Annotated in this window: 52 protein-coding genes, 1 tRNA gene and 2 pseudogenes (1 of these 55 cut by a window edge); 26 read left to right on the top strand and 29 right to left on the bottom strand. The window is 59.4% G+C overall.

Annotated elements, in window-relative coordinates:
- The 14 genes and pseudogenes from X727_RS01000000164535 to X727_RS1000000168950 form a co-directional block, all read left to right on the top strand.
- A pseudogene (locus tag X727_RS01000000164535) lies at positions 1-1,322 on the top strand (UDP-N-acetylglucosamine 1-carboxyvinyltransferase) (it extends 44 nt beyond the left edge of the window).
- 167 nt (positions 1,323-1,489) lie between these two features.
- Complete coding sequence (locus tag X727_RS154310; protein ID WP_023681909.1) at positions 1,490-1,924, top strand: DUF2948 family protein; 435 nt, start codon at positions 1,490-1,492, stop codon at positions 1,922-1,924.
- Between the two features lie 134 nt (positions 1,925-2,058).
- On the top strand, positions 2,059-3,351 hold the full coding sequence (gene hisD, locus X727_RS154305; RefSeq protein ID WP_023834062.1) for a histidinol dehydrogenase: 1,293 nt from the start codon (positions 2,059-2,061) through the stop codon (positions 3,349-3,351).
- Between the two features lie 6 nt (positions 3,352-3,357).
- Positions 3,358-3,843, top strand: a complete 486-nt coding sequence (locus tag X727_RS154300) for a UPF0262 family protein (RefSeq protein ID WP_023669283.1) — start codon at positions 3,358-3,360, stop codon at positions 3,841-3,843.
- A gap of 41 nt (positions 3,844-3,884) precedes the next feature.
- A pseudogene (locus X727_RS01000000164540) lies at positions 3,885-4,194 on the top strand (protein-tyrosine-phosphatase).
- 185 nt (positions 4,195-4,379) lie between these two features.
- Positions 4,380-4,598 (top strand): translation initiation factor IF-1, encoded by a 219-nt coding sequence (gene infA, locus X727_RS154295; protein ID WP_006200926.1) that lies wholly within the window; start codon positions 4,380-4,382, stop codon positions 4,596-4,598.
- Between the two features lie 19 nt (positions 4,599-4,617).
- Positions 4,618-5,244, top strand: a complete 627-nt coding sequence (locus X727_RS154290; RefSeq protein ID WP_023747220.1) for a Maf-like protein — start codon at positions 4,618-4,620, stop codon at positions 5,242-5,244.
- The gene (gene yacG, locus X727_RS154285) at positions 5,241-5,432 is read left to right on the top strand and encodes a DNA gyrase inhibitor YacG (protein ID WP_023669280.1); all 192 of its coding nucleotides are present in this window, start codon (positions 5,241-5,243) and stop codon (positions 5,430-5,432) included. The genes X727_RS154290 and yacG overlap by 4 nt, the downstream gene beginning before the upstream one ends.
- Positions 5,433-5,646: 214 nt before the next feature.
- A tRNA-Phe gene (locus X727_RS154280) sits at positions 5,647-5,722 on the top strand.
- A gap of 209 nt (positions 5,723-5,931) precedes the next feature.
- Positions 5,932-7,224: an integrase arm-type DNA-binding domain-containing protein gene (locus X727_RS154275; protein ID WP_023727934.1), complete on the top strand. Its 1,293-nt coding sequence runs from the start codon at positions 5,932-5,934 to the stop codon at positions 7,222-7,224.
- A gap of 330 nt (positions 7,225-7,554) precedes the next feature.
- Positions 7,555-8,382 (top strand): hypothetical protein, encoded by an 828-nt coding sequence (locus tag X727_RS1000000167860; protein ID WP_155923549.1) that lies wholly within the window; start codon positions 7,555-7,557, stop codon positions 8,380-8,382.
- Positions 8,383-8,655: 273 nt separating this feature from the next.
- Positions 8,656-9,741 (top strand): type IV toxin-antitoxin system AbiEi family antitoxin, encoded by a 1,086-nt coding sequence (locus tag X727_RS154265; protein WP_023727932.1) that lies wholly within the window; start codon positions 8,656-8,658, stop codon positions 9,739-9,741.
- On the top strand, positions 9,729-10,211 hold the full coding sequence (locus X727_RS1000000168945; RefSeq protein WP_245274144.1) for a hypothetical protein: 483 nt from the start codon (positions 9,729-9,731) through the stop codon (positions 10,209-10,211). The genes X727_RS154265 and X727_RS1000000168945 overlap by 13 nt, the downstream gene beginning before the upstream one ends.
- Positions 10,212-10,219: 8 nt before the next feature.
- On the top strand, positions 10,220-10,597 hold the full coding sequence (locus X727_RS1000000168950) for a nucleotidyl transferase AbiEii/AbiGii toxin family protein (RefSeq protein ID WP_245274145.1): 378 nt from the start codon (positions 10,220-10,222) through the stop codon (positions 10,595-10,597).
- A 316-nt stretch (positions 10,598-10,913) separates the two neighbouring features.
- Here X727_RS1000000168950 and X727_RS154260 read toward each other — a convergent pair whose 3' ends face one another.
- The 21 genes from X727_RS154260 to X727_RS154155 all read right to left on the bottom strand — a co-directional run bounded on the left by X727_RS154260 (position 10,914) and on the right by X727_RS154155 (position 35,057).
- On the bottom strand, positions 10,914-11,612 hold the full coding sequence (locus tag X727_RS154260; RefSeq protein WP_023727930.1) for a helix-turn-helix transcriptional regulator: 699 nt from the start codon (positions 11,610-11,612) through the stop codon (positions 10,914-10,916).
- A gap of 277 nt (positions 11,613-11,889) precedes the next feature.
- Entirely contained in the window at positions 11,890-12,240 is a 351-nt protein-coding gene (locus X727_RS154250) for a hypothetical protein (RefSeq protein ID WP_023727928.1), read from the bottom strand.
- A 105-nt stretch (positions 12,241-12,345) separates the two neighbouring features.
- A complete protein-coding gene (locus X727_RS154245; protein ID WP_023727927.1) occupies positions 12,346-13,299 on the bottom strand; it encodes a ParB/RepB/Spo0J family partition protein in 954 nt (317 codons plus the stop codon).
- Positions 13,296-14,912 carry a DUF2130 domain-containing protein gene (locus tag X727_RS154240; RefSeq protein WP_081726078.1) on the bottom strand — a complete coding sequence of 539 codons (1,617 nt, stop codon included), beginning with the start codon at positions 14,910-14,912 and terminating at the stop codon, positions 13,296-13,298. Before X727_RS154240 ends, X727_RS154245 begins: the two co-directional genes overlap by 4 nt.
- Before the next feature lie 446 nt (positions 14,913-15,358).
- Positions 15,359-15,619 (bottom strand): DUF2274 domain-containing protein, encoded by a 261-nt coding sequence (locus tag X727_RS154235; protein WP_023834065.1) that lies wholly within the window; start codon positions 15,617-15,619, stop codon positions 15,359-15,361.
- Positions 15,620-15,631: 12 nt separating this feature from the next.
- A complete protein-coding gene (locus tag X727_RS154230) occupies positions 15,632-16,849 on the bottom strand; it encodes a TrbI/VirB10 family protein (protein WP_023834066.1) in 1,218 nt (405 codons plus the stop codon).
- An 11-nt stretch (positions 16,850-16,860) separates the two neighbouring features.
- On the bottom strand, positions 16,861-17,889 hold the full coding sequence (gene trbG, locus X727_RS154225) for a P-type conjugative transfer protein TrbG (RefSeq protein ID WP_023727923.1): 1,029 nt from the start codon (positions 17,887-17,889) through the stop codon (positions 16,861-16,863).
- Positions 17,879-18,610 (bottom strand): conjugal transfer protein TrbF, encoded by a 732-nt coding sequence (gene trbF / locus X727_RS154220; RefSeq protein ID WP_023727922.1) that lies wholly within the window; start codon positions 18,608-18,610, stop codon positions 17,879-17,881. The genes trbG and trbF overlap by 11 nt, the downstream gene beginning before the upstream one ends.
- Positions 18,611-19,933 (bottom strand): P-type conjugative transfer protein TrbL, encoded by a 1,323-nt coding sequence (gene trbL, locus X727_RS154215; RefSeq protein WP_023834067.1) that lies wholly within the window; start codon positions 19,931-19,933, stop codon positions 18,611-18,613.
- 36 nt (positions 19,934-19,969) lie between these two features.
- Positions 19,970-20,695 (bottom strand): P-type conjugative transfer protein TrbJ, encoded by a 726-nt coding sequence (gene trbJ / locus X727_RS154210; RefSeq protein WP_023727920.1) that lies wholly within the window; start codon positions 20,693-20,695, stop codon positions 19,970-19,972.
- Positions 20,692-23,142 carry a conjugal transfer protein TrbE gene (gene trbE, locus X727_RS154205; RefSeq protein ID WP_023834068.1) on the bottom strand — a complete coding sequence of 817 codons (2,451 nt, stop codon included), beginning with the start codon at positions 23,140-23,142 and terminating at the stop codon, positions 20,692-20,694. The genes trbJ and trbE overlap by 4 nt, the downstream gene beginning before the upstream one ends.
- Positions 23,136-23,408: a VirB3 family type IV secretion system protein gene (locus X727_RS154200; protein ID WP_023727918.1), complete on the bottom strand. Its 273-nt coding sequence runs from the start codon at positions 23,406-23,408 to the stop codon at positions 23,136-23,138. The genes trbE and X727_RS154200 overlap by 7 nt, the downstream gene beginning before the upstream one ends.
- Positions 23,405-23,716, bottom strand: a complete 312-nt coding sequence (locus X727_RS154195; protein ID WP_023727917.1) for a TrbC/VirB2 family protein — start codon at positions 23,714-23,716, stop codon at positions 23,405-23,407. Before X727_RS154195 ends, X727_RS154200 begins: the two co-directional genes overlap by 4 nt.
- Positions 23,717-23,727: 11 nt before the next feature.
- Positions 23,728-24,696 carry a P-type conjugative transfer ATPase TrbB gene (gene trbB / locus X727_RS154190; RefSeq protein WP_023727916.1) on the bottom strand — a complete coding sequence of 323 codons (969 nt, stop codon included), beginning with the start codon at positions 24,694-24,696 and terminating at the stop codon, positions 23,728-23,730.
- Positions 24,693-25,106, bottom strand: coding sequence for a hypothetical protein (locus X727_RS154185; protein ID WP_023727915.1), 414 nt, complete (start codon positions 25,104-25,106; stop codon positions 24,693-24,695). The genes trbB and X727_RS154185 overlap by 4 nt, the downstream gene beginning before the upstream one ends.
- 119 nt (positions 25,107-25,225) lie before the next feature.
- On the bottom strand, positions 25,226-27,256 hold the full coding sequence (locus tag X727_RS154180) for a conjugal transfer protein TraG (protein WP_023727914.1): 2,031 nt from the start codon (positions 27,254-27,256) through the stop codon (positions 25,226-25,228).
- 255 nt (positions 27,257-27,511) lie between these two features.
- The gene (locus X727_RS154175; protein WP_023727913.1) at positions 27,512-28,366 is read right to left on the bottom strand and encodes a hypothetical protein; all 855 of its coding nucleotides are present in this window, start codon (positions 28,364-28,366) and stop codon (positions 27,512-27,514) included.
- A 368-nt stretch (positions 28,367-28,734) separates the two neighbouring features.
- Complete coding sequence (locus X727_RS154170) at positions 28,735-29,955, bottom strand: response regulator (RefSeq protein ID WP_023727912.1); 1,221 nt, start codon at positions 29,953-29,955, stop codon at positions 28,735-28,737.
- Entirely contained in the window at positions 29,952-30,419 is a 468-nt protein-coding gene (locus X727_RS154165) for a response regulator (RefSeq protein WP_023727911.1), read from the bottom strand. The genes X727_RS154170 and X727_RS154165 overlap by 4 nt, the downstream gene beginning before the upstream one ends.
- Positions 30,397-33,804 (bottom strand): hypothetical protein, encoded by a 3,408-nt coding sequence (locus tag X727_RS154160; protein WP_155923550.1) that lies wholly within the window; start codon positions 33,802-33,804, stop codon positions 30,397-30,399. Before X727_RS154160 ends, X727_RS154165 begins: the two co-directional genes overlap by 23 nt.
- Before the next feature lie 863 nt (positions 33,805-34,667).
- Positions 34,668-35,057, bottom strand: a complete 390-nt coding sequence (locus tag X727_RS154155; RefSeq protein ID WP_023727909.1) for a phage integrase N-terminal SAM-like domain-containing protein — start codon at positions 35,055-35,057, stop codon at positions 34,668-34,670.
- A 378-nt stretch (positions 35,058-35,435) separates the two neighbouring features.
- Between X727_RS154155 and X727_RS154150 the strand changes: the two genes are divergently transcribed.
- The 4 genes from X727_RS154150 to X727_RS01000000164550 all read left to right on the top strand — a co-directional run bounded on the left by X727_RS154150 (position 35,436) and on the right by X727_RS01000000164550 (position 38,538).
- The gene (locus X727_RS154150; protein WP_023727908.1) at positions 35,436-36,587 is read left to right on the top strand and encodes a PIN domain-containing protein; all 1,152 of its coding nucleotides are present in this window, start codon (positions 35,436-35,438) and stop codon (positions 36,585-36,587) included.
- A 433-nt stretch (positions 36,588-37,020) separates the two neighbouring features.
- Positions 37,021-37,755: an ATP-binding protein gene (locus X727_RS154145; RefSeq protein WP_081726080.1), complete on the top strand. Its 735-nt coding sequence runs from the start codon at positions 37,021-37,023 to the stop codon at positions 37,753-37,755.
- Between the two features lie 109 nt (positions 37,756-37,864).
- The gene (locus tag X727_RS154140; RefSeq protein WP_023727906.1) at positions 37,865-38,053 is read left to right on the top strand and encodes a hypothetical protein; all 189 of its coding nucleotides are present in this window, start codon (positions 37,865-37,867) and stop codon (positions 38,051-38,053) included.
- A 20-nt stretch (positions 38,054-38,073) separates the two neighbouring features.
- Positions 38,074-38,538: a hypothetical protein gene (locus X727_RS01000000164550; protein WP_023727905.1), complete on the top strand. Its 465-nt coding sequence runs from the start codon at positions 38,074-38,076 to the stop codon at positions 38,536-38,538.
- Positions 38,539-38,599: 61 nt separating this feature from the next.
- On the opposite strand, the gene X727_RS1000000169585 is transcribed toward X727_RS01000000164550, so the two are convergent.
- Both X727_RS1000000169585 and X727_RS1000000167865 read right to left on the bottom strand, forming a co-directional pair.
- Positions 38,600-38,734 carry a hypothetical protein gene (locus tag X727_RS1000000169585; protein ID WP_023727904.1) on the bottom strand — a complete coding sequence of 45 codons (135 nt, stop codon included), beginning with the start codon at positions 38,732-38,734 and terminating at the stop codon, positions 38,600-38,602.
- 305 nt (positions 38,735-39,039) lie between these two features.
- Positions 39,040-39,189, bottom strand: coding sequence for a hypothetical protein (locus tag X727_RS1000000167865; RefSeq protein ID WP_023727903.1), 150 nt, complete (start codon positions 39,187-39,189; stop codon positions 39,040-39,042).
- 367 nt (positions 39,190-39,556) lie between these two features.
- On the opposite strand from X727_RS1000000167865, the gene X727_RS154135 reads away from it, so the two are divergent.
- From X727_RS154135 to X727_RS154120, 4 genes are all read left to right on the top strand, one after another.
- Entirely contained in the window at positions 39,557-39,853 is a 297-nt protein-coding gene (locus tag X727_RS154135; RefSeq protein WP_023727902.1) for a DUF2604 domain-containing protein, read from the top strand.
- A 22-nt stretch (positions 39,854-39,875) separates the two neighbouring features.
- A complete protein-coding gene (locus tag X727_RS154130; RefSeq protein WP_245274146.1) occupies positions 39,876-40,463 on the top strand; it encodes a putative metal-binding protein in 588 nt (195 codons plus the stop codon).
- 98 nt (positions 40,464-40,561) lie between these two features.
- A complete protein-coding gene (locus X727_RS154125; protein WP_245261414.1) occupies positions 40,562-40,948 on the top strand; it encodes a hypothetical protein in 387 nt (128 codons plus the stop codon).
- 3 nt (positions 40,949-40,951) lie between these two features.
- Positions 40,952-42,508 carry an E2 ligase fold family C protein gene (locus X727_RS154120; protein ID WP_023834071.1) on the top strand — a complete coding sequence of 519 codons (1,557 nt, stop codon included), beginning with the start codon at positions 40,952-40,954 and terminating at the stop codon, positions 42,506-42,508.
- A 196-nt stretch (positions 42,509-42,704) separates the two neighbouring features.
- On the opposite strand, the gene X727_RS154115 is transcribed toward X727_RS154120, so the two are convergent.
- Together X727_RS154115 and X727_RS154110 are read right to left on the bottom strand one after the other, a co-directional pair.
- Positions 42,705-44,120: a mannose-1-phosphate guanylyltransferase/mannose-6-phosphate isomerase gene (locus X727_RS154115; RefSeq protein WP_023834072.1), complete on the bottom strand. Its 1,416-nt coding sequence runs from the start codon at positions 44,118-44,120 to the stop codon at positions 42,705-42,707.
- A gap of 202 nt (positions 44,121-44,322) precedes the next feature.
- Positions 44,323-45,309, bottom strand: a complete 987-nt coding sequence (locus X727_RS154110) for a nodulation protein NodZ (protein WP_023834073.1) — start codon at positions 45,307-45,309, stop codon at positions 44,323-44,325.
- Between the two features lie 994 nt (positions 45,310-46,303).
- On the opposite strand from X727_RS154110, the gene gmd reads away from it, so the two are divergent.
- The 3 genes from gmd (at position 46,304) to X727_RS154095 (ending at position 50,078) form a co-directional block, all read left to right on the top strand.
- Complete coding sequence (gmd, locus tag X727_RS154105) at positions 46,304-47,374, top strand: GDP-mannose 4,6-dehydratase (RefSeq protein WP_023672397.1); 1,071 nt, start codon at positions 46,304-46,306, stop codon at positions 47,372-47,374.
- Positions 47,374-48,318, top strand: coding sequence for a GDP-L-fucose synthase (locus X727_RS154100; RefSeq protein ID WP_023672396.1), 945 nt, complete (start codon positions 47,374-47,376; stop codon positions 48,316-48,318). The genes gmd and X727_RS154100 overlap by 1 nt, the downstream gene beginning before the upstream one ends.
- A gap of 338 nt (positions 48,319-48,656) precedes the next feature.
- Positions 48,657-50,078 (top strand): phosphomannomutase, encoded by a 1,422-nt coding sequence (locus tag X727_RS154095; RefSeq protein ID WP_023746211.1) that lies wholly within the window; start codon positions 48,657-48,659, stop codon positions 50,076-50,078.
- A gap of 187 nt (positions 50,079-50,265) precedes the next feature.
- Here the strand turns inward: X727_RS154095 and X727_RS154090 are convergent, their stop codons facing one another.
- The 4 genes from X727_RS154090 to X727_RS154075 all read right to left on the bottom strand — a co-directional run bounded on the left by X727_RS154090 (position 50,266) and on the right by X727_RS154075 (position 55,824).
- Complete coding sequence (locus tag X727_RS154090) at positions 50,266-52,662, bottom strand: transketolase (RefSeq protein ID WP_023672394.1); 2,397 nt, start codon at positions 52,660-52,662, stop codon at positions 50,266-50,268.
- 51 nt (positions 52,663-52,713) lie between these two features.
- On the bottom strand, positions 52,714-53,664 hold the full coding sequence (locus X727_RS154085; protein ID WP_023672393.1) for a PDR/VanB family oxidoreductase: 951 nt from the start codon (positions 53,662-53,664) through the stop codon (positions 52,714-52,716).
- Between the two features lie 6 nt (positions 53,665-53,670).
- The gene (locus tag X727_RS154080; protein ID WP_023711837.1) at positions 53,671-54,162 is read right to left on the bottom strand and encodes an MOSC domain-containing protein; all 492 of its coding nucleotides are present in this window, start codon (positions 54,160-54,162) and stop codon (positions 53,671-53,673) included.
- A 156-nt stretch (positions 54,163-54,318) separates the two neighbouring features.
- Entirely contained in the window at positions 54,319-55,824 is a 1,506-nt protein-coding gene (locus X727_RS154075; RefSeq protein ID WP_032888641.1) for a PLP-dependent aminotransferase family protein, read from the bottom strand.
- Between the two features lie 74 nt (positions 55,825-55,898).
- Here X727_RS154075 and X727_RS154070 point away from each other — a divergent pair, with 74 nt between their 5' ends.
- On the top strand, positions 55,899-57,131 hold the full coding sequence (locus tag X727_RS154070) for a PLP-dependent aspartate aminotransferase family protein (RefSeq protein WP_023750580.1): 1,233 nt from the start codon (positions 55,899-55,901) through the stop codon (positions 57,129-57,131).
- Positions 57,132-57,151: the final 20 nt, after the last annotated feature.

Here is a 57,151-nt window from a genome sequence, read left to right on the forward strand (position 1 = left end):
CATTCCGATTTCGGGCGCGAAAAATGCCGCTTTGCCGCTGATGATCGCGTCGCTGCTCACCGACGACACGCTGACGCTGGAAAACGTGCCGCATCTGGCCGATGTAGAGCAGCTGATCCGCATTCTTGGCAATCACGGCGTCGACTATTCGGTCAACGGCCGCCGCGAGAAGCAGAATGAGGGCTATTCGCGCACCATCAACTTCTCGGCCCGAAACATCGTCGACACGACCGCGCCCTACGAGCTGGTGTCGAAGATGCGGGCGTCGTTCTGGGTGATCGGCCCGCTGCTGGCCCGCATGGGCGAGGCCAAAGTGTCGCTGCCGGGCGGTTGCGCCATCGGCACGCGCCCGGTCGACCTGTTCCTCGAGGGCTTGCAGGCGCTGGGCGCCGACATTGATGTCGACACTGGTTATGTGCTGGCCAAGACCAGGAACGGCCGCCTTGTCGGCAATCGCTATGAGTTCCCGAAAGTCTCCGTCGGCGCCACCCATGTGCTGATGATGGCGGCGGCGCTGGCCAAGGGTGAGACGGTACTCGAAAACGCCGCCTGCGAGCCCGAGATCGTCAACCTCGCCGAATGCCTNGCTGGCCAAGGGTGAGACGGTACTCGAAAACGCCGCCTGCGAGCCCGAGATCGTCAACCTCGCCGAATGCCTCAACGCCATGGGCGCAAAAATTTCCGGCGCCGGCACTCCAACCATCACCGTCGACGGCGTCGACTCGCTGTCGGGCGCGCGCGTGCGCGTCATCCCCGACCGCATCGAGACGGGCACCTATGCCATGGCTGTGGCCATGACCGGCGGCGATGTCGTGCTCGAAGGCGCCCGCCCCGAGCTGCTGCAGACCGCGTTGGACGTGATTGCCCAGACCGGTACCGAGATCACGCCGACCAATTCCGGCATTCGCGTCCGGCGCAACGGCGCCGGCATTTCGCCGGTCGACGTAACGACGGCGCCCTTTCCGGCCTTCCCGACCGATCTGCAGGCGCAGTTCATGGGCCTGATGACCATGGCCAAGGGCAAGTCGCGCATCACCGAGACCATCTTCGAAAACCGCTTCATGCATGTGCAGGAACTGGCCCGGCTCGGCGCCCACATCACGCTGTCCGGCCAAACGGCGATCGTCGCCGGCGTCGCCAAGCTGAAGGGCGCACCCGTCATGGCGACCGATCTGCGCGCCTCGGTGTCGCTGGTCATCGCCGGTCTGGCGGCCGAAGGCGAAACGACGGTCAACCGCGTCTACCACCTCGACCGCGGTTTTGAGCGGCTGGAAGAAAAGCTCTCCAATTGCGGCGCGGTGATCGAGCGGATTTCAGCTTAACCGCACGGCAGTTGCTTCAGACAGACAGGCGTCTGGTGCTGCCTTCATTCACCGCCAACACTTCAAACCCGAGGCCCTAGCCTCGGGTTGAGTTTGTGTCGCGGTTGCACGGACCGGAAAGACCGCCTAACAGAAGGCTGAAACCAACTTTCAGGTGTGCATTCGGCATGGCAGCCCTCAAACTCATTGCGCTCGACGATCAGGATCTGAGCATCGTCTCGGCTCACGTCCAGGACGCCGTGATGAAGGTCTCGGATCTCGAATACCTGCCTTCGGCCAAGCGTTTCATATTGACCATGAACCGCTTCGTCTGGGAGGCGAAATCCGGACTGTTCAGCAAGCACAATGAGCGGCGCCAGGCGGTGTTGCATTTCGACCGCGTGCTCGGCGCCAAGACCAGCGGCATTGCCCGCGATCGGCCGGCCGAGGTGCTGTCGCTGCTGGCAATCAGCTTTATCGAAATCAGCAAGCCGGCCGGCATCGTCGAATTGGTCTTTTCCGGCGGCGGCGCGATCATGCTCGACGTCGAATGCATCGAGGCGCGGCTTGCCGACATAGGCGGCGCCTGGGAAGCCACCTCGCGTCCGGTGCACAGGGTCTAGAGCATGATCCCAAAAAGTGGGTGCCGGTTTTTGTTGGACAAAACGGGAATTGTTTGTCCAGAGATCATGCTCCAACAAAGGGCTAGATCATGATGAGATTTCAAGCAAATCTCACCATGATCTAGACGCAGCCGATGGCCATTACGCTTATCCAATCCGCTGCCGGTTTCGCGCAGCGTTTCGCCGCCTTCCTGACCACCAAGCGGGAAGTATCGGAGGACGTCGACACTGCCGTGCGCGCCATCATTGCGCGGGTTCGTGCCGAGGGCGACGCTGCCCTGGTCGACTACACGCTGAAATTCGACAAGGCCGACCTCAATAGTCTCGGCATCGCCGTGTCGAAGGACGACATCGCGCAGGCCTACAAAGACGCCGATCCGCAGACGGTCGATGCGCTCAAGTTCGCGCGCGACCGCATCCGATCCCATCACGAGCGACAAATGCCCAAGGACGATCGCTATACCGATGCCGCCGGGGTCGAGTTGGGTTCGCGCTGGACGGCGATCGAGGCGGTCGGGCTCTATGTGCCGGGCGGCACGGCAAGCTATCCAAGCTCGGTGCTGATGAACGCCGTGCCGGCCAGGGTGGCAGGCGTCGAGCGCATCGTCATCGTCGTGCCGGCGCCGGGCGGTGTCATCAACCCGTTGGTGCTGGTGGCCGCCGATATATCAGGCGTTTCGGAGATCTACCGCGTCGGCGGCGCGCAGGCGATTGCCGCCCTTGCCTATGGCACCGAGACGATCCGGCCGGTCGCCAAGATCGTCGGGCCCGGCAATGCCTATGTCGCCGCCGCCAAGCGCCAGGTGTTCGGCACGGTCGGCATCGACATGATCGCCGGACCGTCTGAAGTGCTGGTCGTGGCAGACGGCAGCAACGACCCCGACTGGATTGCCGCTGATCTTCTCGCTCAGGCCGAGCATGACGTGTCGGCGCAGTCGATCCTCATCACCGACGATCCGGCCTTCGGCAAGGCCGTCGAACAGGCGGTCGAGCGGCAGCTGCAGAGCCTGTCGCGCGCCGAGACGGCGGCTGCCAGCTGGCGCGATTTCGGTGCGGTGATCCTGGTGGAGACCATCGAGGCCGCGCTGCCGCTGGTCGACCGCATCGCCGCGGAACATGTCGAGCTTGCTATCGACGATGCCGAAGGCTTCCTGGCCAGGATGCGCAATGCGGGTGCTGTGTTTCTGGGACGCCATACGCCCGAAGTCATCGGCGACTATGTCGGCGGCTCCAACCACGTGCTGCCGACGGCGCGTTCGGCGCGCTTCTCTTCGGGCCTGTCGGTGCTCGATTTCGTCAAGCGCACCTCGATCCTGAAGCTCGGGCCGGAGCAGCTGAGAGCACTTGCGCCGGCGGCGATTGCGCTGGCCAAGGCGGAAGGCCTCGACGCGCATGGCCGCTCCGTCGCCATCCGGCTGAACATGTAGGCGGCGATGGCGGACGGCGATCAAACCCGCGCAAGGCTGATCGATGTCGAGCTCGACGAGTCGATCGGCCGTTCGACGCCCGATGTCGAACATGAGCGCGCGGTGGCGATCTTCGACCTGATCGAGGAGAACAGCTTTCAGCCGGTCAATGATGACGGCGCCGGGCCTTATCGGCTGAAGCTGTCGCTGGCCGAATCCCGGCTGGTGTTTGCGGTCGCCCGAGAGGATGGTGCTGATGTCGTCACCCATATCCTGTCGCTGACGCCGCTCAGGCGCATCGTCAAGGACTACTACCTGATCTGCGAAAGCTACTACGACGCCATCCGATCCTCGACGCCGAGCCATATCGAGGCGATCGACATGGGCCGGCGCGGCCTGCACAATGAAGGTTCGCAGACATTGATGGACCGGCTGGCCGGCAAGATCGACATCGACTTCGACACGGCGCGGCGGCTGTTCACGCTGGTCTGCGTGCTGCACTGGCGGGGTTAGACCTGACTGCGGCGCCCCGCTCGATCCTGTTTTTGTGCGGCATGAACGCCGTGCGCTCGCCGATGGCCGAGCAGCTGGCTCGGCGCATGCTGCCGCCGGCCACTTTCGTCGCCTCTGCCGGCGTGCACAGGGGCGAGCGCGATCCGTTCGTCGACGCAGATCGGAAGAGCACACGTCTGNCTCACCCGCTCGCTTGCCGTCGACGTCGAATACTGGCCGATGCCGGATCCGACCGATGTCGGCGGCAGGCGCGAGCAGATCATGGCCAGCTATCGCGACGTGAGAGAACGGCTGAAAGCGCGCATCAGCCGACGTTTTCTGCTTCCGGAGGTAAAAAACGCGGCGGATTGATGCATGTCGCTCAAAAGCGGTCCCGGTTTTGAGACAACGACATGCATAAAACGAAAGCTTGGAGCGCGTCGCTTATGACGCGATCTAAGCGTGTTCACAAGCGCACGATTATCATATAGGTTCCGCCGAAATTCCGGCCTGGGCGCTCCAGGGCGCCGGAACTGCAATCCAAGCAAAGGTATCGAATGCCGAAGGAAGAAGTCCTCGAGTTTCCGGGTGTCGTGACGGAATTGTTGCCCAACGCGATGTTCCGGGTGAAGCTCGAAAACGAACACGAGATCATCGCCCATACGGCCGGCCGCATGCGCAAGAACCGCATCCGTGTGCTGACCGGCGACAAGGTCCTGGTCGAGATGACGCCCTATGACCTGACCAAGGGCCGCATCACCTACCGTTTCAAGTAACAGTCCGGCGCGAACCGCGATGAGCATCCTGCAGAAGCTCGTGCTTGCCTCTGGTTCGCCGCGCCGGATCGAACTGTTGCAACAGGCCGGCATCGAGCCGGACCGCGTGCTGCCGGCCGATGTCGACGAAACGCCGCTGCGCGCCGAACATCCGCGCTCGCTGGCCAAGCGGCTGTCGAAGGAAAAGGCCGAGAAGGCTCTGGCCTCGCTGAAAAGCGAGGAAGACTATGCGCCGGGCTTCGTGCTGGCCGCCGATACGGTGGTCGCGGTCGGACGCCGTATCCTGCCCAAGGCCGAGACGCTGGACGACGCCGCCAATTGCCTTGGACTGCTTTCGGGCCGTTCGCACCGGGTCTATTCCGGCATCTGCCTGATTACGCCGGGCGGCAAGCTGCGCCAAAGGCTGGTTGAATCCAGGGTTCGCTTCAAGCGGCTGCCGCGCGAGGAGATCGACGCCTATGTAGCCTCCGGCGAATGGCGCGGCAAGGCCGGCGGCTATGCCGTCCAGGGTCTCGCCGGGTCGTTCGTCGTCAAGCTGGTCGGCTCCTACACCAACATCGTCGGCCTGCCGCTCTACGAGACAGTGGCGCTGCTTTCGGGCGAAGGCTTCAAGGTCCACACCAGCTGGCATACCGCGCGGCCATGAGCCTGGACGATAAGGTCACACCACTGCGCCCGAAGCGCCCCTGCCCCGAATGCGGCAAGCCGTCGGCGCGCGAGACCTATCCGTTCTGTTCGAAGCGCTGCAAGGACATCGACCTCAACCGCTGGCTGAAGGGCGCCTATGTCATCACCGCGCGGGATGACGAGGACGAGAGCGACGAGCCGAAGTAGGGTTTGGGCGGTGCCGGCCGCGCAATTCCACTTCGCCGACCTTACGCAATTGCTGCTTTGCCGGCGTCGGTATTGTCTGCGACAATTGACCCGGAAAATCAGCGCTTAGGCGCTGGACAGGCCGGATTCCCGTGCTATAACCCACGCGCTTTCAAGGGGTGCCCCACGGCGCTTTCCTGAAATCCGGTCAGGCGATGTCTCGTTTCCCGGCGAGGCCCAGATAGCTCAGTTGGTAGAGCAGCGGACTGAAAATCCGCGTGTCGGTGGTTCGAATCCGCCTCTGGGCACCATCCCCTCCTCTCCCCATACTCCGTTTTGCCGAAGCTTCTACGCTTCCGTCTTTGCAAGCGGTTGAAATCACTTATTTTTTCGGTCCTAGTGGCGCACTTGGACGCATCTCGACTGCTTTCAGCGTATTTGGTCCAACGGCGCGCGGGGATGGTATTTCCGTTGGTATTCGGCATCCTGATGGTATCGAAACAGCCAAAGGAGATGTCGAATGGCCCTTTCCGACGTGAAATGCCGAAACGCTCGCCCAGGTCCCAAACTCGTGAAACTGTCTGACGGTGGCGGGCTCCAGCTATGGGTGCAGCCCACAGGATCTCGCCTTTGGCGGCTCGCCTACCGCTTTGACGGCAAGCAGAAACTTTTGGCGTTGGGCAGCTATCCCCTTATCTCCCTAGCCGAGGCACGTAAGGCCCGCGATGATGCTAAGCGTCTTCTGCTGGCTGGCATCGACCCCGGACAGGAACGCAGTTTGCGCAAGGCCGGTTCGGCAAAAGACTCCTTTCGGTCAATCGCGGACGAATACGTTGACAAGCTGAAGAAGGAGGGGCGTGCCGATCGGACGATTACCAAGGTCAAATGGCTGCTCGACTTTGCCTATTCGGCCATCGGCGACAAGTGCATTCGGGAGATCGATACGGCCACCGTCCTTACTGCCCTACGCCGCGTAGAGGTTCGCGGTCGATACGAGTCGGCCAGACGATTGCGCTCCACCATTGGCACCGTGTTTCGATACGCAATCGCCACCGCACGTGCCGAAGCAGATCCGACGATCGCACTCAGGGGCGCACTCATCAGTCCGACGGTCACGCCGCGCGCCGCGATTACCGATCCGAAGGCCTTGGGAGGCCTGCTGAGGGCGATCGATGCATTTGACGGACAGCCTACGACCCGAGCGGCCCTGAAGCTGATGGCGCTGCTGTTTCCCCGGCCCGGCGAACTGCGCGCGGCCGAATGGCACGAGTTCGATTTCGAAAGCTCGGTGTGGATCATCCCTGAAGCACACATGAAAATGCGACGGCCGCACCGCGTACCACTTTCAAGGCAAGCTGTTAGCGTCCTGACCTTACTCAGAGAAATCTCTGGCGGTGGATCGCTGCTGTTTCCTAGTGTTCGATCGGGTTCGCGCCCGATTTCCGACAACACGCTTAACGCCGCCCTGCGCCGTATGGGCTACGGCAAGGAAGAAGCTACCTCGCACGGTTTTCGAGCAACGGCATCAACTCTGCTAAACGAATGCGGAAAGTGGCACCCGGACGCCATAGAGCGGCAACTGGCCCACGTAGAGAACAACGACGTTCGTCGCGCCTACGCTAGGGCGGAGCATTGGGAGGAGCGCGTCAAGATGATGCAATGGTGGGCCGATTATCTAGATGAACTGGAGAGCAAAAAAACGCGGGTGATCTCAATCGGGGGACGCGGCAAGCCTACTCTCCATATACCATCGCGAGGGTCTGCGTTGAAACCAAACAGCGACGGTTCGCCAAAGGTCGAGGCGAACCTCTAACCTCCGAAAATCAAGCTGACAATCAAGAGACGAACGACCGTATGATAGACCCGAGGCTCTGCCGTATTCGAGCGAAATCAGCCGCAGCGCGAAAACCCCGTTTATTAGAAATCAATGGCTTTGCAAACGCGCCTCACTTTTTCCGACCGCCTCCGATCCGGCGACCAGTGACCGGCCAAGGCATAGCCTGACTTGCGGAGTTCACCGTCCGCACGTCCGAGGCCTCGAGGGGACGGAAAACCGTGCATGTATAGCATTTGTCGGCAGGTTACATCTTGACAAAGGAATGCGGCATTCTCGTATAGGTTGGGACCTAGGGGGATTCGCAGATTGTTGCTAGAGAAAAATACACGGCGGCGGAAGAACGATAGACCGCATTTAGGTTGGCTAAACCCCTACACGGGAATAATTAGCACCGTTTCCGCCATAGTTGTTTCTCTTGTGAGTGTTTACAATATTTATCTCACGACTCGCCAATCCGAAATTGCTGAGCGTGCGATCAATTTGTCCAACCGTAATACTGAGATGGCAAACCTCCTCGTATCACTTCGAAAGACTTGCCAATCTGCTGCAGCACTACGCGCTGTATTTTTCGGAAATACTAGCTTTTACTATAAGCCAGACTTTAATATGAGGGACCCGCAAAAACCGACCGATGGAGAAAAACTCAAGATCACATTTGTGGAACCTCCAAAATACCCAAATCCTAGTACACCACAAGTTTTAAAGATCGGAAAAGAATACTTGAGTTTTTCGGAAGATACTCTTAGCCGTTTTCAAGTAGTTGAACTGTACCTTACGGACCAGGAAGCGGCCGAAGAGGAAGCTAAAAACCTCCGATATGCTTTTGAAGAGCTGGTTGACGTTGCCGATATGGTGACCAACGAGGAAGCCAGTACACAGGACCTAATCGGCAACATGATAGTCGCGTCATCGATGTGCCGGCTGTTACCGGAAAAGCTTTCGCCTTGGTTTCGGAACTCTCAAGCCAACAGGCTCGGATACATTTTTACCGAGAGCGACGTCAGGTTTGAATGGATTAAAGAACCGGAAGACTTTGTCGCTACCCGCCAATCTTGGGGCCTAAGCCTTGAAGACCGGACAGAGAACGAAGGCACCATGCGTCAACGATTGCTGAATCCCCCGTCTGAATTCTGAATTGTCAATGAAACCGGCGACAACTTTCATAACCCAGGACGAGGGGCAGATCCATTACCGAACTGCCATGAAGCTCAGGACCGCCGATCGACTCCAAGCCACCGGTCGTAGACGTGATCGCTGGGCGTACCTCCTCCCCTCGATTACCCTTAGTGACGGATCGATCGAAACTGCCGATATTTCACTAAAAGTAAGCGTTTCAGCATACGTTGAAATTGCCATTTTTGGTGAAAGTAGCTGTACTTGTTTTAGTGAAAATGCTATTTTCAGCAAATGCTGAAAGCGCCAAACTCATTGAAAGAGGTGGAAGAGCAAGCCGCGCAGGCCTTGAAAAGCCTGCTTGGGTCGATTCCTCCGATCAAGATCGATAGAATCGAAGAATTCCCTTCCGGGCCCGACCGCGGCGTCGATTTGATCGCCCACATTCGCGCTTTCGGGTCCAGACATGTTCTCCTCTGCGAAGTCAAATCGACCGGACAGCCTCGCCACGCCAGGGACGCCATCACACTGCTTCATCGAGCAGCGGCTGGGTTGAACGAAAAACATGCTGTTCCGGTTTTCATTGCTCCGTTTCTGATGCCGCAGACGCGGGATATCTGCACCGAGGCCGGCGTCAGCTTTTTAGACTTTGAGGGTAATTGCCGCCTTGCGTTTGATGGAGTCTTTGTCGAGCGCGTCGTCCCCACCAAGCCCGCCACCGAACGGCGAGAGGTCAAGTCGATCTTCAAACCGAAGTCGGCGCAGGTCTTGCGAACCATGTTGCGCAACCCGGGCCACTTTTGGCGTGTAACCGAGCTCGCAGAGCGCGCTCAGGTGAGCCTCGGCCATGTAAGCAACATGCGCACCGCGCTCGTAGCGCGGGAATGGGCAAAGATCGGTGAAGACGGGATATCGCTGACGGAGCCGGATGCTCTGCTCGACGCCTGGCGGGATGTCTACGAACCACCCGCTGGACGGCGAATGGGCTTTTACACGACATTGCACGGGAAGGCCTTCGACGAAGTCATTCGGCGCAACGGCGAGCCTGATCCATCATTGAGCCAGATGGCGCTGGCGTCGTTTTCGGCCGCGCAGTGGCTAGCTCCGTATGCGCGTACCGGAACACATTTTTTCTACGCAAGTGGCAATGGTCTCGAGCGGGCTCGTACCGCCCTCAATTTGAGTTCAGCCGCACGCGGCGAGAATGTTGTGGTTACGGTCTTAAAGGACACGGGCCCGCTGCTCGATGCCATTGAACCCTCCCCAGGGATCTCCACCACCAGCCCAGTGCAGACCTATCTTGACCTCTGGGTGGCGGGAGAACGCGGCAGGGAAGCGGCGGAGTACTTGCGGAAAGAGAAACTCAAATGGCACGTGTAACCGTTCCGGAAGCGCAGTCTGCCGCTGAATATGATGACCGCACCACCCAGGCGGTGAAATCCGTGCTACTCGAAATCGGCCAGATCCTCGGCAGTTTCAAAGGCAAGTTTGCCGTTATCGGTGGCGCGGTGCCCTGGCTCCTGCTTGAGAACGATGAGATGCGGCATGTCGGTACGCTCGATGTCGATCTCGGGCTCGATGCGGAGGCGCTAGGCGACGGCGAGTATGCCAAGCTCGTCGAGTCGCTGATGGAAAACGGCTACAAGCAGAGCGAGGAGTTGCGAGCCTTCCAGCTCGTCCGCAATGTGCCTGCCAAAGATGGCGGTGAAGCCATCGACGTGGTAGTCGATTTCCTGCGGCCGATCGACGCCAAGATTGTCAAGAACCGGCCGCCGCTTATCGAGAAATTGCGGTTCAGCGAGCTGACGGCGCGGAGCTTGCTCTTCGCTTTTATCAGTACGTCGCAATAACAGGCGACATGCCTGGCGGCGGTACCAATCAGGTCAAGATCGCTGTCGCATCAATTCCCGCCTTGCTCGCGATGAAAGGCTTTGCCATCCAGAACCGGCTGAAGCGCAAGGACGCCTATGACATATATTATTGTGTGCGCAATTATGGTGGAGGGATCGAAGCCCTGGCCAAGGATTGCGAGCCCGTCCTCGCAGTGAAGGAAGGCCAAGAAGGATTCGGATATATCAACGGCAAATTCGACCAGGTAGACGGGTTTGGTCCGACAAGTGTTCGCCAGTTCGTTGAAGAGACAGATCTACTCGGAGAGCGGACCCCTGATCAGTGGCAGCAGGATGCATTCGGTCAGGTCGATGCCTTGCTGCGGGCGCTAGGGTTGAGGAAATAGTCCAGCCACGGCCATTTCGGTTGCCGGCACCAGCGGCGCAATCGTCAGGTGGTGCTGCGCGGGACAAGTCGAGACTGGCGCGGCATTGAAGCGAGAAAACATTGCTCGATGAGAGCTGCCGCGGCGTTTAAAGCGACTCGCCGGCCTCTTGGTTGGCGCAATGAAAGATCAACTCAAGGCCAACATGCACCGGGCAGAGGATGCCGTCAGCGGCATCCTACGCTCTACGAAGCCATCGGCCGCGAGCTCGATACCGCCCCAATGACCGACATTTCATTTGGCGGGCTGTCATCGAAGCCTCTACATCGCTACGGATCTAAGAACCGCGGCGTGGGACCATCATCTCGGACAGAACCTTCTCGGAAGGAACAACCGTCAGGTAACCGATCGTGAAAGGCAGCGGCGTTTTCTCGACCCAATTGGCGCCTACCAACTTGGTCGCGCGAAATGCGAGGTAGCAGGCCGCGCCAAGCTCCTCGAGTTGCCTGAACAACCCGTCGACTTCCTGCTGATAGGTGCGCTTTTCGGAAAACGAGATGTCATCGGCAATGTCGCCAAGGTCGCGCAGATAATCGAACATGGATGCTGCGATCTCCTTCGCCTCTGCAGCGATTGCGTCATCGGTATTGAACAGATAACCGTCCGCCTCATAGGCTATGCGCGCCAACGCCTCTCCGGAGACGGCTTTCGTCACCGGCACGCGGATATGGTCGGGAAACTGCTTCTGGACCTCGTCGTCTTGAATCTTCCGAAGGCCTTCAAACAGCTCGTGGACGCCCTTGATAAATTCCGGGTCGTCAAACACGTCGGGATTGTCATAGCCAAGACCCCGAGCCAAGGCCCGGCGTGTCGTGACGCTAACTGGGTTTCCGGCTTCAATCCTCTGGATCGTGCGCACGTCAAGTCCGGACGAGGCGGCAAGCGCTTCTTGCGACCAGTGCGAGGTTTCGCGGATGCACTTCGTCCAGAAGGCAAGAAACTTGGGATCCTTTGTATCGATGCTCGGTGCGTTCATGTCGCGTTCCTCAGGTCAATGTTCCGAGTGAGGACGCTATCTTTAACGGAGCTAACGCACCACGACAGAACCCCGACAACAAGCCGTCACCAGGCGGCTGGATGCACAGGCGCGCCGTACAAACCGGCCTCCCCGGTGCGGTGCTGCTCAAGAAAGGCTTCCGTCTCGATGCCTTGCTGTGGACGGTCACTGGTAAACTTCCCGGTCTTGGCCACGGGCCTGTTGGAACAGTGGATTCCGGTCGTCGGCGCGGTATTAGCCGGTTCGATGATGCTAATCAGTCGTCCCATTCGGTGCGACGGCCAGGTGGGCGCGTGTCAGCGGTTCGCCAGACTTTGCTCCCTCGCTCACCACGCAGCTTGTGCTCGCCATCAGGCGTCCAGGCAATCACCGTCCCGCGGTCGATGTTGCGGTATTTCTGGTTCTCACTCCACTGCCATTCGAAGCTGACCACTTCGTTCTTGTAGACGAACTTACCTGACCAGGGTGCAAGGAACGAGTATGTTTCCCCAGCAACGACCAAAACATGGCTGTGCCAGGCATGCTTGTTCCCACTGCGGCTCGGGGGGCGGGATTTGTCCTTGAGATAGACGTCGTAGCTTTCGACTTCCGCTCGCTCGACCTTCACCGGCTATTCCTTTTCGAGGCGTCCCTTTGTGCCGGAACCTAGCCAGCACAGCTTCCTACCCCTAGACGCTGTGGCCGCCCGTTTTGGACGAGCATCGACACCGCGTTACGAAAGCGCTTTGCGCAGTGATCGCAGCAGGGCCTCGGCGTCATCAATTTTTTTGAGAATATCCGGGTCGCCTTTGAGTTCCTGCAATGTGGTCCAGGGAAGTGTTTTCATCGCTTCCACGACTATTTCGAGATCGCTGGAAAGGCCACCCTTCGCTTTCTTGTCGGAGGCTCCGAGACGCAGCATCGCGGATTCGAGATCGCCTGCGTCGCTCAAGAAGTGTGCCCTCGCCACAGGGTCGGGCAGGATCGTGCGCAGCTTGCGAAGATCCTTGGAGTTGGTAATGCGCTTCTGGTTGACCTTCTTGACGACGGCTTCGACGACGCTTGGTGTCAGGAGCTTCTTGCTGACGCCCATCATTTCCCGAGCCCAAGTGATGGCGGCACTCGGATCGCGAAGACTCGTGAACTTTTCAGAGAGCTCGAACACGTCCACCAGCTTGTCGAGTTCCCGAACCGTGATACCAAGAATGTTGGCCGCACTGGCTCTGCCCATCAGATCGACCAGCCGATAGGCGACCATTTCCTTTTCCTTGGCATCCCATTCCTTGCGCTGGCGGTGAATGTAAATCCATACGCGCAGCCGCTCCTCCTCACCTAGCGTGCCGTCGGTCACCTCAATAGGCACCTGCCGAAATTCGTCCTTCCCCTGCTCTACCAGAGCGCGCGAGTTGGTCCATCGCCGGTCGCCGTCGATGATGCGGAACTTCCCAGGCAGCGTCGGATGAGGCTCGACCAGCAAAGGTTCGAACAAGCCTCCATTGGCCTCGATCTGCCGTTGCAACTCCTCGTCCAGCTTTGGCCCCATGCGCGGCTGCTTGTCGTTCGGGACAATGTCATCGATGTCGGCCTTCCTGCGATAGGTACGCAGCACGGTGCGGTCGAGCCTGCGCTCCTGCAGGTTGACGACGACATTATTTTCCCGATCCGGCTTGGCGGCAGCGCTGGTCATTGCAAGTCCTCCAACGCATTCTCGGAGGTGCCGACGATGGCGTCGATCTCGCCAGTCAACTCGCCGCGTACCCGTTGCACCGAGCGGATGAGTTCACCTTGCCGCCGCCAGGTCGCGTCGTGCGCCTTTTTCTCCTTCACTTGCAGGTCAAGCAGGTCCTCGGTGTGCGTATCGATCCTCGCCAGCATGCCGGCGCAACGTTCGGAGGTGATGAAGTCGTAAAGAGCCGCCGTCTTTTGCGTCCGCTCTTCGGTGCTGAGCCTGAGCTTGTGAGTCTGAATGAGGTGCTGGCGGACAATCTGAACAATCGCGACAACCCGTGCCGGATTGGCGAGAATGACGCCGTCCTGCAGCTGCAAATGGCGGACCTTGGCCGGGAACACACGCGTCGACAAAATGGCATGGTCGGCTTTCGCAGCCATCTGGTCGGAAGCCAATTTCGTCACAAAGTCAAAGCGCCATTTGGCGTGATTTTTTGAGTCGTAGATGATAGTGCCGCATTCCTTGCCGTTGTGCATCACCGTGTGGAGGATGTCGGCACCTGGCTGACCGCGATTGACCCGTTCGATCTTGTCTCCCTCAAATTCTCTCTTCAAATCCTCGTAGAGGTCGACTTCGGCTCCCTCGCCGAGCTCGTCGGCGGTTTTCTTGTCATAGGCGCGCTTCAGCTCCTCGAATTTGGTCTGAAGCTTCAGCCTTTCCTCGAACGCCAACGATTTCTCCGCATTCACCGCCTCGTCCCTCGCCTTCTCCAGCACTTCGCGTTGTTCCTGTAATTGCGCTTCGTGGGCATGGTGGAGCGTCTGGACTTGCTGAACGGCCGAAGTCGCCTTTGCTTCGGCCTGTGCCTTCGCTTCCTCAAGCCCGGCGACCTTTTCCTGAACCGCAGCTGCGGCAGCCGCATCGGCCCGCTGCCGGTATTCAGTTTCGCGCGTCACCGCGTCCGACTTCACCTTCTCGATCGCCGCCACGTGATCCAGCTGTTGCTGCTCCAGCTTGCCTTCCAGCGTCACACTGGCGGCTTCGGCGGCCGCCTTTCCGGCTTCGATCGACTCGATCTTCAGATTAAGGGCGGCCTCGCTATCTTTGCGCTGGCGCTCGCTGTCCGCGAACTTATCCAGCATTGCCGCCTCCGCGGCGCCCATGGCCTCGGCGCGGATGGTCTTCTCCTTGTCGGCCATCTCCTCTTTGAACTTCTCGATCTTGGCTTCCGCACCTGCCTGGGCTGCCTGCGCATCATCGAGTTTCGCCTGCAGCCCGCCCAGTGCCTCTTTGCCTGCGCGTTCGGCAACCGAGACACGCTCGTTCGCCACAACCTCAAGTGCGCGGCGCTCATCTTCACGGGCTGCGGCGATCCTTGCTTCGGCTTCCTGCCGCGCCTGTTCGAGCGCCTGCGCTTTCTCACGCGCGTGCTGCTCTTGCAGTTCTTGCAGTCGGCCGGCGATCTCTGCCAACTGCTCGCGCTGGCGGAGCTCGATCTTCTCTTTGATCTCCTCGTAATGATCGTGCGGAATGGGCTGGTCGCAAGTCGGACAGACCTCATCGGCGAAATGCAGATGCGGCGCAGCCTGACCGGGGCCGGTTTTCAATAGTGGGGCATGGGATGCGGGCATAAACGCTCTCCTCAAGAAAAACTAGGTCCTATTTTCTCCTACTTGATCCCAATGTCAATAGCTGATATAGAGTCTCGTACAGGGCGAGAACGCTAGATGTTGTGGCCTTGATCAAAACTTGAGGTAATGAAATGACAAAATCGTATAAGCCGGGGCAGACCGCGCCTCGTTCAGGACAATATGGAATTATCGGAACGAGGGGTGGCAATACCGGCCAGGAGAGGACCGTGACGAGGGGCGAGCCGCTGCCTCCGACGCCGAGGGCAGGGCAGACCTACAAGCTCAACGACGCCACCAAAAACAAAAGCGGGCGCCCTTAAAGGGGCCTGAGAAAAAAGAACGAGGCGGTCCGACCGCCTCGTTCTTTTTTCATGAAATCGCCGATGGAGGCGACGGTTGGTCGGTCGCGCGATTCGAATAGCTCCGTGCTGGAACTCGATGTAGGTTTAAGCTGATTGCTGTGGTGACTTCGCCGACGCTCGGACGCCCGGCAGGCCTTCCTTTCTGGCCTTGGCAAAAGCTCGGTCGCTTTCGAGGAACTCGGACAGCATGAATGGGATAAGTTCAGCCACCGTCTCCGACTCACCATAGGTCTGGCGGTAAAGCGCTGCATAGTCGTTGAGTGCCTGGCTCAGGTCGGCGCTAATGGTGATGGTGATCTTCGAAGGCGTCCGTTCCGGAAGTTTTCCGAGCTTTAGATTGGCCATGACTGCTCCTGTTCAACCCGTGTATGGCCGGAGCACAATGTCCTTGTGCACGATGACGCGCAGCGGCCAACCCGGGCGGACGGTGATGGTTGGTTGAATATCGAGGTTCTTCTCGGTGATGCGTTGGCCGGCTCGGCTGACATTCTGCTGGGTGGATTCCCGGATCGCCTTGACGAGGTCGCTCTCATTGTCTCCAAAACTCAGCTCAGTGCCAACGCCCAGCAGCGTAGCCAGAGCAACTCCCTTGATCAGCTGCCAGGTGTGGAAATCCACCTCGTCCTCCAGACCCGCATAACCGGCAGTATCTGTCGCTGGCAGATTGTCGATTTCGATAGATGAGCCGTCCGGCATCACGATGCGTTGCCACACCAACAGAGCGCGCCTTTGGCCAAAGGCTACAACGCTATCGTAGGTGCCGATCAGCCGTGAGCCCTGCGGGATGAGTAGGATACTGCCGGTGACGCTGTCGCGCACATTCTCGGTAACCTGCGCGACGACGAGGCCGGGCAAGTCGGAATTGATGCCGGTGATCAGGCTTGCCGCAATCACGCTGCCGGCCATGATCTGGTACGGCGAGGCCGGCGTCTGCAGCGCATGCGGATTGTAAATCCCGCCGGTGTTCCGTTGATCGATAAAATCGAGCTTGCGCTGTTGGTTGTTCTGGTCGCCCTCGGCCGGTGCCACGGAAGCTCGCATACGCTCAGCATCGGATCGGGCCGGCAGCGCTTCAAGCGGCGGGCGTGCTCCTTGCCCATTACCGGCGGCGTCCATTTGCCGGGAGCGGATCTCGATGCGGAAGAGGACTTGCGACTCTCGCGCCTCGATCGCCTGCTGAGCAAGACGCTGCTCTTCGGCGGAAACCTCCTGCCCTGGCGCGATACCAAGCTGGCGCTGGTGTTCCAGGATAGGGCGGCCGAGATCGCCAGGCAGGGGCGGCCCAAGCACTGGGGCCTGCGGTTTGATCCCGGAATAGTCTTTGGGGAGCGCCTCGAGTCCCTCGGCGGTCGGGTTGCGGTCGGTGCTGTAAAGCTCTTCAGCCTGCTGCTTCAGGCGCAGTGCCGGCCCCTGCAGCGCCATCATGGTGACGCCAAAGATGGTGCCTGAACCAACAGCTGCAATCCCAACGATTATGCCGCGCCTGAAGCGCACGGCCCGGCGCGGTGAGGCCCGCAGCTGCAGCTGTTCGGGATCGAGTTTGGGCGGAACATTGGAGCGGGATGTGTCGGTCATGAGCATTCCCCTCACCTGCTAAAACGGGAAAAGAGGGACACCCGCCGCGGCGGTTGCCTGCCGTCAGTTCTCGTAATGCGCACCACCTGCTGCTGCTTCGTGCCTAAACGCAGTTCGGCGGCGGCAAAGAGGCGATCGACGATGTAGTAGTTGCCGCGCATGCGGTAATTGACGAGCTGGTTGTCTCCGTCGGCACCGACGATGAAAAGCGGCGGCGCCTCGCCTTGATCGATACGCCCTGGGAATTCGATATAGACTTTGCGGCCATCGTCGAAGGCGCGCGCCGGCCTCCAGGGCGGCGTGTCACCAGTGATGGTATAACGGAAGCGGATGTTTTCGAGGGTGACATTTGAGGCCAGCGGCGTCGCCGACTCGGCCTCAGCGTTGCGGCGGCGGAGCGCGATGATCTGGTCCTCGCTATAGGTCCAGGAGATCGCCGCCATTGCGGTCTTGTCCGTGCTTTGAAGCTGTAGGTGATAGCTCCGCCTATCCGTCGTGATGACCAGATTGGTGGCAAGTCCCGGCGCGAAGGGTTTGACCAGGACATGGGTACGCTGGTCGTCTCCAGATCCGCTCGTGGTGTCGCCAATCACCCAGCGCACCGTATCGCCGGCGGATACCGATGTGAGTTTCTCGCCTGGCTGCAATGAGATATCGGTGACGCGCTCCGGCGCGGCATAGAGCTGGTAGAGCGCGCCATCGGCAAAGGGGTAGACCTGCACCGCGTTGACATAGCCAAACTTCGTGGGTTGCTGCGTCGCCGCCTTGTTGGCATCGGCGACCCGTCCTTCGGGCGAGCGCTTATCTTCAGCGGGCTTGCCGGGTGCGGGTATCAACTGACCGGGCAATGGCAAGGGTTTTGGCACCTCCAGGACCTTGACCGGCTTTTCCGGCGCCTTCTCGATCGCGGCTGGTTTGAAGTCTTCGTAGTCATAGGAAATCTGAGGCGGTGGCACTGGCTTCGAGGCGCAGGCCGAAAGAACCGCAGCCGAGGTCGACAGGATCAGGACCGTTCGAAGCGATGAGACTCTATTTGTCATTGGCGGGCTCCTTTGGGGAAACGGGCGTCGGCGCAGCACTGTCGAGCTCGCGCGACCAGTCGATGGCGTTGACGAAGACGCCGAGCGGGTTTTTGCGCAGCTGCTCGGTTGTCCTCGGCGGTCGGATGACGATGGTGAGGATCCCGGTCCAGCGCGTCGTGCTGGCGAGGCTGCCGCGCTCGAACACCTGCTCGGTCCATTTGACCTGGAACGAGCTGTCGGAAGCCCGGACCACGCTGGTCACCTGCACTGACACGCTGCGCGTGCCGATTTGGCCGAAAGGGTCGTTCGCCTTGGCATACTCGTTGAGGAAGAACGCCGCTCGGTCGGTGGCAAAGTCGTAGGCCGACAGCCAATTCTGCCGCACCAGAACTGCATCGGTGGAAACCGAACGGACATTCTGGATGAAGCGGCTGAGATGCCAGGCGATCTGGGCATCGTCAGGCTGGTAGTTTTGGACTGCCGGCGCGACCGCGTGCGCCTCGCCAAAGCGGTCGACCTCGACGACATAAGGCACGACGCGGCCCTGCATCGACTGCCACAGAAGCCCACCGGAAAGCCCCGTCGTCAGAGCCAGGCAGCCAAAGGCCATGAAGCGCCAGTTCTTGGCCTGGACGCGCGCCGCGCCGATGCGCTCATCCCAGAGTTGGCTGGCCTTCTGGTAGGGTGTTACGGGTTCGGACGTCTTTCCGTAACGCTGAACGGGTCGCTTGAAGAGCATCTAGTCTTCCTTGTCATTTAGGGAGGGATTGACGCCACTTCCGCCCCGATCTCCATCGCGCACCGCCTGTGTAGCGGCGTGGCGATGGGCACGGGCTGTCTGTTCGGAACGCAGGCGCTTTGCCCAGGCAGGCGCCGAAGCGGGAGCTGCAGTGGGAGAGCTTCCGGTCATCGAGCTGGTCGGCGTGCCGCCGCTCGCTGTCCAGGCGGCCTCGCGACCGGCGTCAGCGCTACGGCGGAAGGGTTCTGCGGTGGATCGCACTCCAACCATCGCGGCGCCGCCGGCGGCACTCGCAACGCCGTGCAGGCCAGCAGATAATCCCGAGAGGCCGGACTCGGGCGAGGTTGCTCGGCCCATTTGCCATGCTGTGCTGGTGGCCGACCCCATGGCCGTGCCGGCCCGAACGGCGGCAGGACCGCCACCGGTTGCCAGGCGCACCCCGGCGAACGCGGTGCCTCCGGCGACGAGCGCTGAACCGCCGGCGGCCGCAGTGGTTCCAAGCGCGGCGCCGGCGCCAAGCTGCGGCGCGCCGGAAACGAGACCTGAGGCAATTCCTGGCCCAAAAATGCCGAGACCAAGCAGGGCAAGCGCACTCAACACCTGCGACATGGCTGCGGCGAGGTCCGGCTCCTTGCCCTGCAGCGCGGATGCAAATTCGCCGAACAGCGTCGAGCCGATGCCAAAGATGACGGCAAGCACCATCACCTTGATGCCCGAGGAGATCACATTGCCAAGCACGCGCTCGGCCAGAAACGCCGAACGGTTCCAGAGCGCGAAGGGCACCAGGACGAAGCCGGCCAGTGTGGTCAGCTTGAACTCCAGGATGGTGATGAAAAGCTGGATGGAAAGAATGAAGAAGGCGATGAGGACCAGGAACCAGGCGAGAAGCAGCACGAAGATGGTCAGCGCGTTGCCAAAGATCTCGGGGAAGCCGACTAGCTGGCTCGCTTGATCGAGCAGAGGCCAGGCGCCCTCGAAGCCGGCCGCGGCAATGCGGCCTGGCCGCAGGAGATTGTCGGCGGACAGGTTGCCGGCGGAGGCATTGATGCCCAGACCAGCAAAGGAGCGGTAGATGATGTCGGCGAGATTCTTAAAATTGTTCAGGATGAAGGCGAAGGCGCCGACATAGAGCACCTTGCGGACAAGCCGGCCAAGAATGTTTGGTTCGCCGCCGAACGCCCAGACCAGGCCGGCCAGCGTGATGTCAATGCCAATCAGGATGGTGGTGAGAAAGGCGACGTCGCCCGAAAGCAGACCGAACCCGCTATCGATAAAGCGGGTAAAAGTCTCCATAAAGCGATCGATGACCCCCAAGTCGTTCATGCCGCCGCTTTCCTCGTCGTATTGAAAAACTGCTGATCAGTTGCCGGGATAGGCCCTGCCGGTACCCAGGAAACGCTTCGTCGTCTCGCGGGCGGCTTCCTCGGACTGCGCCTTACGCGCAGCATCCTCGGCCTCGGCCCGGAACTGCGTCGCAAGCAGCGTCTGGATCTGCATCTGCTGCTTGGTCGAAAGCGCGATCAGCTGATTGGTGGCCTGGCTTGCCTCTAGCGCGCCGGCGGCCCCCTGGCTGCGGTTGACGAGATCGGTAAGCAGATCGCCGTCGGCCTGCACGTTCTCGACGATCTGCGACTGCGCGCTCATGGTCTGGCGGAACGCCTGCATGGCGCTCTGCCAGCGCTCGCGCGCGGCGCTCGCCACATCGCTGACCTTGATCGTGGCGTCGTAGCTTTCCGGATATTGCTGGCGCCACTGGTCCTGGAGCTTGTCGAGATCGAAGCTCAAGCCGCTCGCCTGGGTCATCAAACCGTCGATCCGCTGGAGCGAACCGGTAAGCTGGCCCACGGAAGAAAAATCCAGGCGCTGAAGGTTGCGCGCCATGTTCTGCAGCATGGTCGCTTGGTTCTGAAGCGATTGGATTTGGTTGTTGATCTGTTCCAATGCGCGTGCTGCTGACAGCACATTTTGCGTATAGTTGGACGGGTCAAACACGATGAGCGCATAGGCCGGCTGGACGTAGTCAGCCATTGGTTTGGCGATCAGGGAAACGGTGACCAGGCTAGTAAAAAGGCGGCGTCCGATCATGACGATTGCTCCTTGTTAGGTTGAGGAAATTGCTGGAGAAGCTCGGCAGCCCACTGAAGGCCGCGCGCATTGAAGAAACGGGCGGCAAAGCTGCCCTCCCCTTCTTCGGAAAGGACATTGTCGATCAGGGTCTGGGCGGCCGGGTTGGAGGCGCCGCAAAGCGCAAGAGCGATCGGGCCGAGTCCGAGCTCAAAAAGCCGGTTGCCGCGGCGCGACTGAAGATAGTAGTGGCGCTTCGGCGTCGCGCGGGCGACCAATTCGATCTGTCGCTCATTAAGACCGAAGCGCTCATAGGCTGCTCGTGCCTGCGGCTCCACCGCACGATCATTGGGGAGAAATATGCGCTGCGGGCAGCTCTCGATGATTGCGGGTGCAATAGAAGAGCCGGCGATGTCGGCAAGCGACTGCGTAGCGAAGATCACCGACACATTCTTCTTGCGCAGTACCTTCAGCCATTCGCGGATGCGGGCGGCAAAGAGCGGGTTGTCCAGATAGACCCAGGCCTCGTCGAGCATGAGCAGCGTCGGCCGCCCGTCAAACCGGTCCTCAAGACGATGGAACAGATAGGTGAGCACAGGCAGCACAGCGCCTTGGCTGTGCATCAGCTCCTCGGTCTCGAAACACTGCACATCCGAGATGGCCAGCCGGTCGTCATCGGCATCGAGCAGCCGGCCGAATGGACCGTCGAGCGTGTAGGGCATCAACGCCGATTTGAGCGCATTGGACTGAAGCAGGACCGACAGCCCAGTGAGCGTGCGTTCCTGCGCCGGCGCGGTGGCGAGGCTGGTGAGCGCCGACCAGATTGTCTCCTTCACCTCCGGGGTGACGGTGACATTCTCGTGGGCAATGAGGCCGGCGATCCATTCGGCTGCCCAGCCACGGGTTGCCTGGTCGTCGATGTTGCGCAGCGGCTGAAAGGCAAGCGCACCATCCGCACCCAGCGCATGGTGGTCGCCGCCCATGGCAAGCGTGGCGGCGCGGGCCGAATTGCCTTTGTCGAAGACATAGATTTGGGCGCCAGCGTAGCGCCGGAACTGCAAGGCGATCAGGGCAAGCAGAACCGACTTGCCGGCACCGGTCGGCCCGACAATCAGCATGTGGCCGACATCGCCGACATGGGTGGAAAGCCGAAACGGCGTCGATCCGCTGGTCTCAGCGAAAAGAAGCGGCGGCGAAGCTGATCCGGTGACCTTTGTTAGATGCTCATTATCCGCAGGACCAGCCCACACCGACGACAGCGGCATGAGATGGGCAAGGTTCAGCGTGTGGACGAGCGGCTGGCGAACGTTGGCGTAGACATGACCCGGCAATGAGCCGAGCCATGCCTCGACCGCATTGATGCTTTCGCGGATGGTGGTGAAGCCGAGCCCGTTGGCGATGCGCTCGACCGCCCGAAATTTTTCCGCGGCCGCTTCACGGTTCTGGTCCCACACCGTCACCGTTGTGGTGAGATAGCCGAAGCCGACATGATCGCCGCCCAACGCCTGCAGTGCTGCGTCGGCATCAAGCGCCTTGTTATCGGCATCGCTGTCGACGAGAGGCACCGGTTCGTTGGTCACCACCTCGCGCAGAATAGCCGCGATCGATTTGCGCTTAGCAAACCACTGCCGGCGCAAGCGCGTCAGCGTCTTCGTGGCTTCCGTCTTGTCGAGTGGAATGAAGCGCGTTACCCACCGATAGGCGAAATCCTGGTGATTGAGCGCATCCAGGATTCCTGGCCGGGTGACGTTCGGAAAGCCGAGAACGGTGAGCGTGCGCAGATGCTGGTCGCCCAGCATCGGCTCTAGGCCGCCGGTCAGCGGCGCGTCAACCAGGACGCCGTCGAGATACATTGGCGTTTCAGGCACGGCGACCGGATGACGGCGGGTCGAGATCGTGCCGTGCAGATAAGTCAGCGTCTCGGCGTCATCCAGCGCACGTATTTCAGGCATGAAGCCCGACAGAAGATCCAGAACCCGGTCAGTCTCATCGCCAAACCACGCCAGTTCCTCGCGCCAGTTTCTCGCGGCTCCTGAATGATGCGACTCGACGAGGGCGCTTTCGGCCCGCGCCTGACCATCTGGTGGCGGCATGAACAGCAGGGTCAGATGGTGAGAACTCTCGAAATGCGCGACCTTGCCCTCGAAGGCAGCGCCGCGTTCTTCTTCAACCAACCATGACGCGGCATCGGGAAAACGCGAAGTCGGATAGTCCAACGCCTCAACGCGCTCGGCCTCGAAGAACAATGCCCAGCCAGAGCCAAGCCTCCTCAGCGCATTGTTCGCTCGCGCGCAAACGCCGATGAGCTCAGCTTCCGTCGCGCTTTCAAGGTCGGGGCCACGAAACCGCAACGTCCGCTGGAAGCTGCCGTCCTTGTTGAGCACGATGCCAGGCGCAACGAGTGCTGCCCAAGGCAGATGGTCGGCAAGCCGGTCGGCTTTGCCGCGATATTCCGAGAGCTTCAGCATGCCAGCCAGCCCTTCTGGCGAAGATGGCGGACAAGCACGCTGGCAAAGTCCGGATCGCGCCTCGCGGCAAAAACCGCGAGCGTGTGTCCAGCGATCCAGAGCCCGAGACCGGCGATCCACTGCTGCAGGCCAAGCCCGATGGCCGCTGCCACCGTGCCGTTGAGAATCGCTACCGCCCGTGGCGCACCGCCCAGCAGAATGGGCTCGGTCAACGCCCGGTGAACGGGAACCTCGAACCCTTCGATATGCTGCTCTCCAGTGGTCATCCGACGAGTGCCCCGCCACCAAAGGAGAAAAAGGAGAGGAAGAAACTCGAAGCCGCGAAGGCGATCGACAGGCCGAAGACGATCTGGATCAGCCGGCGGAAACCGCCCGCCGTGTCGCCGAAGGCAAGGGTGAGGCCAGTGGTGATGATGATGATCACCGCAACGATCTTAGCGACCGGCCCTTGCACCGATTCCAGGATCTGCTGTAGCGGCTGTTCCCACGGCATTCCGGAGCCGGCAGCGCGAACAGGGGTGGTGAGAAGAAACGCCAAGGCTGCCGACGAAAGAAATCGAAGTTTTTTGCGCATGAGGTGACCTTTCAAAGCTGCTGGAGTTGCGGAAGGGTGAGCTGGATAACGGCGTAATCGCCATTGCCGTCGAGGCCCGTGACCTCGGCAATCGCGTCGATTCGGCGCGAGGATCCCCGGCCAGCGATGAAGACAATCAGATCTATCGCCTCGGCGATGAGTCGGCGGGGGACGGTGACAACAGCTTCCTGGGCGAGCTGCTCGATGCGATAGAGGCCCGAGCGCGCCGAATTGGCGTGTACCGTGGCGATGCCGCCGGGGTGACCGGTGTTCCACGCTTTCAGCATGTCGAGGGCTTCCGCGCCTCTGACTTCGCCGACGATGATGCGGTCGGGCCTTAGCCGCAGGGTCGAGCGCACAAGATCGGCGAGCGTGACCGAGCCTCGCCTCGTCCTCAACGCAACGCAGTCTTTGGCTGCGCATTGCAGTTCGCGCGTGTCCTCGATCAGGATCACCCGCTCATCACCTTCGGCGACTTCCGCCAGCAGCGCATTGGCAAGTGTGGTTTTGCCCGACGACGTGCCGCCGACGACCAGGATGTTGCTCCGCTCGCGGACTGCCTTCTTCAGCGCCTCGGCCTGAAGTGGCAGCATGATGCCGTCGGCGACATAGTTGGCCAGGGTGTAGAGTTTTGCCGCCGGCTTGCGGATTGCGAAACACGGCGCCAGAACGACAGGCGGTAGCAGCCCCTCAAACCGCTCGCCCGATGGCAGTTCGGCGCTGACAATCGGATTGTCAGCATGTGCCTCGGCGCGCACGTGGGAGGCAACGAGGCGGATGATGCGTTCCGCCTCGGAAGGGTGCATATGCACACCTGTATCGACCCGGCCGTCTCCCAACTTGTCGAGCCGCAGCGCGCCGTCGGGATTAACCATCACCTCGATGACGGTCGGATCGGCAAGGGCCTCGGTGATCGCGGGGCCCATGGCTGTGCGCAGCATGGCGCGGCGGCGATGGTCGGCCTCTGGATGAGAGCTCATCCTTCGCCTCCGTTGCCATTGCCGTTGCCAAGCGAGCGCTTCCCGGAGGCGATCTGGCGACCGACCTGCTCGACGAATTTGTCAAAGCGCTCTTGGGCAATCGCCTGTGTCGCCCGATCCGGGACTGGCGTGTGGGCATGAAGCGTGATCGAAAAGCGTATGAAGAGCGCTAGGCTCTCTAGGATCACCTCGATATCGGCTCGGATATGGTCGAGGTCGCGGAAAAGACGGTCGAGCCGCCTGCCATAACGATTGTCGAGCTCGTTCTCGCCACGCCGCTCGATGAAGGCCTCGACCGCTTTCGCGACGATCGCCGATTTTGTGGTCGACGGGTTGCGGCTGAGGGTTTCCAGCTTCTCGCTTAACGCGGGTTCGAGCAGAAACTGGTGGCGAATGCGGTGGGGCTTCATATGTCTCGTTCCGACTGGCCGGCGCTGATGCGCCGGCGGCGGGAACGAACATCGTCGAGATCGGCAAAATCGCTTATGGGCGTTATCTACGCCGAGATACGCCTGAGCTGCGGAAGCACTTAGAAGCCGGGGATGATGTCCTTGTCGTCGCCCCTTCCCTCGTTGATACCGTAGGCGCTCGCCGCGGTAGAAACCCGGTCCATGACGCGCTTGTCTGCGAGTGCCTCGGCGTCATCATCCGCCGGATTGAAGAGGTCGTCTTGATCAGGCTCCTGAGAGACGACGACGTGTTCTTCAGGCAGGCCGGGATGACGCTGCTGTTGCATGCCGCCCTCTTCTTCGATTGCCGCGCCGGCGTTTTCGTCATCGGCAGCGAGACGGCGGTCAACATTGCGGACTTGTCCGCTCCAATCGTCGGGGCGCGACGCAGGACAGTCCGCGTACAGACCGTCGCGCAACACCGGCGCCGGCAGCACCCGTTCGGTGAAATTCGGATCCTGATAATAACGCAACTTCTGGGCGCGGATCGGCGGCAACCCCGAAACAAGGATTAATTCGTCAGCTTGCGGCAACTGCATCACCTCGCCAGGCGTCAGCAGCGGGCGAGCGGTCTCCTGGCGACTGACCATGACGTGCGAGAGCCAGGGCGCCAGCCGGTGGCCGGCGTAGTTGCGCATGGACCTGAGTTCCGTCGCCGTACCGAGCGCATCCGAGATGCGTTTGGCCGTGCGCTCGTCGTTGGAGGAAAAGGCAATGCGCACATGGCAATTGTCGAGAATGGCGTTGTTCTCGCCATAGGCTTTGGAGATCTGGTTCAAGGATTGCGCGACCAGATAGGCGCGGATGCCGTAACCCGCCATGAAGGCGAGCGCGGTCTCGAAGAAGTCGAGGCGGCCAAGAGCCGGAAATTCGTCCAGCATCATGAGCAGTTGGTACTTGCGGCTCTTCTTCGGGTCACCTTCCAGCCGCTCCGTCAGTCGCCTGCCGATCTGATTGAGCACCAGTCGCACCAGTGGCTTGGTGCGCGAGATATCCGATGGCGGCACCACTAGATAGAGCGACATCGGTCGTTCCGCATCCATCAGGTCGGCAATGCGCCAGTCGCAGGCCGATGTTGCCGCGGCCACGGTCGGGTCACGATAGAGACCGAGAAACGACATGGCGGTCGAGAGAACGCCTGAGCGCTCGTTCTCTGATTTGTTAAGCACCTCGCGAGCCGCCGAGGCCACGACGGGATGGACCCGAGGTTTGTCCGCCGTGCCGAGGTGGTTGGTGGTCATCATCCGCAGCAATGTCGTGGCAAACGAGCGTTGCGGATCCGACAGGAAAGTGGCGACGCGGGCGAGCGTCTTTTCTTCTTCGGCGTAGAGCACGTGCAAGATGGCCCCGACCAAGAGTGAATGACTAGTCTTCTCCCAATGATTCCGCCGCTCCAGCGCGCCTTCCGGATCGACGAGAATGTCGGCGATGTTCTGAACGTCGCGGACCTCATCTGAGCCCCTGCGCACTTCCAGCAGCGGGTTGTACCGCGCCGACCTTGGATCGGTCGGGTTGAACAAAAGGGAGTACGAGAACTTCGACCGCCAGCCGGAGGTCAGCTGCCAGTTCTCGCCTTTGATGTCGTGAATGACGGCCGAGCCGGTCCAGGAAAGAAGAGTTGGAACGACCAATCCGACGCCCTTGCCCGAACGTGTCGGCGCAAAGGCCATGACGTGTTCCGGCCCGTCATGGCGCAGATAGTGATCCCTCAGTTTGCCAAGGAAAACGCCGGTCGGCTGAAACAGGCCTGCTTTCTCGATTTCCCGAGCCGCGGCCCATCGTGAGGAGCCATAGGTGGTGACCAACCCCCTCTGCCGCGCGCGCCAGAGGGAGCCAGCTATTGCGGCCGCACAGCCCAGGAACCCGCTGGCTCCGGCAAGCATGCCGGCCTTGTCGAAGACCTCAGGGGCGTAGGCGTCGAATTGAAACCACCATTCGAACAGTTTCCACGGCTTGTAGATCGGCCAGGCCGCCGCGACAAACCATGGCGCGCCAAGCTGCAGCTGATTATCCAGCATGTGGGCGCACCATTGAGTCGCTGTCCATACGCCGAGGATGACGATGGCGAATACAACTACGATCTGACCGACCAGGAGCTTCGTCGGTGTCATGGGCGCAGCCTCCGAGGTTTGTTAAACGGAAGCAGCATGGCGTGACGTTTCAGAGTATCGAAGATACCCAATATACGCGCCCGTGCGATCCAGCGAACGTTGCAGGCTTGGACGGTTGGGTTCGCCAAGAAATGTCATCGCGAAGGTGACCAGCGAATGACTTGTATGGGGCCGACAGCAGAACGTCCGGTTTTCGGAGCGCCCGGCGGCAAGCTGCCATTCTGGTTCCGCCGCGTCAGGCTATGTTCGCCCCGCTCAATTCGGGATCATATCGATTGCTTGGTCGCCGATGGTCCCTGTGACTGTCTCCGGCGACTTCCACCACGCATCGTAAGCCGCCGCCCCGGATTGCACGATCCCCACGACGATCAGAACTACCGTCAGCCAGAAGATACGGTTCTGCGTATTTTTGTTGTCGGTGTGACGCTGTTCTTCGAGGTCGAAACTGGTGATCGTGTTCAGCGCCTGCGGCTTGAGCTTGTAACCATGATGCTGCGTTTCTTCGAGATCTTGCACGTCCTTCATCGAGTCTAGGAGGAGCGTATAGTAGGTCATCAGCTCTTCTTTATCAGGCCGATGAACCCATCGGACCGTATAGAAGTGGGTCAGCAAGCTGGTCGGATGCGTCTGGAAGGCCCGATCCTTGACGGTCTCTGATAGGATGTAGCGCAGCACCTTCATCCGATCCTGACGAGGCAGCTCCCGCTTATTGAAACGCAACTGCAGGTATCTGTCGTATGTCACCTGGATCCAAGGCCAGCAGCTCCATCGGTAGCGGAGGAATTTCGGGAGCCCGATCGTGTAGAAGGTCCAGCCTCGATAGTAGTGCTGGATCCATGGCTGGAAGTCGGCCAGTTCGCTAATGTCGAGGGATCGTTCTTCAGTGAAATTCTGGCCGTCGAGCGACCACTTCCCCTGCACCTGATCATCCACGAGGTCGTAGACGAGGAACCTTGCCACACCCGCGCTGTCGAGCAAATAGACCAGATAGATGTCGTTCTTCCGAGCCTCGTCACCAGAGGTCGGTATTGTCAGTCCGCTTCGTTTCACCAACGCCATACGAAGGACGCGCCGCATGGCAAACTGCCGAATCCCCGCACGTAATCCCATCCCGCCTCCCATCGATGCTTGAGGGAGATATAAGTCATAAATTGTTCTGTTTCTCTCTGTTCCTTTCGGCTATTTTGAATAGTGGCGACGAATGGCATGCGGTGAAGCCGCAGCGTCTAGCGACACGCAGAACAACCGGGTCGCCACCCTTACAAAATCGGAGAGCTTCTTTGTCCTGGTCGATGGCTATGTCGAACCTCTACTCGGCTCCGGCAACCGCGGTGCCCGTCAATGTAAGAGACTAATTTTACACTGAACGCTCCTATCCACCCCACCGACGCTCCGCGCAGGCCGCTATCTGACGATGTCAGCACACCTTTGACCTGATGATCGAGAACGCCTCTCGTCACCAGGCTATCCTTCCGCCCTCAAAGGTCGAAGAGTTCGCACAGGGCAGTCATCGCTCGAGCGCTAGCATAAGCTGCGTAGTGCCGAACCTTGTCCCCTTTATCCACGTCGGCGAAATCTGAAACCCCTTTGAGCACCAGACAGTCTGGCTGAGGCATGGGAAGCTCGCGACTCGCCGCCATTACACCATAAGCCTCCATATCCAGCCCGATTAGCTTACGATGCTGCTGTGTTTGAATCTTGGTGAACAACGCTTTGTTCGCGACTACAGCCGCACCGGAAGCGAAAGGGCCGACATGCAAGCGCGGTCTTGACGATGGTTTGCTTCCTGGAAAATCATTCCATACCTTCTCCAACAAGTCATGACGTTCATCAAGACGTTCCAAGAGGCCTCTAAGTCGAGACGATATCTGAATCTGATAGGGTGCCGGTTCAAAGGTGTCATTGGACTCGTCCCCAACATGTTTTCCGCTTCCGTAGTCCCATACTGGGCTAGCCGCGATGAGGTCTCCCAACTGCACTTCAGTAGAGTCGCCCGCGCAAATCCCCGTCATGACGAGTGTGCGGGGACGAAATTGGTAACCGAGTTTTGTGGCGAGCACAGAGGCAGCTGACATGCCCATCAAAGGAGCTTTCGCCAAAACCGCAGAACCCTTGCTGCCGTCCAATCGCGGAAATTCCGCCCTGTAGTAGAGCGCGGCGTCACCCGGAACATCCTGGCTCGACCATTCCCACCCATTCCTTTTGACCTGTTCAAGCTCGTCCCCTACAGCAACTATTATCGCAACATCGACCTGGTTCGGCTTAGTAGAAACCCTAGAACTCTCAGCAGCTAAGACGTGACGGACCTTCCGCGCAATTCTCTCCAGCCAACTGTCCGATGTAACGTCGTAGTAAATCAAAGACCAAGTTTCAGTTGAAAAACGATCCACTGCCAACTCGTATACGTCAGACTTTGCTGTAAGTCCGATGACATGTCCTGGTCTCTTGTAAATCGTCCTAGCGAGAATCTCTTCGAGAAGTTCTATGCCCCCTTCTGGGCGAACCTCGTCGCCAGGCCTAAGCGGCAAAGCAATATCCAAAATCACTAGGTCGAAATAGTCGGCTCTCAACGCCCTTTTCGCAGCGTTAGCATCGTCAGCGACGATCAACTCGTAACCGCCCTCGGGGACTTCGTCATGAAGCCCACTTCTAACTCGATCCGCCTTTTCTGCAGAGTCCTCAACCAGAAGTATCTTCACTCTACCCCACCTTGAATTTCTTCACTGATCAAACGTGTTAGTTCCCTGCTCCACTCATCGATCGATGCATGATAGTATACCGCTCCTCTATAGAACGGCGAAAAGCTGTCACGCATTTCCGCATCTAGTTCCGGTAGGTCCTTTACGTCTGGAGGCTGGCCAAACGTCTCGAACTGAGTAATGACTATGACCTTGGTTGGTATTTTAAGGCGCCTAATCTGCTTTAGATATTCGACACCACCAAACGCATGCATACCGCCCCCGGTTTCGCCATCACGGAGATCGTAGTTTGGAAGCGTCATATCTAGGAGGACGAGATCAGGTCGATCAGCCCTAGTCTGCCTAACTCCCGCCATCAACGACGCAGCAGTCTTGACCTCCAGATCCGGGAACGCAGCACTGAGCAGTGCTAGAACTTGGGTCCGCTTATTCTCGTCATCCTCAATCAGAAGCAACTTGCTCATCATCCACCTCATCTGACATGCCGAAGATTCGAGCCGGGAGACTGAATTCCAACCAAAAGATTCGCGCGTCACAGTCCAGGGCGAAATCGAGCTCGCCCTGGCCAGATTTGTACCCGACCAGCTTCGCAAGTTTGGGTAACCCGGTACCGCCTTCTCTATTAACGTCGCTCAAGTACCCACCGGTTGCGATGCGCTCTCTCGAGCGTGCAACACGCTCAACATTCTCCGCCCCGCACCTTTCCGCAACCATGGAATTTTCGACGCGAATTGAAAGCGATCTATCCCCCATCACGGCAGTTATCCGCACATCTGGGCTTGATGATCCGCAATGCGTGTAGATATTCTCAAGTACCACAAAGAACATATCCGAAAATAAATTCAAAGCGCCGATCAATTGGGGGATGTCGTCAGCAGGCATAACTAGGGTCGGCAAGAAGTCCCTGTGAAAACTCTTGATCGCCTCGAGGGCAACCTCGATCAGCTGGTTCAGAGTAAAAGTCAGAGTTGCTGTCGCAGTTGGGAGCTCGAACCAGTCCCGAACGCGATCCAGGGACAGTTCGACGTCATTTCGAGCGCGAATAACAGCGTCTGCAAGAGGTGCCAAGGCAGGCTCCCAGCGCAAATCGATCTCTAAGTTGTTGAACAGCGAGCGGAAGCGTAGTCGAGCGTCTCCGTCTAAGAATTCCCTCACCTCATTAAGACTGCGCTCAACCAGACCCCAGAAAATAACGAGCGTTCGAGTCAACATTTCATCGAATGACGTTTCGTCGTCGATCTCCGTTGCCAATCCATAAATAGAAATTGGATTTATATCGACGTTAAATAGCCCCTTTGGCTTCTCCTCACGCTTAACCTGAATGTAGTCGTTGGTAATTTTACGAACCAATCCGTCGAAATCACCGGAGAACTTCGAAAGACGATCTTGTGTCAATTGCCATGCATCGTCGTCTAATTGATCAGCCGTGGCTGTCCGCCAAAACGAATTCTCCCGATAGTCTCCCGTCTCCGTCGCTCGGCGGGTAACAACGCGCTCCATCTCCGGTGCGCTACGCATCACGCCTGAGAAGGTCCCGTGCCTAATTCTCAGACTTAGATAGCAATCTAGGCCGTGCTCGGGGTCAAATGCACATTCTCGGACGAACTGCACTACAATCTGGGTGAATAACGCGCCTGCCTCATTCTGCGGAACATCGTACAGAGATTGGCTTATCTCACCACTTTCAAGCGCCTGGAGCAATGCCTCGCGATACGCCTGATCGACAACTACCAATCCACTCGCGTAGAGGGATTGATACCGGGCGAAGTCTTCGCGAAGGTTGCGCGTGCCCCACACACGAATTGCGTCTTCATCAATCGATATTTTACTTGCCTGTAGCTGTTTTATTGCTTCCTTTACCAATCTCGACGTGACAATGCTTCTAGCCTCATCTTCATACTTGCCCCTTCGATTGCTATCCAAACGAGAGAGCAATTGACAAATTGCAATTCGCTCTTCCTCGAGTTCTCGCTCTGACTCAAATGCTGTGAACAACCTTAGCGTGGCCGGCGTGCAGACCTCCGCCAAGAAGTGTACAAGCAAGGCATCGTCGCCGGTTGACAACTGCCACTCGACCCTAGACGGTCTATCAGCATCTTTCGTCAATATGAAGTCTTCAGCGGTATAGGACACGTACGACGACAATTCCTGATCGACGTGCTTTGACGCAAAGTCAAATAGTATAGGCGTCTCAATATCACCCGCAAACTCGTTCTGGTCATTGCGGTAAACCAACCTGATTAGATCTCTAACCGGAAGCCAGGTGATATAAAGTGGGTCGCTGACCAGCAACTCAACGGCATTCGATAGCGCATCTCGAACTCGGCCAAGCTCCAGCAGCGCTCCTTCCCTGAAGAAAAGGGCTTCTCGGGTTCGACTCAGTTGAAGCATTTGGCTCGCAGCATCGAGAACTGCGTCTGCATCCTTCTGTAAAACGGCCCGCTGTAGCGCCAGGCTCATTTGGGTTGCCTTGGACAAGTTGGCCAATGCCGCCTCTGCGATCGGCTGACCAACCAAGATTCTGGCTGCAGCAGCCACGGGCGATGGGCCATAGATCTTTTCGATCTGAAGTGCAAAAGCGGCCGCACACTCTGCGGTCAACGCAGAAAAGGCTTCGAGCAAGCCATCACTTGCAGCGACAAACCTTGCGCCGTCAAAGCTGGGATCGAAGGGGTTTGCTCTTGGCGCGTACGCCTGCGCGACTGACGTCGCCCACCGACCGACCGACGTATGGCCTAACATCAGCCCTAGCTTCCGCAGAGCGATCGATGCACGAGCACCTTCGTCGCCTGGCTGGTCTATTGCCCTTAAAGCTCCCTCGAGCTTTGAAACTAGCTCGTTGGATGGAGTTCTCGCGATACCTTGCAGCACCGCAGCGTTTAGTTCTTCTAGGCTTTCTGCGCTACCCTGTTGCGCATTGCCAATTCCGGACAGCCGCGCATCCAGGTAAGTGGTCGACTTCCGTGATAGCTTGGCAGCACTATCAAGGCTTCCGCAGAGCAGAAGAATCTTGGTGACCCTTTCGTCGCTTATTCGAGTTGCGATCCTACTCATTGCCCTCTTGAACAAGTTTGCCGTCGAACGCTTCTCCGCAGCTGCGACTGTTGCGATGCCAATCAACATTTCGTATGTATCGATCACGCCACTTGAAGTCGCGGCTGTCAAAAGGTTGCTCTCACCGCCCTCCGATGGATATTCTTTCAGTAAGAAGTAGCTTATGTGAGCCCTGGCTTCTGCGTCGACCTCCCATGAGTCCATCCTTCGACGGATTTCCTTAGCGAAATGTTCGGCGGATGTTCCGTCTTCGGCCAGAACGCTCCACCAGAACGTATAAAATAGTGCCATCGGCGACGCACTATTCTTTCGGAGCCCGGAAACAAGGTCTTTTTGAGCCTCCAAACCCTCAGAGAGTTGGGTTAGCGCAATGCGCGTCGACAACGACTGGAATGATTGTCCAACCTGCTCATCCAGACGATCAAGTTGCTCAATCGCCTCCGCCAAAGAACTTCTGTTCAAAAGTCGGTCGAAATCTCCTTTGCGCTGGAGATACCGCTCAATTGCCTCAGCCTCTCTTAGAATGGCAGCGGTAGCCCACTCTATGTCGCGGGAAAGGCCGATTGATCGAAGAGGTGCATTTGCGCTCAAGTCGGCCAGACGTTTTGGAGTCAGCCGTCCTAGGACCCCTAGCGTTGGCAACCAACTGAAGCTCCACCTAGCGAGTGGGTCTAAGACCGAAAGGTCTGCATTCCGGCCTTTCTCCAGAAAAGCGACGACCTTATTGTCTGCTCCCCTGATACTATTTTTAATTTTGGTAAGAGGATCTTTGGATTTTCGGCGTCGTCTAGGCATTTGAACTCTACCAATGAAACGGCGACACGAATCACCGCTAGGGGTGAGATTATAGCTGCAATCCGGGAGTCAAAGCGGCACAACAATAGAGCTGTTAACAGAAATGACGCAAAACGAGCGGAGGATTTGCATCGTGGTGACGCTACTTGACCCAGGCTACTGAAGGTGGCTGAGAAATGGCGCGATTGGCTTGCTCTAAGGCTGATTGCAGCGAACGAGGCGCGGTGGCAAAGGCCAGTTGGCGACCTTAGCGGTCGCCCGCGATGGCGAGCGCAGCAATCCCGCGTTGCACAAGGGGTAGCAGCAGACGGTGATAGCGGCAACCTGACCGATCGACAGTGAGTAGCATCGTGAGCGCGCGAACCTCACGACGACGGCTGCAGCGTGAAGCCGGTACAATGACTGGCCATTTTACCCTTGGTAACCTGCGCAAAGGGGTTCCGCGTCAAATTGGCGGGTGGATAACGCCGTTGGCGAGCCGTCTACCCATTTTACACTCTCGGTCATTCGCAGAAATTGTGAGTCTGCTTTTAGGAACCTGAACAACAGTCTCAATGACCGATATGCTCAAGGGTTTCGGGTGCCGTCAGGCGTACGAAAGTCTCTCATGCAGGAACCCGCGGGCCGCACGCGGTGAGCTATGGGGATTTGTTTCGGGGTGTGCCAGCGCCTGTCGCGAACTTCCGAATAGGGTGCGAGGGGCATGTCGTGGAAGCGGCGTCCGGGCCAGGTCGCGGCGCCAGTAGCGTTAATTCCCGCGGGATTGGTGTGCGTGACGACCGGCGCCACGGCAACGTGCACATGACATCCCGTTGACCGGCGCCAGCGTGACGCGGCCGTGTGTGCAGACGGACCATGCCGGGTCATGGGGCGTTTTCCCGGTTCGGCGGTTCGAGCAGCCGCGCCGCTTCCTCCACGCTCAGCACGTCGGGCAGCTTGCGCGGATACCGGGTGATCACCAGCGCACGCGCCAGATCCCGACGCTTCAGCGTCACCAGGAACAGGAACCGCAGTGCCGAGACCGCGCCATTGATCGTCGCAGGGCCGACGCCGCTCTCATGCTGATGCAGCTGGAATCGACGGATGTCCTCAGCCGTCGCCGTGTCGGGCGAGCGGCCAAGGAACACAGCGAAGCGCCGGACGTGACGAACGTAGTCCTGCTGGGTATGGGAGCCCAGGCCACGCATGAGCATGACGTGCTGCATGCGCTGGCGAAGCGGAGAGATTGGTGCATCGGTCGACAGGGTAGCCATGGCGAGTTCCTCTCGTTGAAGGGAACTCCATGGTCAGATCGACGCCTCTACCCGCTCAAATCAAAATGGCAGTCGCGCCATCTCAGGCCGAGGCGCCCCTCCCGCGAAGCGGGTTGGTGCATGAGGCGCGTAGCGGACGGCCCAGATTACCAGGCCTGAACATCTGCTCTCAGATGGACGCAAAGTTTGGGGCGCGGAGCCATCGAGGCAAATTCTGCTTGAATCGGGATCGAGCACAGACTTTCTGGTATTGGATAGAGGCGGCGCTTGATCAGGCGCTGCGATAGCAACCGCCCGTTCGAACGATCGGCTTGTGATATCTCGCAACCCGCGCTACCGCAGAATTACTGTCGTAATTTTGTGGGTGGCTGCGAGACGATGCCAGAACTTACTGAGCAACAGATCAAGGAAGGTATCGCTGATCATTCGATCGCGGCCATCACGCTCGATACCAATGTATTCGACCGGTATGGGTGCAGCCTCGGATTTCCCGTGCTGCGCAAACTCGATCAGTTCCGCGGCAGCGATATCCATTTCGTCCTTTCTGATATCGTCAGCAACGAAGTTATCAATCATATCGCCACCGAGGCCGAGGAAACCGGGCGCCTTCTGAAGAAAGCCTTTAAGGACCACGGACGGCGGTGGGCGCTACCTGCTGTAGACCGTGTTCCTGCGCCCGGCCTGCGGCTTGACGATGAACCCCGCCAACTGGCTGCAACGCAGATGGCCAACTACATTGCATCAACGGGGTGTGAGGTGATCGCGCCGACCGGTATTAACGATGTCACGGCCCATGTCCTGCAGCGCTATTTCGCGAGCCAGAGCCCATTTGAATCAGCCCTCAAAAAGAAGAGTGAATTTCCGGACGCCTTCGCGCTTTGCTCGCTGGAATCCCACGCGCATCATGAGAACATTCGCATTCTTTGCATCAGTGCCGACAAAGGATGGCGTGACTTTTGCGCCGCTTCTGCGCACCTGGTTTGCGTCAATGATCTGGAGCGCGCGCTTTCTTACTTTAATGAAACGGGGGCAGCGTTTGCTGCGACCGTGGTCGGACTTCTTCGGCAAGGCGCTTCGCAGGAGCTCATCGATTCCGTTGGATCTGCACTCGAAAGCCGGCTTGACGATCGCGACTTTCATGCCGATGGCTGGTCCAGCGTTGAGTTCGAAACCGAGCCGCTTGGCGCGGTCGCTCAGCTGATCCGCTGGGATACCGCAACACCCCCTGTTGTCGTGGCCGCCGACGAGGATGTCGTTACATTTTCGACCCGGCTTGAGGCACGCGTGGCTTTCGAAGCGTCGTTCTCATTCTCAATCCGCGATGCGATCGATGAGGATTATGTACCGCTGGGCTCGGAGGAAGTGTCTACTGAAGAAGAAATCACCTTTGAGGTTGTGATCACCGTTGCCCGAAATATGGACCAAGGGCTCGACGTCGCTGAAGCCGACGTCGCGTTGAGCCAGGTGACGGTCAATTTTGGCACGGTGGAGCCCTTTCAGAGCGAAGATCCTACACACGAGAAATACTAAGCAGGGTGCGGCAGGAACCGAGCCACGCGGACGAACAACGGCAGCGTTCGGTTCATATAGCTACCGCATAGTCATCGGTCCGCAGCCTCATTTGTGCCTGCCACATCGAGGAGAGGAAGGCACCTTTTTGGAAACATAGGGCGGTTCCTCAATGATAGAATATCGGGGCGCATTTCTGCTCTTCTTGTCGATAGCCCGAATGTCCGCTTCTGGCCTAAGCCAAAGTTGCCTGAACGACTGAATTGAGGCGCATTGCCGCCCGGCAGCATTGGGCCGTTACGGTCTGGCAGCTTTGGGAAACGGGATCTAGGAAGCAGACTTGATAGCCCCACGATGCTATGCAGCGCCATGATCGAACGCCCCTTGGATCAGATCACGCTTGACGAAATCGAGGCGCTGGTGACTTTCCGGCGTAGCGAGAGCCGAACGCTGGATTTCAAGGAAAGCGCTCCCGGCAGGCGACCACAAGGGCGTCCGGGATTTCCTCGCCGATGTGACCGCGTTCGCAAATACCGATGGCGGCGATATCATCATCGGCGTGCGCGACGACAAGAACGGCGTCGCCGCCGAAGTGGTCGGGATCGGCCGGATCGGGCTTGACCACGAGTTGAGGCGCATCGACGATCAGTTACGCACGCTCGTTGATCCCCGTGTCCCGCAGTTCGCGCTTCGGGAACTAACGCGGCCCGACGGCACGGTCGTACTCGTGATGCGCGTCTGCGCCAGCCTCGTCGCCCCCCATAGGGTCACATACGACAAGAGCAGCCGCTTCCTCCGGCGCGCTAACAGGAGCAATTTCGACATGAGCACGACCGAGCTCAGGCAAGCCTTCGCCGCATCTCAAGATTTCCCGAACCGCGTCCGGGATCTCCACCGCAAAGCGGTCGAGGCGATTACAGGCAAGGACATGCCGAGACGCATCGTCGATCGGCCAACGCTCATCCTGACCATCGCGCCGCTGTCTGTGCTTCGCGAGGCGCGGGATATCTCTGTCTCACGGGACTATGCCGTCCTTCCGCTAGAGCCCATGGGCGGCATCCACTACATGGTTGGGCTAGACGGACTGATCGTCCATGTCGATGTCGATCAGGAGCAGGGCGCGCGCCTGGTCGGTCAATCACGGGATCGGCTATGTCGACCTTGCCTGGGCGATTGGCCGCGAGGTTGATGGGAAGAAGATCATCTGGCCAAAGTATGTCGTTGATCACCTGCTTGGCGCAGTGGTGAGCTTGATCGCGAGACTGCGGCCTCATGGGATCGAAGGACCGTGAATTGTTATGGCGACGATGACGAGGATCAAGGACTACCGTTTGATCCTCGGCGACGGCTATTCTGTCGGGCCCGCCTGGCAGGATCCGGCCTATCTTAGTGAGGTCGTTGACGACGCGATGGCGGAAGGCGCGCTGCAGCCCCTCACCGAAGGATTCTGGCGCCTATTCGGCGTCGACCAGCCATCAAAGCTCTAACGGTAGATCGGAAGGCTCGGATGGACGCGCGCTATTTCCTGAAAAGCCGCACGGCGTTCGTCCACTTCTTCTATTCGGAGAGCGCAAAGGCCTTCGTCGATGTGCAACATCGCATCGAGAACCAGCTCCCACCGTTCGACAATCCGCCCTATAGCGAGGACGGCGAGCCCGCCTTCCTTGAGGAATGGATGGATGCCGACACAGTGCTGGAGGTGCTCGGCCTCGCCTGCATCTCGATGCTGTCCGACGCGCTGAAGCTCTATTTCAACACGCTAGCGAACCGCGTGATTGGCTTTTCGTTCCAGAACAAGAAGGCTGCGTTCCGTGGCGGTTTCGCGCCGGCCTATTTCGAGGCGTTGGGCGAGATTCTCGATACCGATTGGAGCGATTGTCCCGCCGATCGCGCGCTGATCGAGCAGATCGCTCTACCTCGCAAATCGCGGCCAGCATGGCGAGGATCTGACGTCATTCCTGGTGACCCATGACAAGGCGACGCTCGATAAGCATCCACGACCATTCTTGTCAGCGACATAGAGCTGTCGGCGCTCACCTCTCTGAAGAAGGTTCGCTCGCATCGTTGTTGATGCCGACGATCAAGATCAGTTCGACCGGGCTGGAAAAGGCGATCGATGAGGTCAACGTGCTTGCCGAATGGATCGAGGGGGGATCGACCACGCCCATGACTGGCGGCGCGCAGCGGCTTCGCTGCGCATTATTCCGCACCCTTTGCGTCCGATACCGAGCGGCACGGGCTGGCCGGTCAGGTGTTTGATGTCCGATTCGGTGACACCCGCGCCCGAAAACTGTCAGGTCGCTTCCGGCCCATTGCTGCCAGGCAGCAAAGCGCCGATCCAAGTCGTTCCCGCCACCTTCCCGCGACGCTAAAGCGCTCACTGGCCCGCGAACAAAGGCTTCAGCTTTGTGGCTTGCTGTGTTGGCGCATGCGTTTCGGGTCCCGCCAACGTGTAGCCGATTGGGTAGCGCAGCTAGCCCGGTTCGGCCAGGATTCGGGCACGCGAACCCTCGGCCCAGGCCACCTCGATCGCCAGCCGGGCCTTGCGAACATAGAAATCCGGTACGTCATGCTGCGTCCCGCGCGGCCGCGCGATCGTCCGGGTGATTACGCGCTCGTGCACTGCGTGCTGCCCATCGGGAGCATCGATTTCGCAAGTACGCGAGAAGACTTGAAACTTGCCTTTTCGAGCGCACGGGTCGTCGCAAACGAGAAGCTGGTCCTGCCAAGCCGGTGGTTGCGCAATTAGGTACGGCGCCAATATTTTATCAATGCTCTAATCGATTATAGTTGTGAAGAGCAGTTTCGGCCATTTACTTGCCGCTCAAGTCCCGCATAAAAGAAGACAGCACCGATTCGGTAGCTTGTCCCTGTCTTTCGCGTACTCGCGGTTCGTGGTGCCGAGTGGACGATTGAAGACCGCCAGCCCGCTCACCAGCAGGTCTGCACTGGCGCCTTGGGGGCCGTTGGTAAGCCACAGGAGTAGGGCAATGTCGAAGGATTCGGGCAAGGGCGAAAATCACGGCGGCGGCCCCGGGAAGATCGAGATCACGGTGGTGGTGAACGGGCAGCCCACCCAGGTCGAAGCCAATCCCAACCAGCCGCTTCACGTCGTTCGCACCAAAGCACTTGAGAATACGCAGAACGTCGCCCAACCGGCCGAGAATTGGGAATTCAAGGATGAGGCCGGCACCTTGCTCGACGTCGACAAAGAAGTTGGCGATTTCGGTTTCGCGACCCCTGTGACCCTGTTCCTCAGCCTGAAGGCGGGTGTCGCAGGTGCCTGAACTCCAAACTGTGGACCCTGGGGTGTCCCGAGCGAAGTTCGATCGGCAGATCGGCTGGTTCCAAACACAAGCAGGTATTTACCGGGCTCAGGGTTGTTTCCTGATCGAGGCGAGCTTCCCGACGGCCTTCTTCATCTTCGCACCGCCGAAGATAAAGCCACAGATCATCGGTGCAGCTGTCGAGATCGACTTCTCCAATTACGACCTCCGACCTCCGTCGGTGGTCTTCGTCGACCCCTTTATACGCCGGCCGATTGCCCGGAAAGATTTGCTGCTTAGGATGCTGAGACGACCGCATCTACCCGGAACCCCACCGGATATGATTTTGGTCCTCATGCAGCAGAACGCTCTGTCGCTGTCGGACTTCATCCAGGCCAACAGTGCGGAACACACGCCATTCCTGTGCATGGCAGGCGTCCGGGAATACCACGACAATCCAGCCCATTCAGGTGATTCATGGCTTCTCCACCGGGGTTCTGGCGAAGGCTGTTTGGCCTTCATCCTGGACAAGATCATCAAGTACGGGACCGGTCCCGTGGAGCAGCTTCAGTATCAGTTCCAAATCTCAGTGGGAGCCATGATAGCCCCCCTACCCGCCATTCCAGAATGACCGAGCTCAAGGATGTCGGGACAGTCGCTCTTCCCCGAGACTGTCTTTCAAGTGTCCAGGCGCACCTGCGCTCAGTTGGGCGACAGGGCCATGAGGGGATGGCGCTCTGGGTCGGCGTTCAGCAAGACCAACACTTTGGCGTAACAGAGACCGTTATCCCGGCACAGCGTCACATTCGGACGGGCGACGGCGTTTGCGTGATAGTTCCGGCCGAAGAACTACACCGGCTCAATGTCTGGCTCTACAAGAGCAGCCTTAAACTCTTCGCCCAGATCCATAGCCATCCGGGCCGAGCCTACCATTCGACGACCGACGACGCCTACGCGGTCGCTACCACGGTTGGGTGTCTGTCGCTGGTGGTGCCCAATTTCGCCCGCGAGCCTTTCGATCTTGCTCGGGTCGCCGCCTATCGACTTGACGCGAAGGCGAACTGGAATGAGGTCCCATCCGCGGCACTCAGGCGGATGATCACGATAACGGGTTGAACGATGGCACTCGCTAACTTCATCGACCGCGCCGCCACGGCAGCTTCTCAGGTGCTGGCCGACTTTCATCTATGCGACTTCAAAGCAGCCCTCGAAAAGCAGGTCGTGGCTGTGGCCTTCGACAGCCAAGCCGCTTCGTGTGCCGAGGGCCAGGCGACGCTTGACCTTACGGTCAGGTTGCTTGCCAGACTGTATCCGGTTCTGGCCATACTCCCCCTGGATATCGCCGCGAGCTCTCAAGCCCAAGCGCTCGAGCGCTTGGCAAAGTCGATCAATCCAAAAATCAGCATCCGGCGTTCCGGCAAGTTTGCGACGGTCTGTGTAGCTGCAGGCGCGGTGCGCCCATCACTTCGGTGCCCAACGTTTTTCATGGGATCGCAGGGTTGGGCGGCAAAGCTGTCGCGTACGGACCCGGTGGGCTCTGGCTCGAGCTTGCTGCCCTATGGAGCTGGCGCCGCAAGCTGCTTCGCCGCGGCCAACGTCTTTCGAACCATCTTTGCTTCCCAGCTGACCGGCGCCGAGCTGGACGAGAACATCGGCCTCTCTTTATGCACCTACAACAAGAGCAACGCCGGCGATTCCGGCCCCTTAAACTTCCCTGTCGACCTTGGCGAAACGCACCTCGTTGGGCTCGGCGCGATAGGCCATGGCTCGCTATGGGCGCTGGCGAGGCAATCCGGTCTGTCGGGGCGCCTGCATGTAGTTGATCACGAAGCTATCGAACTCTCAAACCTGCAGCGCTACGTGTTGGCAGGTCAGGCGGAGGTCGGCCTCTCTAAGGCGGCCCTCGCAACCAACGCCCTTCGGTCCACCGCCCTTGAAGTCGAGGCGCACCCTATGAAGTGGGCAGAATATGTTGCGCGCCGGGGCGACTGGGTATTCGACCGAGTGGGTGTGGCGCTTGACACCGCCGCCGACCGTCTAGCTGTCCAAGGTGCTCTGCCCCGATGGATCGCGAACGCCTGGACTCAGGAGCAAGATCTAGGCATCTCGCGGCATGGTTTCGATGACGGCCAGGCTTGCCTTTGCTGCATGTACATGCCGACCGGGAAATCCAAGGACGAACACCAACTGGTCGCGGAGGAACTCGGAATGCCGGAAGCACACGAGGAGGTAAAAACGCTCCTGCAGACCAATACCGGAGTCCCCAATGAGTTCGTAGCTCGGGTGGCTACGGCGATGGCTGTGCCGTTTGAGCCGCTCGCCGCGTTTGTTGGTCAGCCCCTCCGTTCCTTTTATCAGCAGGTTATCTGCGGCGGTCTGGTGTTCCAGCTTAGCGATGGAAGTCGTCTCGTTCGAACCGTGGTTCCGATGGCCTTTCAATCAGCGCTTGCCGGGATCATGCTTGCCGCAGACCTGGTCAAGCATAGTGCGGGTTTTCCGATGAGTCCGACGACCAGCACTCGCGTGAATCTACTGCGCCGCCTTGGTTCTCACCTCCATGATCCGAAAGCCAAAGATTCCAGCGGCCGCTGCATCTGCAGCGATGAGGATTTCGTTGCCGCCTACAGGCTGAAATACGGCTGTGCCGTTGAACAGCTGAGCAACTGGTCCGCCTGAGAAAGATCTGAAGTCTTCGTTACCGCGGACGGCGCGCTGTCAAGCGCTCACCGACGTTTTCGACCACGATCGAGTGCCTGGAGAGCGCGGGGCGGATTATGACACGCTCGGCCCGCTGCTTGCCAATGTCAGGCCCAGAACCCACGACAGAGATCCTTGAGGGACGGCTCGCCGTTAACGTTTTTTGTACTGTTATCTACGTTCGACCATATTCGTCGTCGAAGCGAACGATATCATCCTCGGCGAGATAATCGCCGCTCTGCACTTCAATGATCACCAGGTCAATTCTGCCTGGGTTCTCGAGCCGATGCTTATGGCCGCAGGGGATGTAAGTAGATTCGTTTGTCCCCAGGAACAACTCCTGCTCGCCATTGACGATTTTAGCGGAGCCGCTGACCACGACCCAGTGCTCCGAACGATGATAGTGCATCTGCAGGCTCAACTGGCGACCGGGCTTCACCTCGATGCGTTTGATCTTGAAGCGCTCGCCTTCCTCCAGAACCGTATAGGAACCCCAGGGCCGGTGTACCGTGCTATGGACCAGATGAGCTTCATGTCCCGAAGCCTTGAGGCCCTCGAAGAGCTTCTTAACGTCCTGAACGCGGTCGCGGGATGTGACAAGCAAAGCGTCCGGGGAATCCACGATCACCAGATCGCTTACGCCCACCGTGCCGATGACGCGCTTGTCGGAGCTCACATAGGTGCCGGTCGTGTCGACCATGTGCACATCGCCGTGTATCCTGTTCCCGCTTTCGTCGGGGGCGATCAAATCGGCCATTGCGTTCCAAGATCCGATGTCGCTCCAATCCATGTCGCAGGGAATCACGGCAAGTTTGTTAGTTTTCTCCATGACAGCGTGGTCGAGCGAGATCCGCGGCGCGGAACCGAAATGCTCAAGCGCGAGTTCGATTTTGGCAAAGCCTTGGCATTGACTGGCGCGGCCGTTCTCGTAGCTGTCGGCGACGGCCTGGAGCACCTCGGGACAATGCAAAACCATCTCGTCGAGCATGGTTTGCGCACTGAAGCAGAAGATGCCGGCGTTCCAGAAGAAGCGTTGAGACGCGACATAGGCTTTGGCTGTATCCAGATCCGGTTTTTCAACGAAACGGACGACGTTCTCACCATCTGCTTCGATGTAGCCGAATGCCGTGTCCGGTCTGGTTGGGGTGATGCCCAATGTGGCGATCCGCCCGAGCTTCGCATGTTCCATGGCCAGGCCCATGACGTCTAGAAACGCAGGCAGGTTGCTAATCAGGTGATCGGCCGGGAAAACGCACAGGATCGCGTCAGGGCCTTGCGTTGCCCTCGCATGGATCGCGGCTGCAGCCACGGCGGCGGCCGTATCCCGAGCTTCGGGCTCGAGCAGAAAGGTGCGTGGCAGGACCACGGAATCCAGTTCGTCAAATTCGTCCTTGGTCAGGAAGAGGTGTTCCCCGGATGTCACAGCGACGAGTTCCACGACACCTTCTATCGAAGCGGCGCGCAGCACAGTGTGCTGAATGAGAGAATATCCATCCGCTACTTTGAGGAAAGGTTTGGGGTGCGATTGCCTTGAGGCGGGCCATAGCCGCGATCCGGCTCCGCCGCTGATGATCACGGGAATGACTTTCATAACCAACCTCAATCTCGTCTCTGGAGTGATCGCCCGCGTTGTTTCGAGCGTCAGCGTCACGATCGCCGTCGCTCTGGCTTGTCTGCGGCCCCGCGTAACAGCGAAGTTCTGGTGCGTTGCAGGCGGCGTCAGATGACGACGCTAAATGCGCATTCAACTATGCCTGTTGGTTGCCTCTGCCGAATTGCGCAGGTGGCGGGTCTTAACTGAGATCAGAGACTTGGCTGTCTTCTATCAAAGTCAAACGACTTGGCTCCTTCAGATCGAATTCAATTACCCGTGGTGCGAATAGACGTGCATATCGTGTAAAGGCGCTCGTCGGGGGAAACCGAATTACGGTATCGCAGCGCCCGAGAAGATACATCTCAACGAGGGCGGAAATTCCGCCGTCAATCCCGAGTGCTGCAGTGTGTAAGGGGCCACCTTGATTGGATCCGAAGTGCTTCGGGACAGTGAGCAGATCGGGAAACCTGGCCGACAGAAGATCCAGTATCCGCGCGCTGTCCGTGCATAAGAACAGCCGCACAGGCCTGGGGTGCGGTAACGCCTTAGCCTTGTCAATTGCAGCGCACACTTGCCGAACGGCGAGCTCCGGATCGGCCCAGTAGGGCGCATGCTCCATGATGTCTTCACCGTTACCGTGCCGAACATGAATCCCGATGATGCTGTGCCCCTCAAAACATTCCTGATAAATGGCATCTATGCGGCCTTGAATTTCTGGCCGAGGCTGGACACTCTGGAACACCTGCCGCTCTGCATCCTCATCGCACCGCCACATCAGACAAGCGTCACACACTACTGTGTTCGCTTCGACATCGTGTTCGGCCTGAAAGAGCTCGCCCAACTCATCGCGCTCTTGGAAAATCTGCTCATCTGGCCGGTAAAGGCACTCGATCGCCGGCCTGTTCCACCACTCCGGGAAGAATGGACCAGGGAAGGAAACGTCGTTGACCCGGTCGTCGGAAATAGCCGGCACCCCAGCGATGTCATTGATCGGCTGGAAGAACACCGGAAACGCATTTGTGAAGGGTTGGTCGAGGTAGCAGGCCCCCCGCCAGTCGATGGCTAGAGTTCGTCCCGACCGCTGCGCGTAGCGCCAAGCGGCCGCCAACGACCACAGACAATCACCGAACCCCGTACGCCTCCGAGAGACGACGAACCGGCGCTTTTCCAATCCACTAACATGCATTTTCGGAAATCTCGTTTCGGAGAGGAGGTTGCATCCGGTTTGGAATCCTTAGTCGACATAGTAGACCCTGACGCCGGGCCCTTGGCAGAGGCCGGGCCATAGGGCAGAAGAGCTCACTCAGCACTGCCCACTAATCCCGTGACGCTCGCAAAGCTTGAAGCCGATGCCCTCGCTTAGGGTTGCCCTCGCTTCCGGTTCAGCCTTCTCTACTGGGCCTCCGCCGCATATGTAAAATCTATTGAGTGGATGCCGGCCATCCATGTGTTGGATGCCATGATGAAGGGGCTCGGCTGACGCGGGCCCGGTCAATAGAGCCGAAACAGCCGGAAACGCTACGACACTGCCTGCCGAAGCAAATCATTCCGTCGACGCCGTACGCCAAGGGTGCAAGGCTGCATACAGCAACCGGTACCGGGCGAGATGAGGTCGACGGCTCGACGCGCCTGGAACCAGCTGATCGACAGAATCCGCAGTCGGCTCCCAAAGTTCTGCACGACCTGTGCCGGATGCTGTGGTGACGCTCGCGGCCACGAACTTTGTCCTCGCCCCGAACGGAAGCTCGCGCTACGACTCCGGGCCGGCGATGCGCCCCCGCTGCTCGCTCAGACCATCCATTCTGTGGATGCACTTTATCCAAACAATCGATTTCACGGATCCAAACAATTCCCATTAGAAGACGCTGAAGCAAGAAAGAAAGGCGTCCTCACTCGCTGATAGAAGAGCAAATCAGCTGCAAGGTGCTGGGAGTACATGTCGCTCAGGGCGTGAGCTGAGCGGCACTCAGACCGCATGTACGAGTCCGACAGGTTAGCGGCGCGACTCTATTTTTGCTCGTGACTCTAAGCAGAGCAGGTGTGCTCGGCTGGCGGACAGTCAATGACGATCTTCGCGCCGCATCTGTCGAAGTGCTCCATGGGGCACGGGGCGGGCCGCACATTGTGTCGGCGTGGCGAGCCGGAGCCGAAACTTTAAACTTTAATTGAGCAGGAATAGAATGGGTGATAGCAGGAAAGTTGCTCTTATTACGGGCATAACTGGACAGGATGGTGCCTATCTTGCCCGTCTTCTTCTCAAAAAAGACTACATCGTTCATGGGATTAAGCGACGTTCCTCTTCCTTCAACACCGGTCGTATCGAAGACCTCTACCAAGACCCGCACGAATCCGATCCGCGCTTAATCTTGCATTACGGTGATCTCACTGATTCGACTAACCTCATCCGCGTGGTTCAGGAATCTCAGCCAGACGAAATTTACAACTTGGCTGCTCAGAGCCATGTCCAGGTGTCGTTCGAAACACCTGAGTACACAGCAAACGCGGACGGTATCGGTACATTGCGACTTCTTGAGGCGATTCGCCTCCTCGGTCTGACGGACAAGACCCGCTTCTATCAAGCCTCGACGTCAGAGCTATACGGCCTCGTGCAGTCCGTACCGCAGAACGAAACGACGCCCTTTTATCCGCGCAGCCCTTACGCCGCCGCCAAGCTCTACGCCTACTGGATGGTCGTCAATTATCGTGAGGGCTATGGTATGCACGCTTCCAACGGCATTCTTTTTAATCACGAAAGCCCCCTCCGTGGCGAAACTTTTGTGACGCGCAAGATCACCCGCGCTGCCGCTGCTATTTACCTGGGCAAGCAGGACAAGCTTTATCTCGGCAATCTCGATGCTCAACGCGATTGGGGCCATGCGCGTGAGTACGTGCGAGGTATGTGGATGATGATGCAGCAGGATCAACCGGATGATTACGTGCTGGCTACGGGCAAAACGACTCCTGTCCGCCAATTCGTCGAGTGGGCTTTCGAAGATGTCGGCGTCGAGATCGAATGGCGGGGCAAGGGTGTCGACGAAAAGGGCTATGATCTAGCGAGCGGCAGATGCCTAGTCCAAGTGGACCCACGCTACTTCCGCCCCACGGAAGTCGATCTTCTCCTGGGTGACGCTACCAAGGCGAAGGAGAAGCTCGGCTGGGTGCATGAGATATCCGTGCGCGACCTTGCTGCGGAAATGGTCCGCGAAGACCTGAAGGTCATGCAGACATCTGTAGTCATGAAGGAAGCGTAATGTATGATCTGAACGGAAAAACCGTGTGGGTCGCTGGCCACAAAGGTATGGTGGGCAGCGCTGTTGTACGCCGACTCGCGTCTGAAGACTGCAAAGTTGTGGCCGCCCCTCGCGGAGAGCTAGATCTCAAGCGACAGACTGAGGTTGAAAACTTCGTGGCAGTGATGAAACCGGACGCTATCATTATGGCGGCGGCAAAGGTAGGTGGTATTCTCGCGAACGCCACCTATCCGGTCGACTTTCTTTACGACAATCTGATGATCGAGGCCAATATCTTCGCGGCAGCCCACGAAAACAATGTCGACCGCGTCCTCTTCCTCGGCTCGTCTTGCATCTATCCGAAGATGGCACCACAGCCCATTCCTGAAAGCGCGCTTTTGACCGGGCCACTAGAGCGCACCAACGAATGCTACGCCGTCGCCAAGATCACCGGCATCAAAATGGCTCAAGCCTATCGCCAGCAATATGGCCGCGACTACATCTCCGCTATGCCGACGAATCTCTACGGGCCAGGCGACAATTATGACTTGCAGTCAAGCCACGTCATCCCAGCGCTGATCCGGAAAGCGCATGAAGCTAAGCTCATAAGTGATAAGCGAATCACCATCTGGGGCACGGGCACACCACGTCGGGAATTCATGCACGTCGACGACTGCGCCGACGCATTAGTCTTCCTTCTGAAGAACTACTCTGACCATGATCACGTCAATCTCGGCTGCGGACAGGACATCACGATCCTAGAGCTGACCAGAATGATCTGCCGTGTAGTCGGATTTACTGGGGAGATCGCGCATGATCACTCTAGACCTGACGGTACACCGCGAAAGCTGATGAGCGTCGACAAGCTGCGCACTTTGGGATGGGCAGCAAAGATCACTCTCATGGAAGGCATCGAGAGTGTCTATCATGCATTTCTGAACGGGAGCTACACCGAACGGCGATAGATAAGAGGATTTGCTGTACGCGCTTTCGGGACCCAGAGCTAATGTAGACTGAGACAATCACTCGATGGCGATAGCGCTCATGTGAGCCAGCCGCGAGGAGCCCTGCCGGGCCCGGACCCCATCCGCTCCAACTCGTCGCCGTGAAGGTCACGGTGCGCTGCCCACGCCGACGCCGACTGCGTCAATCCTCACAAGGGTAACCCTCGATAACCGAGCGCCTCTACGGTAACCGAATGTACTTCTTGTTCTCGTCCGAGGGATCTGTCGATGGGCATTCCGGACGAGCCAAAGTTTGAGCATGTTACCCTCAAAACCCGGTTAGCAACGTCGGATTTGGTATGAAATTCGGAACAAGTGGATTACGGGGCCTGGCGACAGAATTGGCAGGAGCCGCCTCTGCCCTATATGCAACGGCATTCGCGACATTCCTGCTGGAATCCGGCCTGGCCAGAATTGGCGACGAGATACTCATAGGGCGCGACTTTCGCGCCTCGAGTCCGGCCATCGCCGCCGTCTGTGCGGCGGCACTGTCTGCGCTCGGCTTCATCGTAGTCGATTGCGGCGCCGTCCCCACCCCTGCCCTGGCACTGTATGCTCAGGCGCGTAAGAGTGGTTGTTTGATGATCACAGGCTCGCACATTCCGGCCGACCGTAATGGAATAAAATTCTATCGACCCGACGGTGAGATCGACAAGGGTGATGAGCGGGAGATAACGCGCATCGCCTTGCAGTTGGAGAAGCGCGGATACGTCCTTGAAGGTGCTGTTGCACGCCGGCAGCACCGGGAGGCCGAATGCAAGGCCTTTTTCATGGCGCGCAATCGAAAGCTTATGGAGATTAATGCTCTAAAGGGCTTAACGGTGGGCGTATATCAGCACAGCACAGTCGCGCGCGATCTCTTGGTTGACATTCTCTCATATCACTGTGCGACGGTCGTAACCCTGGGACGTTCGGAAGGTTTCATTCCTGTCGACACTGAAGCGGTCTCGGACGAGACTGCTCAACAGTTCAAGCTCTGGGCCAAAGAGCATCGGCTTGATGCGGTCGTCTCGGCAGATGGCGATGGTGACCGCCCACTGGTAGCTGACGACCACGGAGACCCCCTTCGCGGTGATTTGTTAGGCCTGATTACGGCGAACTTCCTGCAAGCGAAGGCAGTCGTCACGCCGGTCACATCAAACTCTGGTATCGAGACCGCAGGTTCTTTTAAAGTCGTGCGTACCAAGGTTGGATCGCCATTTGTTATTGCTGCCATGCTCGATTTGGTTGCGTCGGGTCACGAGCGCGTGGTTGGTTTCGAAGCAAACGGTGGTTTGTTGACCGGCACGGACTTTGACCCGAACGGAACTAAACTGCCAGCGCTACCTACACGCGACAGTTTTCTCCCCATCCTTGCGGCACTTTCCCTTGTTAATACAAGTGGGCAGCCACTGTCGGAGATTGGCAGTTCCTTTCAATTGCCAGCGGCGGTTGCGGATCGCTTGGAAAATTTTTCCGTCGAAAGCAGCACTCGCCTCATGACATACCTTCGTACAGCGGAAACTAACATCGCCGCCTTCGTCGGGTCGATTGGAGTGGTAAGCAAGGTTAGCGATGTTGACGGGCTTCGTATCACTCTCGCGGATAAGCGTGTCTTGCATTTGCGTCCATCCGGAAATGCCCCGGAAATGCGGTGCTACGTCGAAGCCGAAAATCGGGAGGACGCGGAGCTTTTGCTCCGGACTGGATTGGATCGAATTCGTAATTGGACGCAAGGCTAAATAAAAGCCGCCTCCCTGCGTATTCCAGGTGACCCTGGGGGTCGCACGAGCTACTCTAGCGCGATCAGAACGTCCACAGTGTCCCTGGCAGCTGTCCGCTTTGAAGCGAACCGGAACGCCCGTGGAAATGGCCGGGCGGTGGACGTGAGCCGATCCGTACCGGCCCGAAGCGTCCGGTAGCTCATGGTCAAGGCAGCGCCTTCCGGTAGCGAACAGCCGGTCCCGCACTCACCGCCTGTGCCGCATGTACGATGGCGTTGGTGTCCAGGCCGTGGTGACGGTAGAGGTCCGCAATAGTCCCCGTCTGGCCGAAATGCTCGACCCCGAGCGCCTTCACGCGATGCCCGTTAACCCCACCGAGCCACGCGAGCGTCGCCGGGTGGCCGTCGATCACGGTGACGATGCCGCAGTCACGCGATAGCGGCGCGAGCAGCCGCTCGATATGACTCAGGGCGCCAATCGCGCCACGCTGCCGGGCTCGTTCCGCCGCCTGCCAGCCCGCATTAAGCCGGTCCGCGGAGGTGATCGCGAGCAGCCCGACATCGCGCCGGTCCTCCGCCAGAAGACCCGTCGCGGCAATCGCCTCCGGCGCGACAACGCCTTGGTAAGCAATGACGACACTCGCGTTCGGCCCGGGCGGACGCAGCCAATAGGCGCCGTTGACGATGTCCCGCGCGAGCGCCGGTTTCATGTCGCGCAGCGGCTGCTCGAGCGGCCGGGTTGACAGGCGAAGATAGACCGATCCTCCGGTCTGATCACGCAGCCACGTCATCTCATCCGGATCCCCCTCGCCATTACGTTGCATGTAATCGAAGGCAAAGCGCATGATCACGGACAGTTCGTCGACGAAGGCCGGTTCGAAGGCGCAAAGCCCATCCTGCGCCATGCCGATCAATGGGGTTCCGATCGACTGGTGTGCCCCGCCCTCGGGCGCCAGCGTCACGCCCGAGGGCGTTGCGACCAGCATGAAGCGCGCATCCTGATAGCAGGCGTAGTTTAGCTGGTCGGCCGATCGGTAGATGAAGGGATCATAGACTGTCCCGATCGGCAGTAGGCGCACGCCATTAATCGAGTGCGAGAGACCGAGCGCCCCGAGCATGATCATCAGGTTCGACTCGGCGATCCCGAGCTCGAGGTGCTGCCCCTTCGGCCCAAATTCCCAGGTAAAGGTCGACGGAATGCGTTCGGCCTTGAAGGTGTCCGCCATGGTCTCCCGGGCGAAAAGGCCGCGCCGGTTAACCCAGCCACCGAGATTGGTCGAGACCGTCACATCGGGCGAGGTGGTGACAATGCGGTCGGCAAGCAGACTGCGCTCTCGTGCGATGTCGTTCAGGATCTGGCCGAAGCCCATCTGGGTCGAGAGCGGTTTGCCGGGCTGCCCCGGTGACGGAAGGGTTTCGGGCACCGGCACCGACGGCGCAGACAGCCTCCTACGGCCCTCACTGAAGAACGGCGCCCTTGCGAAGAAGGCGTCAAGTTCCGCTTCCGGCAAGTTGGCGGCCGCCCATTTGTCCCACTCCTCACCCCGCTTTACGCCCATCTGCAGGCGGTAGTCTTCCATCTGCGTGGGCGTCATCTGCCCCGCGTGGTTGTCCTTGTGTCCGGCAAGCGGCAGACCGTAGCCCTTGATGGTGTAACAGATGAAGCAGACGGGACGGTCATGCCTGGACGCCGCCTCGAAGGCTTCGAGGAGGCTCGGCATGTCATGCCCGCCAAGGTTCGTCATCAACGCCTGCAACTCGTCGTCGGAGCGGCGTTCTATCAGAGTGGTTACCCGCCCTTGGTCTCCGATCTCGTCGAGCAGCCGCTTGCGCCAGGCAGCACCCCCTTGGAAGGTCAGCGCCGAATAGAGCTGGTTCGGACAGCGCTCTATCCACTCGAGCAGCTTCTCGCCCCCCGGCTCGGCAAAGGCAGCCTCTTGCAGAGCGCCGTGGCGCAGGACCATCACGTCCCAGCCGAAGTTGCGAAAAATCTGCTCGAACCGCTGCCAGAGGCCCTCCCGGATCACGGCGTCGAGCGACTGGCGATTGTAGTCGACCACCCACCAGCAGTTCCTGAGCCCGTGCTTCCAGCCTTCGATCAGGGCCTCGTAGATGTTGCCCTCATCCATCTCGGCGTCGCCGATCAGGCTGACCATTCGGCCCTCGGAACGCTCCTTCATCCAGCCGTGACCCGAGACGTAGTCCTGCACCAGTGACGAGAACAGCGTCTGAGCAACGCCGAGACCCACCGACCCGGTCGAGAAGTCGACATCGTCGACATCCTTCGTCCGCGAAGGATAGCTCTGCGCGCCCTTGTAGCCGCGGAAGTTCATGAGCTTTTCGTGAGTCTGGTTGCCCGCCAGATACTGAAGTGCATGGAAGATCGGCGCCGCATGGGGTTTGACCGCCACCCGATCCTGCGGGCGTAGGACCGAACCGTAGAGCGCGGTCATGATGGTGCTCAGCGACGCGGACGAGGCCTGATGCCCCCCGACCTTGATCTCATCGCCCTCGCGGACGTGGTTGGCGTGGTGGATCGTCCAGGCTGCGAGCCAGGAGACGCAGCGCTCGATCTCGTTCAGATATTCCAGTTTCCTCGTCATTCAGTTTCCCGCAAATCAGCTGCCGGTCTCACAGGACCCCCGCCCAAATGGTCAAAGATCGAGTTTCAACAAACCTGTCGCGCGCGACACGCAGGGGATGAAGCGGTGGCCGCGTGCCTCCTTGGACAGGACGGCATCCCGATGGATCGGCTGTCCCGCCAGCATTGCGCATTCGCAGGTCCCGCACACCCCATTCTCACACGAGGCCATCAACGGCACACCGGCCCCGCGCAGGGCCGCGAGCGCCGTGGTCTGCGCCGAAACCTCGACCATCCTGCCCTCACCCAGTTCTATGACGAATGGTTCCGGTGGCGCGCCATCAAACTCGGGAGGCTGGAAAGTTTCGAAATGAACAGTACCCTCGGGCCAGTGTTCGGCCGCGCGCCCCACAACCGCCATGAAGCCAGGCGGCCCGCAATAGTAAACCTGAGCCTCGGCCGAACGGTTCGCCAGCAGCGCGGCGATGTCCTGCCGGGTCTGAGGCTCGTCGTCGAAATGAATCCGCACATTGCCGCCGGGAAGATCGCGCCCGATCGCCGCCAAGAGTGGCGTGAGCGCCCGGCTGCGGGTGAAATAGTGCAACTCAAAGGGCTTGGCCTGCCGGGTGAGCGCGCGCGCCATGGCCAGAATCGGGGTGATCCCGATTCCCCCTGCCAGCAGCAAAGTCGGCCCCTCGCCTGGCTTGAGCGCAAAATGGTTGCGTGGCGCGGAGACAGGCAGTGTGGAGCCGACGGCAATGGTTTCGTGGATCCACGCCGAGCCGCCACGGCCGTCATTCTCGCGCTTCACCGCGATGGTGTAGCGGCCCAGCTCGGTCGGGTCGCCGCAAAGTGAATACTGACGCACCTTCCCTTCAGGCAGATGGACGTCGACGTGAGAACCCGCTTCGAACGCCGGCAGCACAGGTTTGCGTGGGTGTTTCAGGTCGATGACCAGCACGTCGCCCGGCTCCTTGCGGACGGCGGTCACGGTCAGCTTCATGATAATACGCGGCGAGGCCATGGCGTTTCACTCGTCGATGGGCAAGATCAGATCACCAGGGCGGATCACGCCCCCGACGTCGATTGTGCAGTTCAGGCCGGAGCGGTTCAGAAGCCCCTCGTAGAGACCCGAAAGCCCGAGCAACTCCTCGATATACTTGCACGGCACATTCATCCGGGCGGCCCTGAGAATCGTTTCCCCGACCCGGAAGCGTTTGCCGACAAGATGGCTAAGCGGAACGCCTCGTGTCGTCAGATTGCGCCGGTGATCCTCGGGTGCGAGCTTGGCCTTGAAGCCCGGAATTCTGGGTTCGCCCTGCGCGATGGCGTCCAAGACTTCAGCTTCGATCAGCGTCACTTCGCGAACGTCAGGACGCGCGGAATAGGTCCCCGTCCCCAGGTAGTAGCGGTCTCCGACAATGCCTTGGCCGGCAATAAGCTGCGCCTGCGCCAGCTCCTCCATTTCATAGGAGGCAGCGGGCGCGATATGGACGTGAAGCAGCTTTCCTCGCCAGGTCATCATCGCTCTCGGAAACCGTCTCGTGGAACCTGCTGCAAAACTGGCCTGATCAACAGCGCCAGTTGCATGGCATTTTCCCGGTCCAGTTGGCTGTCTGTAAAGAAATACGAGGAGTCTCGGACCGTTTTCAGCGCCAGCTTTCGACGTCGCCCCGTCTCAGTTGTTCCGCGCCGGCATCGCGTCTTGCACCTGCTTGACAACCTCTCGCAGGACCTCAACGCCCTTCCCGATCTGCCGAATGCTCAAGGCGGCATAGCCCATGACAAGTCCGACGCGATCGGTGCGGCCTTCGTCCGATGGCCGTTTGTAGAGCGGCGAGATCAAGTGTAGCCCCAGGCCAGCGTCGCGGGCGGATTCGACCAAGGCCGTTTCCCGCGATCGTGGCAGGTCATTGAACCAAACCGCGACGTGCAGTCCCGCATCAGCTCCCTGGACAGTGATGCGATCCCCGAAGCTGTGCTGCAAGGCACCCAACAACGTTTCCCGACGCTCGCCGTTCAGCCTGCGCACACGACGCACATGGCTTTCGTAGCCGCCGCTCTCGATCAACGATGCCAGCGCTTCCTGTTCAGCGACCGGCGAATGCCGGTCTGCGAATTGTTTGGCGGTTGCGAAGACCTCCTGCAATTCGGGCGGGAGGACGAGGTAGCCGATGCGCAGCATCGGCGAGAGCGTTTTGGAGATCGTGCCGAGATAGATGACAGCCCCGTGGTCCTCGAGACTGTGCAGCGGAGGGACCGGATTGATGTCGTAGCGATATTCGCTGTCGTAGTCGTCCTCGATCACATAGGCGTTGTTGTGCCGCGCCCATTCCAGAAGCTGATGGCGGCGCGCGATCGGCATGACGCCGCCCAGCGGAAACTGATGCGACGGCGTCACATAAGCCAGTCGTGCTCCGATCCCCGCCAGCAACTCGGTCCTCATCCCGTCTTCGTCGACGATGACCGGGATGGGTGAAGCACCCGTACTGGCAAAGACCTGACGCGCCATCCTGTAGCACGGGTCCTCGATGACGAAGCGGTCGGCGGGATCGAGAAGCAGGCGCGCGCACAGATCAAGGCCCTGCTGCGAACCGCTGACGATGACGATCTGGTCGAGGTCGCAGCTCAGGGTCCGGGCGCGCCAGAGATATCCCTGAAGCGCCTGGCGGAGCCGGCGCGAGCCGCGAGGATCGTCATAGGCAAGACGCAGCGGGCGCTGCCCCATCGCCTCGTTCATCGCGCGTTTCCAGACCAATGATGGGAAATCCGACGGTGCCAGGTCCCCATAGCGGAACTCGACCTTCAGCCCAGTCGGCAGATAATCTGGCCAGGGTGACGTCGCGCGCAGCCGCTCGCCATATGCGGACAGGTGGATTGGGCCGACCCGTTTCGCGTGAGTGCGGCCCGTCTCATGGCCGATCAACGAAGACGCAACGCGAGGTCGCGCGCCTTGACGGGCTTCGATGAAACCCTCCGCAGCCAGTTGCTCATAGGCGACCGTCACCGTGGTTCGCGAAACGCCGAGGTCATTTGCCAGGGCCCGGGAGGATGGCAACTGACTGCCGGTTTCGTAGACGCCGCCGAGGATTTGCTCGCGAAGGGCTTCGTAGATCTGGCGTGCACCCATCGCATGCGAGCGCGCTGCAGACCCGGCACTTGAAGACTGGACCATCTCTTTCATCGCCAACTGGATATTTCACATTGGCCAGGTTGCCGTCAATCTTTCGGAACCCCAAGAAAGATCGCAGAGGCCGAATGACCAGCTCCCTTCAATCCGAAACCGATACTCCCACGGGGTCGCTCAACCGCACCAGCCCCGGATTTGCCACCCGGGCGATCCATCATGGCTACGATCCGGCCGGCTTTTCCAATGCCGTCCAGCCGCCAGTGTTCCTGACGTCAACCTATGGGTTCGAAAGCGTGGCAGCAAACGATGCCGCCGCCGCCCTTGGTGGACGGCTCTATGCGCGCGAATACAATCCCACGACCGAGATCCTCGAGCAGCGGCTCGCGATTCTGGAAGGAGCCGAGGCGGGGCTGGTTGTTGCCTCAGGGATGGCGGCCTTCGGCACTCTGATCCTGTCGCTGCTGTCCCAGGGCGATGAACTCATCGTCCACAAGACGCTTTATGCGAACACGCTTGCCATGGTCGAACAGGCGGTCCCCCGCTTCGGCATCAAGGTGGTCGCGGTCGATCTGTCAAATCCCCAAAATCTCGATGCTGCGATCACCGAGCGGACGCGGCTGGTTTTCTTCGAGACGCCGGTGAATCCGCTGAGCCGCATCCTCGACATAGCGGCAATTGCCGAGCGCGCTCACGCGCGCGGTGTAAGGGTTGCAGTCGACAGCACCTTCGCCTCGCCCGCGCTCCAGCGACCGCTTGAGCACGGGGCGGACATCGTGCTCCATTCGCTGACCAAGTACATCAATGGTCATGGCGATGCCCTTGGTGGGGCGCTTCTCGGCGACGCCCAAACGCTCCGTACGCTACATGAAACGGGCCTGCGCTACATCACCGGCGCAGCGCTCTCGCCGATGTCAGCTTTCCTGATCCTGCGCGGTCTCAAGACGCTGACGCTGCGTATGGAACGGCACAGCGCCACGGCCCTTGCGGTGGCTCGGGCGCTGGAAGCGCACCCGGCGGTGGCATTTGTGAGTTATCCGTTCCTGGACTCGCACCCTGATCAGGTGACGGCGCGAAAACAGATGTCCAACGGATCGGGCATGTTGGCCTTTGGCCTCCACGCTGGATACGAAGGCGCGCGCCGGATGATGGACCGGCTCAACCTGATCATTCGCGCCGTCAGCCTCGGCGATGCCGACAGCCTCATCTATCATCCAGCAAGCCTCACCCGTGCTCGGCAGCCGATCCGCAAGGATGCCCATTTGGCCGATGGAGTGGGCGAGGACCTCATGCGTCTCTCGGTGGGGCTTGAAGACGCTGATGATCTGATCGCCGATCTGCGGCGGGCTTTGGACGTCTTGTAATGACCTGGCATGCGGTCACC

It is taken from the genome of Mesorhizobium sp. L103C105A0, assembly GCF_000502215.1.
GTDB lineage: Bacteria > Pseudomonadota > Alphaproteobacteria > Rhizobiales > Rhizobiaceae > Mesorhizobium.

Bases quoted from the DNA above. Each gene is read 5' to 3' on its own strand.
- trbJ (WP_023727920.1), bottom strand. From the start codon at position 20,695: ATGATCGGACGCCGCCTTTTTACTAGCCTGGTCACCGTTTCCCTGATC.
- X727_RS1000000168945 (WP_245274144.1), top strand. From the start codon at position 9,729: ATGGCACGTGTAACCGTTCCGGAAGCGCAGTCTGCCGCTGAATATGAT.
- X727_RS154070 (WP_023750580.1), top strand. From the start codon at position 55,899: ATGACCAGCTCCCTTCAATCCGAAACCGATACTCCCACGGGGTCGCTC.
- X727_RS154300 (WP_023669283.1), top strand. From the start codon at position 3,358: ATGGCGGACGGCGATCAAACCCGCGCAAGGCTGATCGATGTCGAGCTC.
- trbB (WP_023727916.1), bottom strand. From the start codon at position 24,696: ATGAGCTCTCATCCAGAGGCCGACCATCGCCGCCGCGCCATGCTGCGC.
- X727_RS154095 (WP_023746211.1), top strand. From the start codon at position 48,657: ATGAAATTCGGAACAAGTGGATTACGGGGCCTGGCGACAGAATTGGCA.
- X727_RS154230 (WP_023834066.1), bottom strand. From the start codon at position 16,849: ATGACCGACACATCCCGCTCCAATGTTCCGCCCAAACTCGATCCCGAA.
- hisD (WP_023834062.1), top strand. From the start codon at position 2,059: ATGGCCATTACGCTTATCCAATCCGCTGCCGGTTTCGCGCAGCGTTTC.
- X727_RS1000000169585 (WP_023727904.1), bottom strand. From the start codon at position 38,734: ATGGGCGTGGTCGATCCCCCCTCGATCCATTCGGCAAGCACGTTGACC.
- X727_RS154150 (WP_023727908.1), top strand. From the start codon at position 35,436: ATGCCAGAACTTACTGAGCAACAGATCAAGGAAGGTATCGCTGATCAT.
- X727_RS154240 (WP_081726078.1), bottom strand. From the start codon at position 14,912: ATGCCCGCATCCCATGCCCCACTATTGAAAACCGGCCCCGGTCAGGCT.
- trbF (WP_023727922.1), bottom strand. From the start codon at position 18,610: ATGCTCTTCAAGCGACCCGTTCAGCGTTACGGAAAGACGTCCGAACCC.
- X727_RS154260 (WP_023727930.1), bottom strand. From the start codon at position 11,612: ATGAACGCACCGAGCATCGATACAAAGGATCCCAAGTTTCTTGCCTTC.
- X727_RS154180 (WP_023727914.1), bottom strand. From the start codon at position 27,256: ATGACACCGACGAAGCTCCTGGTCGGTCAGATCGTAGTTGTATTCGCC.
- infA (WP_006200926.1), top strand. From the start codon at position 4,380: ATGCCGAAGGAAGAAGTCCTCGAGTTTCCGGGTGTCGTGACGGAATTG.
- X727_RS154185 (WP_023727915.1), bottom strand. From the start codon at position 25,106: ATGAAGCCCCACCGCATTCGCCACCAGTTTCTGCTCGAACCCGCGTTA.
- X727_RS154235 (WP_023834065.1), bottom strand. From the start codon at position 15,619: ATGGCCAATCTAAAGCTCGGAAAACTTCCGGAACGGACGCCTTCGAAG.
- X727_RS154115 (WP_023834072.1), bottom strand. From the start codon at position 44,120: ATGAAAGTCATTCCCGTGATCATCAGCGGCGGAGCCGGATCGCGGCTA.
- trbE (WP_023834068.1), bottom strand. From the start codon at position 23,142: ATGCTGAAGCTCTCGGAATATCGCGGCAAAGCCGACCGGCTTGCCGAC.
- X727_RS154310 (WP_023681909.1), top strand. From the start codon at position 1,490: ATGGCAGCCCTCAAACTCATTGCGCTCGACGATCAGGATCTGAGCATC.
- X727_RS154075 (WP_032888641.1), bottom strand. From the start codon at position 55,824: ATGAAAGAGATGGTCCAGTCTTCAAGTGCCGGGTCTGCAGCGCGCTCG.
- gmd (WP_023672397.1), top strand. From the start codon at position 46,304: ATGGGTGATAGCAGGAAAGTTGCTCTTATTACGGGCATAACTGGACAG.
- X727_RS154160 (WP_155923550.1), bottom strand. From the start codon at position 33,804: ATGCCTAGACGACGCCGAAAATCCAAAGATCCTCTTACCAAAATTAAA.
- yacG (WP_023669280.1), top strand. From the start codon at position 5,241: ATGAGCCTGGACGATAAGGTCACACCACTGCGCCCGAAGCGCCCCTGC.
- X727_RS01000000164550 (WP_023727905.1), top strand. From the start codon at position 38,074: ATGGACGCGCGCTATTTCCTGAAAAGCCGCACGGCGTTCGTCCACTTC.
- X727_RS154140 (WP_023727906.1), top strand. From the start codon at position 37,865: ATGGCGACGATGACGAGGATCAAGGACTACCGTTTGATCCTCGGCGAC.
- X727_RS154165 (WP_023727911.1), bottom strand. From the start codon at position 30,419: ATGAGCAAGTTGCTTCTGATTGAGGATGACGAGAATAAGCGGACCCAA.
- X727_RS154120 (WP_023834071.1), top strand. From the start codon at position 40,952: ATGGCACTCGCTAACTTCATCGACCGCGCCGCCACGGCAGCTTCTCAG.
- X727_RS154155 (WP_023727909.1), bottom strand. From the start codon at position 35,057: ATGGCTACCCTGTCGACCGATGCACCAATCTCTCCGCTTCGCCAGCGC.
- trbG (WP_023727923.1), bottom strand. From the start codon at position 17,889: ATGACAAATAGAGTCTCATCGCTTCGAACGGTCCTGATCCTGTCGACC.
- X727_RS154245 (WP_023727927.1), bottom strand. From the start codon at position 13,299: ATGACCAGCGCTGCCGCCAAGCCGGATCGGGAAAATAATGTCGTCGTC.
- X727_RS154125 (WP_245261414.1), top strand. From the start codon at position 40,562: ATGGCGCTCTGGGTCGGCGTTCAGCAAGACCAACACTTTGGCGTAACA.
- X727_RS154090 (WP_023672394.1), bottom strand. From the start codon at position 52,662: ATGACGAGGAAACTGGAATATCTGAACGAGATCGAGCGCTGCGTCTCC.
- X727_RS154135 (WP_023727902.1), top strand. From the start codon at position 39,557: ATGTCGAAGGATTCGGGCAAGGGCGAAAATCACGGCGGCGGCCCCGGG.
- X727_RS154100 (WP_023672396.1), top strand. From the start codon at position 47,374: ATGTATGATCTGAACGGAAAAACCGTGTGGGTCGCTGGCCACAAAGGT.
- X727_RS154290 (WP_023747220.1), top strand. From the start codon at position 4,618: ATGAGCATCCTGCAGAAGCTCGTGCTTGCCTCTGGTTCGCCGCGCCGG.
- X727_RS154085 (WP_023672393.1), bottom strand. From the start codon at position 53,664: ATGGCCTCGCCGCGTATTATCATGAAGCTGACCGTGACCGCCGTCCGC.
- X727_RS154110 (WP_023834073.1), bottom strand. From the start codon at position 45,309: ATGCATGTTAGTGGATTGGAAAAGCGCCGGTTCGTCGTCTCTCGGAGG.
- trbL (WP_023834067.1), bottom strand. From the start codon at position 19,933: ATGAACGACTTGGGGGTCATCGATCGCTTTATGGAGACTTTTACCCGC.
- X727_RS154200 (WP_023727918.1), bottom strand. From the start codon at position 23,408: ATGACCACTGGAGAGCAGCATATCGAAGGGTTCGAGGTTCCCGTTCAC.
- X727_RS154195 (WP_023727917.1), bottom strand. From the start codon at position 23,716: ATGCGCAAAAAACTTCGATTTCTTTCGTCGGCAGCCTTGGCGTTTCTT.
- X727_RS154275 (WP_023727934.1), top strand. From the start codon at position 5,932: ATGGCCCTTTCCGACGTGAAATGCCGAAACGCTCGCCCAGGTCCCAAA.
- X727_RS154175 (WP_023727913.1), bottom strand. From the start codon at position 28,366: ATGGGATTACGTGCGGGGATTCGGCAGTTTGCCATGCGGCGCGTCCTT.
- X727_RS1000000168950 (WP_245274145.1), top strand. From the start codon at position 10,220: ATGCCTGGCGGCGGTACCAATCAGGTCAAGATCGCTGTCGCATCAATT.
- X727_RS154265 (WP_023727932.1), top strand. From the start codon at position 8,656: ATGCTGAAAGCGCCAAACTCATTGAAAGAGGTGGAAGAGCAAGCCGCG.
- X727_RS154080 (WP_023711837.1), bottom strand. From the start codon at position 54,162: ATGACCTGGCGAGGAAAGCTGCTTCACGTCCATATCGCGCCCGCTGCC.